The sequence below is a fragment of the Pseudomonas sp. FP597 genome (genome assembly GCF_030687435.1).
Classification (GTDB): Bacteria; Pseudomonadota; Gammaproteobacteria; order Pseudomonadales; family Pseudomonadaceae; genus Aquipseudomonas; species Aquipseudomonas lactucae.
The window spans coordinates 2872963-2929840 of record NZ_CP117432.1 but is presented as its reverse complement, the minus strand read 5'-3'; the positions used below and the strand labels follow the sequence as shown (position 1 = coordinate 2929840).

At 61.0% G+C, this 56878-nt stretch carries 54 protein-coding genes (2 of these 54 running past the window's edge); 19 read left to right on the top strand and 35 right to left on the bottom strand.

What is annotated here, in order from left to right:
- The 4 genes in view from PSH66_RS13730 to PSH66_RS13715 are tightly spaced (at most 18 nt apart) and all read right to left on the bottom strand, a layout consistent with a single transcriptional unit that may run on beyond the window.
- Nucleotides 1-34, bottom strand: partial view of a periplasmic heavy metal sensor gene (locus PSH66_RS13730; RefSeq protein WP_078732908.1) — the 5' portion only. It extends 437 nt beyond the left edge of the window; only the first 34 of its 471 coding nucleotides appear in the window; its start codon is at nt 32-34; the stop codon falls past the left edge of the window.
- On the bottom strand, nt 31-459 hold the full coding sequence (locus tag PSH66_RS13725; RefSeq protein ID WP_305429379.1) for a hypothetical protein: 429 nt from the start codon (nt 457-459) through the stop codon (nt 31-33). Before PSH66_RS13725 ends, PSH66_RS13730 begins: the two co-directional genes overlap by 4 nt.
- The gene (locus PSH66_RS13720) at nt 456-1034 is read right to left on the bottom strand and encodes an RNA polymerase sigma factor (RefSeq protein ID WP_003173553.1); all 579 of its coding nucleotides are present in this window, start codon (nt 1032-1034) and stop codon (nt 456-458) included. The genes PSH66_RS13725 and PSH66_RS13720 overlap by 4 nt, the downstream gene beginning before the upstream one ends.
- Nucleotides 1035-1052: 18 nt before the next feature.
- Nucleotides 1053-1364: a YXWGXW repeat-containing protein gene (locus PSH66_RS13715; RefSeq protein ID WP_042944575.1), complete on the bottom strand. Its 312-nt coding sequence runs from the start codon at nt 1362-1364 to the stop codon at nt 1053-1055.
- A gap of 221 nt (nt 1365-1585) precedes the next feature.
- Here PSH66_RS13715 and PSH66_RS13710 point away from each other — a divergent pair, with 221 nt between their 5' ends.
- Complete coding sequence (locus PSH66_RS13710; protein WP_003173551.1) at nt 1586-1732, top strand: hypothetical protein; 147 nt, start codon at nt 1586-1588, stop codon at nt 1730-1732.
- A gap of 306 nt (nt 1733-2038) precedes the next feature.
- Here the strand turns inward: PSH66_RS13710 and PSH66_RS13705 are convergent, their stop codons facing one another.
- Nucleotides 2039-2368: a hypothetical protein gene (locus tag PSH66_RS13705; RefSeq protein WP_026136677.1), complete on the bottom strand. Its 330-nt coding sequence runs from the start codon at nt 2366-2368 to the stop codon at nt 2039-2041.
- A gap of 319 nt (nt 2369-2687) precedes the next feature.
- On the opposite strand from PSH66_RS13705, the gene PSH66_RS13700 reads away from it, so the two are divergent.
- The 6 genes from PSH66_RS13700 (at nt 2688) to PSH66_RS13680 (ending at nt 9254) form a co-directional block, all read left to right on the top strand.
- Nucleotides 2688-7313, top strand: coding sequence for an RHS repeat-associated core domain-containing protein (locus PSH66_RS13700; protein WP_305429376.1), 4626 nt, complete (start codon nt 2688-2690; stop codon nt 7311-7313).
- The gene (locus PSH66_RS13695) at nt 7310-7639 is read left to right on the top strand and encodes a contact-dependent growth inhibition system immunity protein (RefSeq protein WP_042944570.1); all 330 of its coding nucleotides are present in this window, start codon (nt 7310-7312) and stop codon (nt 7637-7639) included. The genes PSH66_RS13700 and PSH66_RS13695 overlap by 4 nt, the downstream gene beginning before the upstream one ends.
- Before the next feature lie 63 nt (nt 7640-7702).
- Nucleotides 7703-7879 carry an HNH/endonuclease VII fold putative polymorphic toxin gene (locus PSH66_RS30155; RefSeq protein ID WP_157135716.1) on the top strand — a complete coding sequence of 59 codons (177 nt, stop codon included), beginning with the start codon at nt 7703-7705 and terminating at the stop codon, nt 7877-7879.
- 2 nt (nt 7880-7881) lie between these two features.
- Nucleotides 7882-8532, top strand: coding sequence for a hypothetical protein (locus PSH66_RS13690; protein ID WP_305429375.1), 651 nt, complete (start codon nt 7882-7884; stop codon nt 8530-8532).
- A gap of 98 nt (nt 8533-8630) precedes the next feature.
- A complete protein-coding gene (locus PSH66_RS13685) occupies nt 8631-8918 on the top strand; it encodes a hypothetical protein (RefSeq protein WP_305429373.1) in 288 nt (95 codons plus the stop codon).
- A gap of 72 nt (nt 8919-8990) precedes the next feature.
- Nucleotides 8991-9254, top strand: a complete 264-nt coding sequence (locus PSH66_RS13680; RefSeq protein WP_305429371.1) for a hypothetical protein — start codon at nt 8991-8993, stop codon at nt 9252-9254.
- 105 nt (nt 9255-9359) lie between these two features.
- On the opposite strand, the gene PSH66_RS13675 is transcribed toward PSH66_RS13680, so the two are convergent.
- The 3 genes from PSH66_RS13675 to PSH66_RS13665 form a co-directional block, all read right to left on the bottom strand.
- Nucleotides 9360-9797, bottom strand: coding sequence for a DUF3995 domain-containing protein (locus tag PSH66_RS13675; protein ID WP_003173547.1), 438 nt, complete (start codon nt 9795-9797; stop codon nt 9360-9362).
- A 222-nt stretch (nt 9798-10019) separates the two neighbouring features.
- Complete coding sequence (locus tag PSH66_RS13670; protein ID WP_305429370.1) at nt 10020-11036, bottom strand: ABC transporter substrate-binding protein; 1017 nt, start codon at nt 11034-11036, stop codon at nt 10020-10022.
- A 132-nt stretch (nt 11037-11168) separates the two neighbouring features.
- Entirely contained in the window at nt 11169-11618 is a 450-nt protein-coding gene (locus tag PSH66_RS13665) for a hypothetical protein (RefSeq protein WP_181408633.1), read from the bottom strand.
- A 743-nt stretch (nt 11619-12361) separates the two neighbouring features.
- On the opposite strand from PSH66_RS13665, the gene PSH66_RS13655 reads away from it, so the two are divergent.
- Nucleotides 12362-12592 (top strand): hypothetical protein, encoded by a 231-nt coding sequence (locus PSH66_RS13655; RefSeq protein ID WP_042945709.1) that lies wholly within the window; start codon nt 12362-12364, stop codon nt 12590-12592.
- Nucleotides 12593-12663: 71 nt separating this feature from the next.
- Nucleotides 12664-12906, top strand: coding sequence for a DUF2789 domain-containing protein (locus PSH66_RS13650; protein WP_042944562.1), 243 nt, complete (start codon nt 12664-12666; stop codon nt 12904-12906).
- Here PSH66_RS13650 and PSH66_RS13645 read toward each other — a convergent pair.
- The 13 genes from PSH66_RS13645 to iolC all read right to left on the bottom strand — a co-directional run bounded on the left by PSH66_RS13645 (nt 12872) and on the right by iolC (nt 28144).
- Nucleotides 12872-14131 (bottom strand): methyl-accepting chemotaxis protein, encoded by a 1260-nt coding sequence (locus PSH66_RS13645; protein WP_370694851.1) that lies wholly within the window; start codon nt 14129-14131, stop codon nt 12872-12874. The genes PSH66_RS13650 and PSH66_RS13645 overlap by 35 nt on opposite strands.
- A gap of 550 nt (nt 14132-14681) precedes the next feature.
- Nucleotides 14682-15086: a TraR/DksA C4-type zinc finger protein gene (locus PSH66_RS13640; RefSeq protein ID WP_003191666.1), complete on the bottom strand. Its 405-nt coding sequence runs from the start codon at nt 15084-15086 to the stop codon at nt 14682-14684.
- Nucleotides 15087-15411: 325 nt separating this feature from the next.
- Nucleotides 15412-16434 carry an ABC transporter permease gene (locus PSH66_RS13635; protein ID WP_003173541.1) on the bottom strand — a complete coding sequence of 341 codons (1023 nt, stop codon included), beginning with the start codon at nt 16432-16434 and terminating at the stop codon, nt 15412-15414.
- 58 nt (nt 16435-16492) lie between these two features.
- Complete coding sequence (locus tag PSH66_RS13630; RefSeq protein ID WP_003173540.1) at nt 16493-18046, bottom strand: sugar ABC transporter ATP-binding protein; 1554 nt, start codon at nt 18044-18046, stop codon at nt 16493-16495.
- Between the two features lie 79 nt (nt 18047-18125).
- Nucleotides 18126-19055: a sugar ABC transporter substrate-binding protein gene (locus PSH66_RS13625; RefSeq protein WP_078732890.1), complete on the bottom strand. Its 930-nt coding sequence runs from the start codon at nt 19053-19055 to the stop codon at nt 18126-18128.
- Between the two features lie 64 nt (nt 19056-19119).
- On the bottom strand, nt 19120-19296 hold the full coding sequence (locus tag PSH66_RS13620; RefSeq protein WP_176156632.1) for a hypothetical protein: 177 nt from the start codon (nt 19294-19296) through the stop codon (nt 19120-19122).
- A gap of 128 nt (nt 19297-19424) precedes the next feature.
- Entirely contained in the window at nt 19425-20453 is a 1029-nt protein-coding gene (locus PSH66_RS13615) for a Gfo/Idh/MocA family oxidoreductase (protein WP_078732889.1), read from the bottom strand.
- Between the two features lie 158 nt (nt 20454-20611).
- Entirely contained in the window at nt 20612-21622 is a 1011-nt protein-coding gene (locus tag PSH66_RS13610) for a Gfo/Idh/MocA family protein (protein WP_003173536.1), read from the bottom strand.
- Between the two features lie 19 nt (nt 21623-21641).
- Nucleotides 21642-23573: a 3D-(3,5/4)-trihydroxycyclohexane-1,2-dione acylhydrolase (decyclizing) gene (iolD, locus tag PSH66_RS13605; protein WP_141064454.1), complete on the bottom strand. Its 1932-nt coding sequence runs from the start codon at nt 23571-23573 to the stop codon at nt 21642-21644.
- 10 nt (nt 23574-23583) lie between these two features.
- Nucleotides 23584-24399: a TIM barrel protein gene (locus PSH66_RS13600; protein WP_042945707.1), complete on the bottom strand. Its 816-nt coding sequence runs from the start codon at nt 24397-24399 to the stop codon at nt 23584-23586.
- A 25-nt stretch (nt 24400-24424) separates the two neighbouring features.
- Nucleotides 24425-25213 (bottom strand): 5-deoxy-glucuronate isomerase, encoded by a 789-nt coding sequence (gene iolB, locus PSH66_RS13595; RefSeq protein ID WP_141064455.1) that lies wholly within the window; start codon nt 25211-25213, stop codon nt 24425-24427.
- A gap of 3 nt (nt 25214-25216) precedes the next feature.
- Nucleotides 25217-26119 (bottom strand): myo-inosose-2 dehydratase, encoded by a 903-nt coding sequence (gene iolE, locus PSH66_RS13590; RefSeq protein WP_003173533.1) that lies wholly within the window; start codon nt 26117-26119, stop codon nt 25217-25219.
- An 87-nt stretch (nt 26120-26206) separates the two neighbouring features.
- A complete protein-coding gene (gene iolC, locus PSH66_RS13585) occupies nt 26207-28144 on the bottom strand; it encodes a 5-dehydro-2-deoxygluconokinase (protein WP_003173532.1) in 1938 nt (645 codons plus the stop codon).
- A 285-nt stretch (nt 28145-28429) separates the two neighbouring features.
- Between iolC and PSH66_RS13580 the strand changes: the two genes are divergently transcribed.
- On the top strand, nt 28430-29338 hold the full coding sequence (locus PSH66_RS13580; RefSeq protein WP_003173530.1) for a MurR/RpiR family transcriptional regulator: 909 nt from the start codon (nt 28430-28432) through the stop codon (nt 29336-29338).
- A gap of 176 nt (nt 29339-29514) precedes the next feature.
- Here the strand turns inward: PSH66_RS13580 and PSH66_RS13575 are convergent, their stop codons facing one another.
- Nucleotides 29515-30408, bottom strand: coding sequence for a hypothetical protein (locus tag PSH66_RS13575; protein ID WP_003173529.1), 894 nt, complete (start codon nt 30406-30408; stop codon nt 29515-29517).
- Between the two features lie 316 nt (nt 30409-30724).
- On the opposite strand from PSH66_RS13575, the gene PSH66_RS13570 reads away from it, so the two are divergent.
- Together PSH66_RS13570 and PSH66_RS13565 are read left to right on the top strand one after the other, a co-directional pair.
- On the top strand, nt 30725-31408 hold the full coding sequence (locus PSH66_RS13570) for a response regulator transcription factor (protein ID WP_003173528.1): 684 nt from the start codon (nt 30725-30727) through the stop codon (nt 31406-31408).
- On the top strand, nt 31386-32780 hold the full coding sequence (locus PSH66_RS13565) for a HAMP domain-containing sensor histidine kinase (protein ID WP_003173526.1): 1395 nt from the start codon (nt 31386-31388) through the stop codon (nt 32778-32780). Before PSH66_RS13570 ends, PSH66_RS13565 begins: the two co-directional genes overlap by 23 nt.
- Before the next feature lie 135 nt (nt 32781-32915).
- Here PSH66_RS13565 and PSH66_RS13560 read toward each other — a convergent pair whose 3' ends face one another.
- Genes PSH66_RS13560 through PSH66_RS13545 form a run of 4 tightly spaced genes read right to left on the bottom strand, consistent with a single transcriptional unit; the run spans nt 32916 to nt 37144 of the window.
- The gene (locus PSH66_RS13560; protein WP_042945706.1) at nt 32916-33326 is read right to left on the bottom strand and encodes an SRPBCC family protein; all 411 of its coding nucleotides are present in this window, start codon (nt 33324-33326) and stop codon (nt 32916-32918) included.
- Nucleotides 33327-33381: 55 nt separating this feature from the next.
- The gene (locus PSH66_RS13555; RefSeq protein ID WP_305429365.1) at nt 33382-34677 is read right to left on the bottom strand and encodes an FAD-binding oxidoreductase; all 1296 of its coding nucleotides are present in this window, start codon (nt 34675-34677) and stop codon (nt 33382-33384) included.
- Nucleotides 34674-35762, bottom strand: coding sequence for a polyamine ABC transporter substrate-binding protein (locus tag PSH66_RS13550; protein ID WP_003173523.1), 1089 nt, complete (start codon nt 35760-35762; stop codon nt 34674-34676). Before PSH66_RS13550 ends, PSH66_RS13555 begins: the two co-directional genes overlap by 4 nt.
- 23 nt (nt 35763-35785) lie before the next feature.
- Nucleotides 35786-37144 (bottom strand): glutamine synthetase family protein, encoded by a 1359-nt coding sequence (locus PSH66_RS13545; RefSeq protein WP_305429364.1) that lies wholly within the window; start codon nt 37142-37144, stop codon nt 35786-35788.
- 138 nt (nt 37145-37282) lie between these two features.
- Between PSH66_RS13545 and PSH66_RS13540 the strand changes: the two genes are divergently transcribed.
- Nucleotides 37283-38170 (top strand): helix-turn-helix domain-containing protein, encoded by an 888-nt coding sequence (locus PSH66_RS13540; RefSeq protein ID WP_305429363.1) that lies wholly within the window; start codon nt 37283-37285, stop codon nt 38168-38170.
- Nucleotides 38171-38206: 36 nt separating this feature from the next.
- On the opposite strand, the gene PSH66_RS13535 is transcribed toward PSH66_RS13540, so the two are convergent.
- The 3 genes from PSH66_RS13535 to PSH66_RS13525 are packed head-to-tail and all read right to left on the bottom strand — an operon-like array spanning nt 38207 to nt 41330.
- On the bottom strand, nt 38207-39310 hold the full coding sequence (locus PSH66_RS13535; RefSeq protein ID WP_305429361.1) for an acetoin dehydrogenase dihydrolipoyllysine-residue acetyltransferase subunit: 1104 nt from the start codon (nt 39308-39310) through the stop codon (nt 38207-38209).
- The gene (locus tag PSH66_RS13530; protein WP_003173515.1) at nt 39307-40326 is read right to left on the bottom strand and encodes an alpha-ketoacid dehydrogenase subunit beta; all 1020 of its coding nucleotides are present in this window, start codon (nt 40324-40326) and stop codon (nt 39307-39309) included. The genes PSH66_RS13535 and PSH66_RS13530 overlap by 4 nt, the downstream gene beginning before the upstream one ends.
- Nucleotides 40327-40349: 23 nt before the next feature.
- Entirely contained in the window at nt 40350-41330 is a 981-nt protein-coding gene (locus PSH66_RS13525) for a thiamine pyrophosphate-dependent dehydrogenase E1 component subunit alpha (protein WP_078732874.1), read from the bottom strand.
- Between the two features lie 308 nt (nt 41331-41638).
- On the opposite strand from PSH66_RS13525, the gene PSH66_RS13520 reads away from it, so the two are divergent.
- On the top strand, nt 41639-43501 hold the full coding sequence (locus PSH66_RS13520; protein ID WP_305429358.1) for a sigma-54-dependent Fis family transcriptional regulator: 1863 nt from the start codon (nt 41639-41641) through the stop codon (nt 43499-43501).
- A 252-nt stretch (nt 43502-43753) separates the two neighbouring features.
- On the opposite strand, the gene PSH66_RS13515 is transcribed toward PSH66_RS13520, so the two are convergent.
- On the bottom strand, nt 43754-44533 hold the full coding sequence (locus tag PSH66_RS13515) for an acetoin reductase (RefSeq protein ID WP_305429357.1): 780 nt from the start codon (nt 44531-44533) through the stop codon (nt 43754-43756).
- A 191-nt stretch (nt 44534-44724) separates the two neighbouring features.
- Here PSH66_RS13515 and PSH66_RS13510 point away from each other — a divergent pair, with 191 nt between their 5' ends.
- A complete protein-coding gene (locus tag PSH66_RS13510; protein WP_305429356.1) occupies nt 44725-46869 on the top strand; it encodes a TonB-dependent siderophore receptor in 2145 nt (714 codons plus the stop codon).
- Here PSH66_RS13510 and PSH66_RS13505 read toward each other — a convergent pair.
- Nucleotides 46859-47989, bottom strand: coding sequence for an MFS transporter (locus tag PSH66_RS13505; RefSeq protein WP_305429354.1), 1131 nt, complete (start codon nt 47987-47989; stop codon nt 46859-46861). The two genes, PSH66_RS13510 and PSH66_RS13505, sit on opposite strands and share 11 nt — an antisense overlap.
- Nucleotides 47990-48087: 98 nt before the next feature.
- Here PSH66_RS13505 and PSH66_RS13500 point away from each other — a divergent pair, with 98 nt between their 5' ends.
- Nucleotides 48088-48858, top strand: coding sequence for a helix-turn-helix transcriptional regulator (locus PSH66_RS13500; protein ID WP_305429353.1), 771 nt, complete (start codon nt 48088-48090; stop codon nt 48856-48858).
- 4 nt (nt 48859-48862) lie between these two features.
- Here the strand turns inward: PSH66_RS13500 and PSH66_RS13495 are convergent, their stop codons facing one another.
- Both PSH66_RS13495 and PSH66_RS13490 read right to left on the bottom strand, forming a co-directional pair.
- Complete coding sequence (locus tag PSH66_RS13495) at nt 48863-49300, bottom strand: carboxymuconolactone decarboxylase family protein (RefSeq protein WP_305429352.1); 438 nt, start codon at nt 49298-49300, stop codon at nt 48863-48865.
- Nucleotides 49301-49506: 206 nt separating this feature from the next.
- Nucleotides 49507-50415 (bottom strand): LysR family transcriptional regulator, encoded by a 909-nt coding sequence (locus PSH66_RS13490; RefSeq protein ID WP_305429351.1) that lies wholly within the window; start codon nt 50413-50415, stop codon nt 49507-49509.
- Between the two features lie 204 nt (nt 50416-50619).
- Between PSH66_RS13490 and PSH66_RS13485 the strand changes: the two genes are divergently transcribed.
- Both PSH66_RS13485 and PSH66_RS13480 read left to right on the top strand, forming a co-directional pair.
- Nucleotides 50620-51018, top strand: coding sequence for a helix-turn-helix domain-containing protein (locus PSH66_RS13485; RefSeq protein WP_042944555.1), 399 nt, complete (start codon nt 50620-50622; stop codon nt 51016-51018).
- 58 nt (nt 51019-51076) lie between these two features.
- Nucleotides 51077-53848, top strand: coding sequence for a winged helix-turn-helix domain-containing protein (locus PSH66_RS13480; protein WP_305429350.1), 2772 nt, complete (start codon nt 51077-51079; stop codon nt 53846-53848).
- On the opposite strand, the gene PSH66_RS13475 is transcribed toward PSH66_RS13480, so the two are convergent.
- Nucleotides 53795-55264: a winged helix-turn-helix domain-containing protein gene (locus PSH66_RS13475; RefSeq protein ID WP_305429349.1), complete on the bottom strand. Its 1470-nt coding sequence runs from the start codon at nt 55262-55264 to the stop codon at nt 53795-53797. The two genes, PSH66_RS13480 and PSH66_RS13475, sit on opposite strands and share 54 nt — an antisense overlap.
- Before the next feature lie 149 nt (nt 55265-55413).
- Nucleotides 55414-56364 carry a GlxA family transcriptional regulator gene (locus tag PSH66_RS13470; protein WP_042944552.1) on the bottom strand — a complete coding sequence of 317 codons (951 nt, stop codon included), beginning with the start codon at nt 56362-56364 and terminating at the stop codon, nt 55414-55416.
- Between the two features lie 182 nt (nt 56365-56546).
- Between PSH66_RS13470 and PSH66_RS13465 the strand changes: the two genes are divergently transcribed.
- A protein-coding gene (locus PSH66_RS13465) for a pirin family protein (protein ID WP_078824347.1) crosses the window boundary here: on the top strand, nt 56547-56878 show its 5' portion. Its footprint extends 391 nt past the window's final position; only the first 332 of its 723 coding nucleotides appear in the window; the start codon lies at nt 56547-56549; its stop codon lies beyond the right edge, outside the window.

Genomic DNA, 56878 nt, shown 5'->3' with positions numbered 1-56878 from the left:
CAAGCAACCACGGTTTTAGGGATCTGGGGGTCATTGCTCGGTTTCCTCGGCGTTGACGCTGAAGATGAGCTGCGCATCGCCTTGATCGAAGACGCTGGGCAACACCTCGGACGACACCATCGGCAGCGGCACGCTCATGGACGCCACCAGCATGCCCGTGACGATACCGGCAACGCCCACGCCCACCAGCCCCGCGGGCGACAGCCAATTGGCGTAGCGCGACCAGAAAGATGCCGGTCTGGGTGCTGACTGACGTATCTGCCGAACCAGCGCCGGGTCGGTGAATATTTGATGGCTGTCCAGTTGCGTATCAAGCCAACCGGCCGCGGCCAACGCATTGCGCGCCTGCACGTTACCCGCGTCCAACAGCGCTTGAGCCGAGCGCTGTTCTGCGGCAGGCCAACGCCGCAGGTCAGCGCCGTAGGCATCGGCCAGATAAGCAAATCGTTCAGAAGTCATGGTTTTCCCCTTCCTGGGCGGGCAAGCCCGGGTGTGTCGGCAAGTTGGCTGCGCAACTGGCGCCGGGCCCGCGACAGCAGGCTCTCCAGCGCTTCGACGCTGATGTTCATCAGGGCCGCGGCGTCGATGTTCGACAGCTCCTGGTAGTACTGCAACACAATGGCTTCGCGCTGACGCTCGGGCAACGCCGCCAACGCGGCGGCCACGCGTGCATTGCGCTGGGCGGTGTCGAGTTGCTCATCGGCGGACGGCGCACTGTCCGCCAGCTCAAGCAGGTCGTACTCATCCAAAGGGCGTTCCTTGCGCCGACGCAAGCGGTCATGACACAAGTTGAGCGCCACGCGGTGCAACCAGGTATCGAACCGCGCTTCGCCACTGCGCCAACGGGCGGCGTGACGCCAGATACGCAAAAAGCTCTCCTGAGCGACATCCCTGGCCTCGTCGGCATCGCCCAACAAGCGGCTGGCGAGCGCCAGCAAACGCGGAAGCTTGCGCCTCACCATTTCGTTGACGGCGGCAGGTTCGTTATTGCCGATACGCGCCAGCAATTCAACGTCCGGATCAGTGTCTTTCAATCGGGCGATTCCAGAAAATCAGCGGATCCAGTGCCCTTCACGCCAGTACCAATTGGGGCCGTGGGCTTCCCAATGGCCGGGTTCCCAGCGCGCATTACGCATCACTGGCTGCCAGTGACCCGGCACCCACGCGTAGCCGCGTCCTTCCCAACGCCAGTGCCCGCGGTCCCAGGCGTAGCCTGGCCGCTCGACCGGAACCATCTCCACGCGCTGCGGCGGCGGTGCCTCACGGATGATGACTTCGGTCTGGGCAAAGGCCGGCGTGCTGACGAACGCGGCAAACGCCAACGGGGCAAACAAGGCACAGCGCAATTTGGCCAGTGGGCTCATGGCAACTCCTTCATCGGCGTGCGAATACACGCTGCTGATGGGTTGAACGGCGGGTGTCGAAAAATCCGTCGCGAGTCGCGCCGATTTTTTCAGACTCGGGTCGAAGGGCAGTATCGCGCGGGGTTTGGCGAGACTTGATGAAATGTTTGAAAGGATCGCGACGGATTTGCGCGTGTGGCGGCGTTCAAGGTTTAACGCCGCACACACCATGAGGAAACATCATGTCCCGTCGCATATCCATGCTGGTCGCCGCCCTGTTGATTGTCAGCCTCAGTGGCTGCGTAATCGTGCCCGAGCATCGGCATTGCTGCTGGCGCTATTACGGCGCAACCGACACCCTCTCGCCCGCCGCCACGGCCCACGTTTGATGGCGTGTATCCACAGTAACATTTGAAGTCGAGGCCAAATCGCAGGCAAAAAAAATCCCAAGTAGCTGATGGAAACTTGGGATTTAAAAATGCATAAACCGTGGGAGGTGAACGCCCGGCTATAGTAACGACTGTAAAAACGTGTAACAAGATTATTTTAATCCTTTCGTCGGATTGATAGTGTCGTAAGCCCTTCAATAACCACATGTTTTTTAAGGTGGCAATGAATAAAAGTGCCACTTTTTGGTGCGACTTCCATGGCTAATTCCTTTTATAAAAAAGGGGTATTGAAATAAGTGCCAAGGATTATTTACGCGCCACTTTGTAGCGCACGCAGTCCTGATAGAAGCTCTGGCGAATCGCCTCGGGTTTAAGGCGTGAGCGACTGTCATAGGTCTGCTCGGTGATGCCCATCGCCATCATGCGCATCCACGATTTGTTGAACTTGATGGTCTGGATCTTCTGCCGCGCGGCGTACAGCGACACCCCCGACAACTTGAGTTCCTGCGCCCTGGCGGCGGTGCCAGCGCCCCAACTGCACATGTACTTGTCACCCTCGCGCAGCTCCCGTGCCTGCACGGCCGCCGCGCCACCGGCCAGAGAACAGGCGATCAGCATGATTCCAACAGTGCGCATTTGCATCCCTACCTAACCACCTGAAAATAAACGCGATTCTGGCGAGGTTTTTGTTACAAAGGGGCCATTAAATTGCCTTATCAGCATAGCTGAACCGGTGGCGAGCGAACTGGCTCACACTGGGGCCGGCGCTATCCAGAATTGCTCTTTCACGTTTTGCTGCAATCAGTTGAGTCGCTTTTTTGCGTAGCCCTTTGAACTGGGTTTGCGCGCTTTTTCTCTGACTCTGGTCAGCCCATTCTGATTTTCCCAACCGTTCATCCAGCCGCTTTTTGCTGCGGCAGACTCCGACGCCTTGCCCCCTGCCGAGACGTCACGGATGACCCACGCCGCCCACATTGCCTATATCGAACATGAGCTGAATGGCTTTCATCAGAGCCTGGCGGTGTATCGCCAGCAGATGGGGGCCTGGTATTCCCGTGCGCTCGATTCGGTGAGCCATGCCGCGGATATGCCGTCGTTGCTGGGCATGGAGCGGGTGGTGCGGGTGGGGGATACGCAGCGCTCCGTGAGCCTGTCCGATGCCGACTTTTCCACCGTGGCCCGTTGCCCGGTGGGCGGTGAGTTGAAGATCGAGAGCCAATTCGAGTCGCTGTATGACGTGCCGATTGGCGACATCCCGGTTGAAGTAATCGGGCTGGACGATGGCAGCTCCACGATGCTCATGCTCGACGAGCACGGCAAGGGCTCGCACTACTGCGCTGCCGGTGGGCGTTATCAGGTGCGGGTGCAGGGCGGCGTGTCGGCAGAGCAGGTGGATGCGTTGTTTGCCTCCTATGCCGGGCTGACGGCAGACCTGGAGCAGTGGCTTCGGTCTCATTGGCAAGCCGTCAAACCGTATTGGGAGCAGTCCACCGCCAGCGCGATTGGCAGCGGCGTGCTGGCGGGCAGTTGGGCCGCGATCATGGACGTGTGGGACAGCATCAAGCTGGTGCAGGCGATCCTTGAAAACCCGCTGAAGTACGTCGAACAGCTCGGTGATCAGGCAGCCAAGTTGGCGCAAATCGCCACCGATGCGCCCAAGGTCATGGAACAGGCGATGTTGCTGGCCAGTGACGAGGCGGCGTTGTTCCTGCTGGTGCGCACGGCGATGCTGTGGCTGGACGCGCTGCCGCCCGGCCAGGTTGCGCAGGTAGGTGCAGGGTTTGTGGTGTCGCTGCTGGTCGATCTGGTGATTGGCGTGGTGCTGACCATCGCCTTGCAGGCGGCGGGTGTGGCGTATCTGGGTGTGCGCTTGGTCAAGTACGGCGCGCAAATGCTGGATGCCGCGGTAGGTTTTGTTGAAGGCCTGCTGAAGATTCTGACCCGGTTTATGCAGACCGTGGATCGCTACAAGGCGGTAGCGATTCGCGGGGTGGTCGGCGGGGTGAAGCAAGGCACCTTGCAGATGCGCTGGCGGGCGCGGCAGAACGCGGTGCTGAAGCAGACCGAGCATGTGGACGATGCGCCTGTTTCGGGGAAAAACCTGAACGGGGATGCGGCGGCTTCAGCGGACAAGACCGTGACCAATGGCTGCCCGGTGTCGATGGTCACCGGGGAGGAATTGCTCACCCTGACCGATGGTGTGCTGGACGGGATATTGCCGTTTGAGTGGACGCGGTTGTATCGCACCAGTGCGGTGGAAGTGGATGTTGGGCTCGGGTTTGGTTGGAGCCATTCGCTGGCGCAGCGGCTTTCTGTTTCGGGCGATTCGGTGGTGTGGACGGACCATGAGAATCGCATTACTTCGTTTCCGATGCCAACTGTTGTTCGCCCGGCAATCACCAATAGCCTGGCTGAAGCGGCGATCTATTTGGGGTCATCGCCGGATGAGTTGGTGCTGGCCCAGGCGTCGCGGTTTTATCACTTTCGCGACGGCGTGCTGGTCTCGATCAGTGATGCGTATGACAACCGGCTGCGGATTGCCCGGGATTTTATGGGCCGTATTGAGCGGTTGGATAACGGTGTCGGCCGCTCGCTGTTTTTGCGTTATGAACTGGGCCGCATCGTGGCGGTGGATTACCAGGTTCAGCGGGCCAAGAGGTATGAGCCTTACGAATGGGTGACGGAGCAGAGCGTTGTTTCCTACGCCTATGACGACTTGGGACGACTGGTTTCGGCGATCAATGCCGTCGGCGAAAGTGAGGTTTATCGATACGACGAGCAGCACGTCATTCTGGAACGGGGCTTGGCTGGTGGGGCGAGCTTCTTTTGGGAATGGGAACGCTCCGGCAAGGCCGCACGCTGTGTTCGGCACTGGGCCAGTTTTTCGCAGATGGACACGCGGTATGCCTGGGGTGATGACGGCCGTGTTGTCGTGCATAACGCCGATGGCAGCCAGGAGGTGTACGTCCACGATGACCGGGCGCGGTTGATGCAGCGTGTTGATCCGGACGGCGCCCAGCACTTCAAATCCTACGACGCTAAAGGCCGGCTGACGGTCGAGCAGGATCCGCTGGGCGCTGTGACGGCGTATCAATACGACGATGCCGGACGCTTGGTGGCGTTGTTTCCAGGGGACGACGAACCAACATCCTACGAGCATGACAATGGCTTCGTACGGGTTGTAAGACGTGGGGAGGCCGTCTGGAAGTACGAGCGCAATGACCAAGGCGATGTCATTCGCAAGACCGACCCTGACGGTACTTCCACAGACTACAGCTACAACAAATACGGCCAACTGACGGGAGTTTGGTATCCGGATCACAGCTGTCATCGCCTGGTGTGGAATGAACGCGGTCAGCTCATTGAGGAGCAACTGCCCAATGGCGGCGTGCGTCGCTATCGCTACGACGATCTGGGCCGCCAGATTGCCCGCGAGGATGAACAGGACGCGCTGACCCAATACCAATGGGACAGCGTTGGTCGACTAATTCGCGTCGTACTCCCCGGCGGTGCCACGCGGGAATACAGCTACAACCCCTACGGAAAAATCACCGCCGAACGCGATGAACTCGGCCACGTTACCCGCTACGAATACGCCGACGGCCTGCACCTGATCAGCCGCCGCATCAACGCCGATGGTACTCAGGTCAAGTACCGCTACGACAACGCTCGACTGCGGCTGACCGACATCGAAAACGAAATCGGCGAAATCTACCGACTGGACTACCACCCCAACGGCCTGATCCAGCAGGAAATCGGCTTCGACGGCCAGCGCACCGCCTACGTTTATGACCTCAACGGCAACCTGCAGGAAAAAACCGAACACGGTGATGACGGCCGTCAGCTAGTTACCGTTTACCAGCGCGACCACGCCGGCCGCCTCGTACGAAAAACCCTGCCCGACGGCAACACGGTCGATTACGCCTACGACCGCCAAGGCAACCTCCTCAGCGTCGACGACGGCCACTGGGCGCTGGCCTACGAATACGACCCACAAAACCGCCTCACCGCCGAACATCAGGGCTGGGGCACCTTGCGCTATGGCTATGACGCCTGCGGCCAACTTCAACATCTACGCCTGCCAGACAACAACCGCCTGGTGTTCAACCACGCCAAGGGCGGCCACCTCGCCACCGTTGAACTCAACGGCGCACTGCTCACCTCGCACCTCTTCAAAGCCGGCCAGGAGCACCAACGCCAACAAGGCCAACTCCTCAGCCACTACCACTACGACGACCAGCACCGCCTGCACGCCCACACCGTCACTCAACAGGAAAACTACCTCTACCAACGCCACTACGACTACGACCCATCCGGCAACCTCACCCGCCTCAATGACACCCGCAAAGGCGAACACTGTTATAGCTACGACCCGCTCAACCGCCTGACCCGCGCCGATCACTCGCAAGATCAGCAGGAACGCTTCGCCCACACCCCCGCCGGCAACCTGCTCATGCAAGACCGCCCCGGCCCGGACATCGTGGCGGGCAATCGGTTGATGATCCAGGGCGACCGACACTACGACTACGACGCCTTCGGCAACCTGATCCGCGAACGGCGTGGCAAAGGCCATCAACTCGTTACCGAATACCGCTACGACTGCCAACACCGGTTGATTGGCCTCACCCAGCCCAACGGCCAAACCGCCAGCTACCGTTATGACCCGTTTGGGCGGCGCATCAGCAAAACCGTCAACGACATCACCACTGAATTTTTCTGGCAAGGCGACAAGCTGATCGCCGAGCATCACGCGGATCGGCATCGCAGCTATCTCTATGAACCGGACAGCTTCCGGCCGTTGGCGCTGCTGGAAGGCTTCGGCCCAGACGAAACAAAACCCTACCACTACCAACTCGACCACCTCGGCACACCCCAGGAGCTGACCGCCCCAGACGGAGAAATGGTCTGGTCCGCCCACTACCGCGCCTACGGTCAAATTAGCCGCCTCGACATCGGAAAAATCGACAACCCGCTGCGTTTCCAAGGCCAGTACCTCGATCCGGAAAGCGGGCTGCACTACAACCGCCATCGCTACTACAATCCAGACATTGGTCGTTACCTGACGCCGGACCCGGTGAAGCTGGCGGGTGGGATCAACAGCTACCAATATGTGCCTAATCCGACGGGATGGGTGGATCCGCTAGGGCTGAGTTGTAAGACTGGTGATTGTCCTGGATCAAAAGGCAATTTAACAAAAAAGACAGCTTCCGGTGTATTAACCACTCATGAGAATGCTGGAGGACACCTGATTAAAAAGCATGTAGGACGAACTGACGAACAATTAGCGGCAAGATTCGAGTCGGAACCACATCTCCCTGCTTCATCTACGTTCAAAACTCTGGAAGAGGCCGAAACCATAGTCTCTAAAAGTCTGGCAACACACCAACAAGAGATAATTGAGTTTTTAAGTGGAAAGAAGGACAAGCTCTTAATTAAAGACAGCGCTAACGAAACGGTAGGAGTCAGCATGCTAAGCGGAACAAAAAAATCCATACCTGTATATAATTTTTTGCTAGTTATAAAAAGAGCCCCCAAAATGCCAGAGGGCTATCTATTATTAACCGGATATCCAAAAAAATGAATAAACCACTGACAGAACTCCAACAATTTTTTGGCGCCTACTTCAACCAAGACTGGGCAGAAGATCATTCCTCGGCCGATGAGGTTATCGACACATTTTTATTCGACTCAACGAGAGAGACAATCATCAAGGTCAAGCAGGAAATTTTAGAGCTAATAAATTCATACACAAACGAGGAAGAGTTTCAAGAAGACTTACTCCATAAGCAGTATTGTTATTACTATTACCCATACCAGTGGACTTCAGGGCTTTTGTGGCTGGATCATGTAGTAAAAAAATTCGAAGATCATTTAATCAAGACGGATAAAACCCTTGAAAAAAGATAGCCTCAACTGTTAATCACCTCTTTGCATTGAGAAAATCATATTGAACGATCCACTCATCATATCATGGGTCGCGTGTACGTTTTCAGCTTGAAAAAACCCCACATCACTAGAATCCATGAGCATTCTCTAGGCCACACAGAAGGTAATCACGGACCACATTTCAACACCAAGAACACAGCATATGAAATTAAAACCCCATTAAAAATGGGTCATGACTCACACACCTATTTCAAGAGATAAAAATGAAAACTGTATATATAAATGAATCCGGAGTAAGGCCATGGAAAAGCATAAACCCAACGAATGACGCGAGGCTCACCACCACGACATTATTAGACCACGGCTTCAATAGTGTCTGGGAGTCTTGGCGTGACGTAATGACCCCCTATCAAACAAGAGAGTGGTCCGCAACAACAAATGTCGACTTCAATTTAAAAACCGACGAATACCTATACAAAAAAAACACGGCGGACACACTTAATACTGGAAATCTATGTAAAGAAAATGAAAAAAGCAACATTTATTCCACTATTAAAAACCGCCCAAGCGATCCTCAAAAAATACAAAACCTGGCCTTAGGAGGCTCACATGAGGTCGTTCTGTTAATTCAAGAAACCGAAACTGAAATAGAAGACCTCTGGTGCAGAATGACCATATTTGAAAAACGTATCACACCCGAAAACATCAGCACCTTCCTACAGCCCCAACCAAATATATTGTTATGTAGATTTTACGATTCAGAAACCCACGCAGCAGCTCAATTCATCTATCAATCCCATCACAAAAACGAGATAATTTTAAACAAGATAAAAACCTGCTTTAAAAAATTAAGCATTGAAGACGTTCACCACTACATAAACGGCACAAAAAAACACAACCACACAACTAACTGAATACAACACTACAGGGCCATCCGCAAAAGGAAACTTGATATTAAACCACTCTACATTTACTAGGAGTAATAATACTGGAGAAAAATCAAAGAATACCCTTGACCGGGGACGAAGCGCTTGACGCTCACGAATTACTGGTCGTCTTTACCAACCAACAAGACGATTTCCTACTGATCACCTTTCACAACCCTATTGCTTTTAAAGGAATTAGCGTGATCGGCAACGAAATATGCGACATTTATAACGAAGAAGGCGTTAGCTTTTCGCAAAACGTGAAACGTACTGCGCCCCTTCAAAATAAGAAAACTTACTGTTTCAAGTCAAACGATCAGGAAGAAAGTATTTTTACAGTAATTGCAGACGGATATCGCATTGAAAAAACATGATCACCTCTACACAACCGCTGGAAAACTTGATCGCTGAGTATTTAGCACAAGTAAGAAAGGCCACAGATCTGCTTGAGTACTCATTCGGAACCAAAAATATTCTGGGCCTATGTCGCTCCAAAAAAAATTCCGCAACGTGGCTCCATTGCAAACGAAGTCACCTACGAGCTGCACGGGATCGGCTGCCGTGTTTATCTAGCTGAAACCTGTATCGACTTTGATTATGGTCCTGATGAGAGGATCGACGGTTTCGACCGCTGGCGGCTGTATATGTACGCCTGCGAGTTACCGCTCCGATACCAAAAACACATCAACAAAGATGTCGTTGGAGCATGATTTCAACGAGTACCTGAACTAGGAAAAGCCAAGAAAATTCCCGGTTCCATGTCCAATTTGTATTTTATTCAATGCTGACTCCAAGCCTGATAAGCGATCAGGCCATCAACTCCACGCCACCACCAACAACCCCGCCCCCAACACCAGGCACAAAGGCGAATAAAACCACGTATCCAGCCGCGCAAACCGCGAGCCGCCGACCTTTTTGAAGAAACCCACCAACTCCGAATCCCCAATTGCCCTGGCAAACATCACCACGGCAATCGCGCTGATCCCCCACTGCAATGCCCGATGGGACACCGGCGGGAAGTACAGCCCGGCACGCAGGCACACCAGCAGCGCTATCGTCACCAGCCCCATCGCCACTAAAAAAGTGCCCAGAGCCGAAGGTTTGAACGCCGGGCGTGGCCCGCTGGCGAACTCACCGGGTAGTTGGGGGATGGCGGCGAGGCTGCCGAGTTTGCCGCCGGCGGCCCAGTACAGGTGGACCATGCTGATGCCGGTAAAAATGCCGACGATCCATCGTGCGATGACAAAGCTCATGGCAGGCTCTCCCTGGAAAAGTCCGAAATAGGATAGTCGCCAGGGGATTTTTTGCAGGCATTTCGTCGGCACACGGTGTGCCACCCGCAGTTCATAGCCTGAAAATGTGAACCACCTGTGGGAGATTGCTCACGCTAAAGGTAATCCGTAGCAATGCGTTCGAGCGCAAATCGAATCGTCGCGCCACTGCTCCCACAATTCGACCTGAGAGTAAGCCTGAGGTTACTTCAGACTCGCTTCAACCTTCACTGCCACATCCTCGGTTAACCACGCTTTCCACACCTCTGGATGCTCTTTCATGAACGCCTGGGCCACCTCTCGGGCTGGGGTATGGTTCTCGCTCATGGTCGCCAGGGCTTTGTTCAACGGTTCAATCGGAAACTCAACCTTTTCAAAGAATGCCACGATCTGCGGGTGTTCTTTCTGGAACGGCGTGGACACGCCGATACTCAACTTGGACGCCAACGACCTTGTCGGCTTGGGATCAGGATTATCCGCATCCGTCAGGGTTTTCCAGGCTTCGGCATCAAAGGGTGGCTCTTGCAGTTGGATCAACTTGTAGCGTCCCATCAAGGGCGTTGGCGACCAATAGTAAAACAACACCGGCTTGCCGCGACGGATCGACGAGGCGATTTCGGCATCCAGCGCCGCCCCCGAACCGCTGCGGAAGTTCACGTAGCTGTCCTCCAGGCCATACGCCTTGAGTTTCTGTTTGTTGACCACTTCCGAGGTCCAGCCGATGGGGCTGTTGAGAAAGCGCCCTTTGCCCGGGGATTCAGGGTCCTTGAACACATCCTTGTAACGCGCCAGGTCTTTCACGCTCGCAAGGTCCGGCGCCAGTGGCTTGATGCCTTTGGCGGCATCGCCCTTGACCACGTACTCCGGCACCCACCAGCCTTCGGTTGCGCCTTTGACCGTATCGCCCAACCCCACCACCTTGCCTTCGGCCTCGGCTTTGACCCATACCGGACTGCGGCCGGCCCACTCTTCGCCGATCACCTGGATGTCGTTCTTGGCCAGGGCGGTTTCCAGGGTGATGGTGGTGCCGGGCAAGGTGTCGGTGGGCAGGTCGTAGCCCTTCTCGACAATCACCCGCAGTATTTCAGTGATCAGGCTGCCGCTTTCCCAGTTCAAGTCGGCAAAATGCACCGGCGCTTGCGCCGCTGAAACCGGCAGTGAGGCGATTGACAGACTCAAAGCCGTCAAAGACGCAGCCAACAGCGTTTTCAATCCTTTCATGTCCCAGGCACCTCGCAATATCGCAGCAAACAACGGACGGCTTTGCCGACAATGCGAAGCCTCTGAATAGTTAAGTCAACTCAACTGTAGTAGAGGTTCCGGGAGATAAAGGATGTTCTCGGTATGGGTTGCTTATTCGCTGGCCTTGAACGTTACCAGCTCGCCCTTGCGCCACTTGGCGGCCTTGCCGGTCACAGCCTTGAGCGTCTTGGTCAGGCCTTCCTGCAACTGTTCGTTGGCGGCGAACACCAGCATCACACTGTGGCCTTCCTTGAACACGATGCCCTGGCCTTCGGTAGAAGAAACGAAGGCATAGTCGCCCAGGCCGTACACCGTCAACTTGATCTCGCGAAACTTGAGTTCGAACTTGCCACCTTCGCGACTGGGCAACACGGCCGCGCGAAAATGGTCGCCCACCTTGAGTTCCAGGCGCGGTTTGTCATCCACCACCATCGCCGCTTCGGTATCGATTTCAGCGATGTAGATGCCTTCCGGCGTCTGCTCAGTGATGTAAACGAAACGGGACTGAAACTGCTTGACCAACTTTGCGCGCAAATCACCCAGCACGAACAATGCGTGCATATCCAGATTACTGACTGCCAAGGAAACGCCCCCACTTCTAAAAAAGCGCCGTCCGCCGGAGCGGGCAGCACAAAAAAACGGCCATCGCGGCACGCTTACGCAACACACATTGAAAAAACCGAAGAAGATTGCGCTGTTGCGCACTGCAGCCGGCACCGGCATTCAGGATAGGCCGCGTACCGGGTCATCAGGCGTCACAGGAAATCACAGGTTCACTAACCAGAGAATACTGGTCGACCCGCTTCAGAGAATAACCCCATTAAAAACGCAGTTTCCGACAGCCCGTACAAACGAAAACACCTTGGTGTGGAACCAGATGCCGGCCGCCGACGACCATACTAAAACAGCAACACGGGTTAAAACCACCTGTAACGCTGCTGGCGGTCAACAGGATCGATCAACAGGAGCTGACCATGCAACACGCCCAATACTACTGCTTGCACAGTCCCGACGGGTACTCCCCTGCCATTCTTTACCAAGTTGTACCTGCCGGCAGGAATTTTTTTCACATCCGTGAAGTGACCAGCGGGAGAATCAGAGGCTTTCGCAGCGACCATAGCCAAGCCTGCGAATTGGCCAAGCGACTGGAAGCCTCCCTGCACGACGGGATCGTTTCGTCACCTGGATAAGTTAACTGCGCCGCCACCCGTCAACAACTGCCATACTGGCCCGTCCATTGAAGTTTGCCCCGTGCGGGTCAGGTTTCATCAGTGCAGTTGGTTACCTCGAAGGGAAGGCGATACGTGACGGAATTTGATATTGGCGAATTTTTCATCCATGGCGACGCAAGGGAAGTAGACGGAGAGTTTCAAGCGGTGATCGTAATGCGCGCCAAGCCACCGCTGACAACTGTCACGACGCACCAGGTGGAAAAAGACCGTTGGTTCAAGACCCTGGAAACCGCCGCTATCGCCGGAAGAGAATCCGCCCTTGCGCTCAAGACCGCCGTGGACGCGGGCGCGCTGACCTCCTGAGAATCCGATCGAACTCCCGCGTGCCAGAAGCCTCCCATGCATAACGATGAGCCGCCCGCATGGAGAAACCGATGGACACCACGACCCCGACACTGGAAACCCTCTTCGATCAACTGGGCCTGGATTCGAGCCAGGAAGGGATCGAACGCTTCACCGCAGAGCACCGTCTACCCGACGGTATAAAGCTGAGCGACGCGCCATTCTGGAGTGAACAGCAGGCGAGTTTCCTCAGGGAGCAATTGCATGTTGATGCAGAATGGGCGCCGGCGGTCGACGACCTCAACGCCCTGCTGCACGAGCCTGCTCAGGCCTGACGCCCTTGGCGGCTTGCGGCTTGTACCCGAGGCGCAAACCGCCCCAGTGCCGGCCATTTACCATGATCGGCACCGACAAATCGTGCATCAACTCGCCCGTATCGCGGGTGTAGGTTTGTAACAAAACCGCTTGTTGATGGCTGCCGCAGCGAATCCCTGTACGGTCGTCGAACTTGCGTTTGGTACGGTTCTGTACGGCATCGACCTGGGCATCGCCGGTCAGCGCTTGGGAGAACGCCTGGTTGTGCGTCGGCACGTACCCTTGCGGCGTACAGGCAATGGCAAACACCAGGCCCTCGTGACGCGGTAGCAGCGCCTCCTGGATCGCCGGCAACACCTGGTCGGTGTAACCGTCAAAGCGCGTGTGGTATTTACTCGGGCTGGTATTGGGAATCGGCGTGTAGCTGCGGTCGAACAAGTCATCCAGGCTGATGCGGTTGTGCTGCACATCGGTTTCGAACTGTACGGCAATACGCTGCGCGCCCTCGCGCGCCAGGTCGTAGACCCGTTGGTGATAGTCATCCAGCCCAACCTGCGCCAGGCGTTCGCTGATGGTTTCGGCCTGGCCTTCCATTTGCACCGCGGCGTCGGCCAACTGCCGGGTTTGCTGGTCGCTCACGTCCAGGTCGCTGCGCATCTGTTCCACCGCATGGAACAGGCTGTCGAGTTGGGCACGGTTGGTATCGGTGCCCTGGGCGATCTCGTTGACCTGCCCTTCCACATCCGCCGCCAGGCTGGCGATACTGTGCAACTGCTCGCCGGCGTGCTCCACTTGTTCGACGCCGGTGTGCAAGTCCGCCGACAGCTGGCGAATCTGCTCTACCACCTGAGCCGTGCGTTGCTGGATATCCGCCACCATCACGCCGACTTCATCGGTGGCCGTGGCCGTACGACCGGCCAACCCGCGCACCTCGTCGGCGACCACCGCGAACCCTCGTCCATGCTCACCGGCGCGCGCCGCCTCGATCGCCGCGTTAAGCGCCAGCAGATTGGTCTGGCTGGCAATGGACTGGATAACCAGGGTCACGCGCTGGATTTCTTCACTGCGCAGGCTCAAGGCCTCGATCAGCTCACGGCTGGCATTCGCGCGCTGGCTGAGCTGGTGCATGCGTATGATGGATTGGGCCAACACTTCACGGCCTTCGGTGCTGCGCTGATTGGCCTGGCTGGCGGCGCCCAGGGCCTGGCGGCTCAACTGCGAAGTGACTTGCTCGGTGCTGATCATCACCTCGGCGCTGCTGACAATCTGCTTGGCCGCGCCCAATTGCGACTGCACACGGGCGGCCAGTTGCTTGACCGAATAGGCCACGCCAGCGGCAGAGAGCGCATTATGGCTGGTGGTATAGGACAGGTCGCGGGTCAGCTCGCCAATTGCATCGCTCGCCGCCGACTCGGCTATCACCGGCCTGGACGTTTTCAGGCGAGGCAGCCAGATGACCAGCACAGCCAGTGGCAGGCAGAGGTAGAGCGGCAGGTTGGCGAATGCCAGGCCCAGAAGTACCAGCACCAGGGCGATGCTTTGCAAGAGTGGCACCCACCAGCCAGACATTGCGCGCGTCACCGTTCGCGGCGGCACGGCTGCGCCCATCAGCGTTGCGTCTCCAGCCATTGTTGTTACTCCGCTGTTTGTGATTATTGTCTCTGCATTAAACGCCACTATCAGGCCATTATCTATGGGCCTTTAGTGGGGTAGCGTGCGGCAGATCAATAATAGACGCAGGGTGTAACGCGTGCCTCTGCGGGGGATCGCATGGCAATCCCCCGGCTTCAGCGCATCAGGCTTGGCGCTGGTGCTTGTCGATCTGCTCGTGGCGCTCTTGCGCCTCGATGCAGTACTTGGTGGTAGGGCTGATCAGCAGGCGCTTGAGGCCGATAGGCTCGCCGCTGTCATCACACCAGCCAAAGGAATCTTCCTTGATGCGCTCCAGGGCGCGCTCAAGCTGCGGCAGCATGCGCTGGTCGCGATCGATAGCGTTTACCAGCCAGGTGCGCTCTTCTTCCACGGAAGCGGCGTCAGCCGGGTCAGCCGGGGTGTCCAGGCTTTCAATGGCGATACGGTTCTGTTCAATGCGCTCGTGGTGTTCCACTTTCATGTCTTGCAGCAACTTCTCGAAAAAAGCGTGCTGTTCGGCATTCATGTAGTCATCCGCCGGCATGGCCAGCAACTTTTCCTTTGTCATTGATTTCTCTATAAAAAATACGTGCATTAAGGCGAATAAGGGAGCGTTCCGGCCGACCTCTGCAGGTCTCGGAAGGGCGCCATCCATTCCAAGCGCCACCCGGCACTCAATTTACGAGGGGCGGCAGTCTAAGGCCGACTTGAGGGCGCAGCAACTGAAAAGACAGGCATTTTTTCCGATATAACCCCCAAAGGCACCAGGACGGGCTTGGCGAATGGCTATCGGAGTGCGTTTATAGCAGGAAAGTTCGTAGAGCAGCTATAAGCCGCAAGCTGCAAGCGACAAGCTGTAGAGCTAATCGGACTTGCAGCTTGCAGTTTGAGGTTCAGCGCTTGAGCTTGCGCTTGTTGCGGTATTGGTCGATCACCACCGCCACCACAATGATCAAACCCTTGATGATGTCCTGGATATACGCATCCACCCCGACAAAGGTAAACCCGCTGGCCATCACGCCCAGGATCAACGCACCGATCACGGTGCCGGTGATGCGCCCTACCCCGCCTGCCAGGCTGGTGCCGCCGATCACCGCCGCCGCAATCGCATCCAGCTCGTACGACATGCCCATGCCGGCCTGGCCGGTCGCAGCGCGTGCCGAGGCCACCACACCGGCCAGGCCGGCCAGAAGACCCGCGATGCTGTAGACGATGATCAGGTGGCGCTTGACGTTGATCCCCGACGTGCGCGCGGCCTGCATATTGCCGCCGATGGCATAGGTGTACTTGCCATACTTGGTGTAGCGCAGGGCGATATGGAAGATCACCGCCACTACCAGGAAGATGATCACCGGCATCGCACCATGGCCGATGGCGGTGTACGAATCCGAAAGCATGCTCACCGGCTGGCCTTCGGTGTAATAACGCGCCAGGCCACGGGCCGAGACCATCATGCCTAAGGTGGCAATAAAGGGCGGAATACCGGTGACGGCAATGATACTGCCATTGATCGCCCCCGCCAGCAGTCCCACACCCAGGCCCATGGCCACCGGAATCCACACGGGCAAGTCCGTCAGGCTGGGGAATACCGCCCGGGAAAAATCGGACGTCTGCGCCAGACTCGCAGCAATCATCGCCGACAGCGCCAGTACCGAGCCGGACGACAAGTCGATACCGGTGGTAATGATCACCTGGGTCACGCCAATCGCCAGCAGGCCGATGATCGACACTTGCAGGATCATCAGCACCAGGCGCTGGGAGTTCATCAAGAAGCTCTGGTCCCGCACGATCCAGCCGAACACCTCAAACACCAGGCCGATGCCGATCAGCACCAGGAAGATGCTCAGTTCGGTCGGCAGTCGCCGCCGGTGCTTGACCGGTGCCGTGGCAGGCTTGTTGTCTGTTATTGCGTTCATAGCCAATCACCTTCTTATTCTGTGGCACGGACCAACCGCAGGCCCGCGCGGCTGTTCGTCAGTGGACCGCGGTCATACCGGAGGCCAGTTGCATGACTTTTTCCTGGGTCGCATCCGCACGGTCCAGGGTGCCCATCAGTTCGCCTTCGTGCATCACCATCACTCGGTCGCTCATGCCCAGCACTTCAGGCAGCTCCGAGGAAATCATGATCACCGCCATGCCTTCGCTGGCGAGGAAGGAGATCAAGCGATAGATCTCGGCCTTGGCGCCCACATCGATGCCGCGAGTGGGCTCGTCCAGGATCAACAAGCGTGGGTTGGTCATCAACCAGCGGGCCAGCAAGGCTTTCTGCTGGTTCCCGCCGGACAAGGTGTCGATGCACTGCTCCAGGGACGGCGTTTTCACTCGCAGCTTCTTGCACATGTCTTCACACAGTGCGCGCAGGGCTTTCTGCTGGATGAAACCATTGCCCGAATAGTGCGGCAGTACGGCCATTTCCATGTTTTCCAGCACCGACAGGCACGGGAACAGGCCGCTGAGCTTGCGGTCCTCGGTCAATAGCGCGAAACCTTTCTCGATGGCCATGTGCGGGTCGCTGATGCGCACCGCCTCGCCATCCAGGATGATCTGCCCGCCGTCGCTTGGGGTGATGCCAAAAATGGTTTCCGCCACGTTGGTGCGGCCCGAGCCCATCAACCCGGCGATACCCAGGATCTCGCCGGCGTGCAGGTCGAACGACACGTCTTTGAACACCCCGTCCAGGCGCAGGTCGCGCACCGACAGCAACAGCTCGCCAATCGGCGTCTCGCGCACCGGAAACAGCTGGCTCAGCTCACGGCCCACCATCATCGAGATCAGGCTGTCACTGTTCATGCTGTCGGCGCGTTGCAGGCCGATGTAGTGACCGTCACGGAACACCGCCACTTCATCGGCGATGGCGAACACTTCGTTCATTTTGTGGGTGATGTAGACAATGCCTTTGCCCTGGGACTTGAGGTCGGCAATGATCGAAAACAGGTGGGCGACTTCCTTCTCGGTAATCGCCGACGTGGGTTCATCCATGATCAGGATGTCGGAGTCGTAGGACACCGCCTTGGCAATCTCGACCATCTGCCGCTCGGCGATGCTCAGGTTGCCAACCTGTTCTTCCGGGTCGAGGTTGATGCGCAGGCGCGCCAGCAACTCGGCGGTGCAGCGGTGCATTTCACGGTGGTTGACCATGTGCAGGCTGTTGAGCTGCTCGCGGCCGATCCAGATATTCTCGGCGATGCTCATGTGCGGCATCAGGTTGAGCTCCTGATGGATCATCGCGATCCCGGCCTTTTGCGCCGCCAGCGGCGTTTCAAACACGATGGGCTTGCCACGCAGGCGTATTTCGCCGGCGTCGGGCTGGTAGATGCCGGCGATGATTTTCATCAAGGTCGACTTGCCCGCACCGTTCTCGCCCATCAGTGCCAGCACGGTGCCGGGGCGCACGCGCAGTTGCACGTCGGCCAGGGCCACGACGCCCGGAAAGCCTTTGCTGATGTTGACGATTTCCAACAGGTAGGGTTCGTCCAGCGGCAACGGCTGGCTACCGGGAGGCGGTGAAACAGCGGCTTGAGCGAGCATAGAGAGGTACTCCATCGGCAGGGCGGGCACGACCGCCCTGCCGCTTATTGTTGTTATGTCGGGGCTATTTATGCCGGGACTATTTGAAATCTTTGACGTTGTCCGGCGTGATCAGTTGGAACGGGATCACCACGTTCTGCTCGACCGGTTCGTTCCTGGCCATCTTGCGCGCGGCGTCGACCGACTTGTCCGCCTGGCCCTTGGCATCCTGGAAAGCCGACACCGTCATATCGCCCTTGGTGATCGCGTTCAAGCCGTCCGGCGTACCATCGACACCGGCGATCAGTACGTCTTTCTTACCGGCCGATTTCAGCGCCATGGCCGCGCCGATCGCCATCTCATCGTTGTTGGCCAACACTGCGTTGAAGTCGCGGCCCTGGGTCAGCCAGTCGTTGACCAAGGTCATGCCCCTGTCGCGCAGCCAGATACCGGTCTGCTCCTGCTCGATCTTGATGTCGGGGTATTTGGCCAGGACTTCCTTGACGCCTTTGGTGCGGTTGGTGGTGGAGTTGTTCGCCAAGTCACCCAGCAGGATCACGATCTTGCCCTTGCCGCCGAGTTTTTCGGCGATGTACTGCATCTGCAGCTTGCCGGCCTCAACGTCATCGGAGACTACAGCGACAACGTCCTTGGGCAAGTCTTTCTGGTCAGGGCGACGGTTGACGAACACCAACGGGATTTTCGCCGCGGTGGCTGCCTTGATGATGTTCGCGGTCGACGCGGTGTCCACCGGGTTGACGATGATGGCGTCGACTTTCTGGCTGATAAAGTTCTCGACCTGGCTCAATTGCTTGACCACATCGGCGCGGGCGTCTTCGAACTGCAGCTGCACGCCGTCACCCTTGGGGTAGGACTTGGCTTGCTTGTCCATATCCTCGCGCAGGTAGGTGAGGAAGGTGTCATCGAAGGCGGACATGCTCACGCCTATCTTGAGGTCGGCCGCCGAGGCAACGCCGCTGGCCAGGAACATGGACAGGGCCAGCGCGGTAAAACGGATCGGGGTCTTCATGAACGGTCTGTCTCCACTTTCTTGTTGGTTTTTTGGACGTTGCGTTTATCAGAGGCTGCGTTTATCAGAGCTCAGCAGGCAGTCGGACGAGCGGTGCGCCGGGAATGCAGCAGACCAGCGCGCCCTGGTTTTCGACGCACAGCACATTAAGGAAGGAGAAGTAGAACGGCCGGGCGCGGGGCAGATCGCGGGGCGTGTGGGCGGGGCGTAAAACTCGCAGTACAGCGTTGAAGATTTTCATCTGACGGTACCTGGTTGTTTTTGATCTTGTTTTTGTTGAGTCGTCCGGATCGAGCCCGAGACGTACTTTATGCAACCTGGAAAAGACTTTATTGGAAAATAATTTCCATATCAACTTGTTTTAGAATTTTATTCTATTTTTGTTGAAACCACCTGCTGACGCTCGGCGCTAAGGCGTGCGGCGTCCAATATCCGCGTGGTTTCCAGCGCGTCATAGGCACTGACCGGCAATGCGCCCTGCCCCTGCACGGCGGCCTGCAACTGCTGATAGAACTGCATCCAGCAGCCTTTTTCCGACGGCACCCGTTCGCGCTCCGAACCTTGCTCGAACCAGCCCCAGCGGCGGTGTTCCTCGGCGCCCCAATGATCGCCTTCGGTCTTCGGCGACTTACCGGCCAGCAGCGCTTCCTCCTGGCCGTCGAGTCCCTCCACCGTGTAACAACCAGCGCTGCCACTGACACGAAACCGTGGCGCCTGGCTGTTTTGCAGGGCATTGCCCCAGAGATGAGAGATCACTCCGTTGGCGTGGGTCAGCGACACGAAAAAACCATGGTCGACGCTGGGATGTTCGGCCGTGTAATGCAATTGCGCAAACACCCGGTCCACCGGGCCGAACAACTGCAGCGCCTGGTCCACCAAGTGGCTGCCCAGGTCGCGCAACCAGCCGCCCCCGCTGGCATTGCCCACGGCTTGCGGGCTGTAGCGTTCCACACGGGATTCGAAGCGGGTGACAACGCCCAGTGCGCCCGCGTCGATCAGCTTGCGCAGGGTCAGGTAATCCGAATCCCAGCGCCGGTTCTGATAGACGCTCAGCAATACTTCATAGCGCTCGGCGGCGGTGATCAGCGCCTGGGCCTGTTCGGCGTTGGCGGCGAACGGTTTGTCGCTGACCACCGCCAGGCCATGTTCGATGGCTTCCAGCACCAGCGCCGGGCGACCCTTGAGGGTGGTGGAGATGACCAGGGCGTCGACCCCGGCTTCGACGATCTGGCCGATGCTGTCAAAAGCCTGGAGACCCGGATGATCGGTTGCCAGTTGCTGGCGACGTTCGGGTGATCGTGTGACGACCCCGACAAACGTCGCGCCCGGCAATGTGGCAATCAGCGGCGCATGAAAGAAGCGCCCTCCATGGCCGTAGCCGACTAGTCCGATTCGCATGAACTCACTCCTTCTTAGAAGTGGAAACCGAGTCAAATGTGGGAGGGGGCTTGCCCCCCGATGCCAGTGTGTCAGTCAAAAAAACTTTATCTGACCCACCGCCATCGGGATGCAAACCCCCTCCCCACACCGACTGCATTCCACCTGTGGATTTGCGATCAGCCGTAGAAGTGCGGGCGATCCGGCAGGCTGACCTTGACGATCTGCTCACTGCCCTGCGCTTCAATACACGCATCCGCCGCCACCGCCGCCGCAAACCCATCCCATGCCGACGGCCCACCGACCTGGCCGGCCCGCACGCTGTCGATGAACGCCTGCAGCTCCACGTCATAGGCGCCGATAAACCGATCCTTCCAGTCCATCAGAATCGCATTCGACAACTTCGCGCCGCTGCGCAGTTGCACCTGCGAAGGCTCCGGCAGTTTGGCGATACCGGTCTCCCCCACCACTTCGCACTGGATGTCGTAGCCATACTGGCAGTTCACAAACACTTCCACGTCGATGCGCGTGCCCTTGGCGGTTTCCAGCAGCACGATCTGCGGGTCGCGCAGATGAGCCAGGGCCTTGCTGGTCTTGCGCGGGAACACTACCTGCACCGACACGTAGTCGTCATTGAGCAACCAGCGCAGCACGTCCAGCTCGTGGATCAGGGTGTCGGTGATCGCCATGTCGGTCTTGTAGTTCTCGCCCACCGTCGGGTTGCGGTGCGCGCAGTGCAGCATCAATGGCTCGCCGATCTGGCCACTGTCGATCACCGCCTTGAGGGCGCGATAGCCTTCGTCGTATGGGCGCATGAAGCCCACTTGCACCAGGCGCTTGCCATAAGCCACTTCGGCTTCGACGATGCGGCGGCAGCCCTCGGCAGTCACGGCCAGGGGTTTTTCACAGAACACCGGTTTGCCGGCGGCGATGGCGGCGAGCACGAACTCTTCGTGGCTCGGGCCCCAGGAGGTCACCAGGATGGCTTGCACCTGCGGCGAGTTGATCAGCGCATGGCCGTCCGCATACACCTCGGCGTCCAGCTTCAGTTCCGCGACCACCTTGGCAGCCTGCTCGAGGTTGATGTCGGTTACGGCCACCACCTGGCTATTGAGCAGGGTCTGGCTGCAACGACGGATATGGTCACGACCGATAGCGCCGGTACCGATTACTCCAAGCTTCAACGACATACAAACACTCCTCTTGTTATTAGTACTGCCGGGCTTTCGCCAGGTGTTCATTGAGTTTTTTCGCGGCGGCCTGGGTGCGCTCGCTGGTGGACACCTGCGCCACACCGACCCGCCACCATGACAGGTAGCCGTGAACCATGGTCTTGGGCAGCACCTTGATATCGATCAGTGTCGAGACGGTTTGCGTGCGCGCATCCCGCAGCGCCGCTTCAAGCTGCTCCACCGTGCTGACCTTATAAGTCTTGCAGCCATAGGCCGCCGCACTCATGGCGAAATCCACCGGCACCAGGCCGCCGTCGAGCTTGCCGCTCTCGGGGTTGCGGTAGCGGAACTCGGTGCCGAAACTGTCCATGCCGTTGCCGATCTGCAGGTTGTTGATGCAACCGAAGGCCATATTGTCCAGCAGCACCACGTTGATCTTGCGGCGCTCCTGGATCGAGGTGGCCAATTCCGAATGCAGCATCATGTAGGAGCCATCGCCAACCAGCGCATAGACCTCCTTGGTCGGTTCAGCCAGCTTCACGCCGAGGGCGGCGTTGATCTCGTAGCCCATGCACGAGTAGCCGTATTCGACGTGGTAGGTGTTCACGCCTTTGCTGCGCCAGGCGCGCTGAAGGTCACCGGGCAGGCTGCCGGCGGCGGCAACAATGATCGCGTCGTCGGCCAGGCTGTCGTTGAGCACGCCGAGCACACGGCTCTGGGTCAGGCACGAGCCGGTCAGTTCGATAAACTCGCGCAGCACGGCGCGGTCCAGGTGGTCGTCGACTTCCGGCACGAAGCCGTCGCCCGAGTATTCCACGCCCTGCACACGATCCACTTCAGCGTCCAGTTGCGCCTTGGCCTCGCGCACCTGCTCGCCCCAGCCGGAACGGTAATCGCCGAGGGCATCGGCCAGCGCTTCAAGTGCGACTTTGGCATCGCCCAGCACTTGTACGCCGTCGAGTTTCAACGCATCGCAGGGGCTGATATTCAGGTTCAGGAACTTCACCTCGGCATGTTTGAACAGCGACTTGGACGAGGTGGTGAAGTCGGTGTAGCGCGTGCCGATGCCAATGATCAGGTCCGCCTCCGGCGCCAGCAGGTTCGCCGCCAGGCAGCCGGTCTCACCAATGCCACCGACGTTAAGCGGGTGGCCGGACACCACCGCGCTCTTGCCCGCTTGAGTCTCGGCGAAGGGAATATCGAAGCGCTCGGCGAAGGCCTGCAGCGCAGCATTGGCACCCGCGTACTTGACCCCGCCGCCGCAGATGATCAACGGTTTGCGCTTGCCGCGAAACGCCGCCAACGCATCGCCGATCATCGCGGTGGTGGGCGGGCGACGGTCGATACGGTGCACACGTTTTTGCAGGAAGTAATCCGGGTAGTCCCACGCTTCGGCCTGCACATCCTGGGGCAGCGCAAGGGTCACGGCGCCGGTTTCCGCCGGGTCGGTGAGCACACGCATCGCATGAATCGCAGCGCTCATCAATTGTTCGGGCCGGTTGATGCGGTCCCAGTATTTGCTGACCGAGCGAAAGGCATCGTTGGTGCTGATGCTCAGGTCGTGGAACTGCTCGATCTGTTGCAGCACCGGGTCAGGCTGGCGACTGGCGTACACATCGCCAGGCAACAGCAGCAACGGAATACGGTTGGCGGTGGCGGTCGCCGCAGCGGTCAGCATATTCGCCGCGCCAGGCCCGACCGATGCGGTACACGCATAGATCCTGCGGCGCAGGTGCTGCTTGGCAAAGCCGATGGCCGCGTGGGCCATGCCCTGTTCGTTACGGCCCTGATGCACCACAAGGTCGCCGCTGTCCTGCTCCAGCGCCTGGCCCAGGCCGAGCACATTGCCGTGACCGAAAATCGTGAACACCCCGGCGACAAACTTGCTCTGCACGCCATCGACTTCGATGTATTGGTTATCCAGAAACTTCACCAGGGCCTGGGCCATGGTCAATCGGGTGGTGGTCATGTCGCGCCCCTTATCGTTTCTGCAAGTGGGCGATACTTGCCCCCAAGGCCTGCCGGATATCCGCCAACTCGTGCACGCTTGCCGCAAACGGTTCGAACGACAGGTAGCCGCTGTAACCAGTGCTGAGCAGCGTGTCGATCTGCGCGGCGTTGCCGAGAATGTCGCCCTCGCCCACCAGCACGCGGTGGCCGTCGCTGATCGAGTTGAGCGGCGTCTGGGCATCTTCCACGCCGGAGATATGCACCAGGCCGGTGAGCTCGGGGAAGAACTCATGCTCGTTGGCCAGGTGATGGTGGAAGGTGTCGTGCACCACACGGAACACATCCAGGCCGCCGATGGCCTTGATCGCGTCAACGGCCACGCGCTTGCGGCGCAGGGCGGACACTTCGAAGCCCAGGGGTTCGACGAAACCGAGGATCCCGTACTCACGCAGGATCGGCGCCAGCTCGCTCAAGGCGGTGCGCAAACCCGCCGCGCGCTGGGCGTCATTGCGGGTGTCGCCGGGCTCATTGAACGGGCACATCACCAAGCCTTGGGCACCGCATTCACGGGCATAGCTGGCCAGCTCGATCGCCTGGGCACGGCGTTCGTCGTTCCAGACGTCAAAGGGGTACAGCGCGTTGATCGACAGCACCCTGATGCCCTGCGCCGCGCACAATTCACGTACGCGGCTGGCGGGCAGGCCGTATTCGATCTGGCGGTCCTTGAGGTCATTGCGGATCTCGATGGCATCGCACTTGAGCGCGACCGCCAACTCGATAAAGTCCGGCAGGGACAGGTTTGGCGCGACCATACGGTTGAGGGCAAAACGTAGCGGCGATTTCATTGTTGTTGTTCTCCGTCCAAACCGTTTAAAGGTCCAGCAGCCAGCTGTGCTGCGGGTCGTTGTGGAAATGCCAGGCACGCTTGGGGCCAGCCATGACGTTGAGGTAATAAGACTCGTAGCCGTACGGCACGCTGACCGGGTGGTACCCCTTGGGCACCACCACCAGGTCACTGTTTTCCACGGCCATGGCCTGGTCGATGCTGCGATCGTCGGTGTACACCCGCTGGAACACGAAGCCCTGGGGCGGGTTGATCTGGTGGTAGTAGGTTTCTTCCAGGAAGCTCTGGTGCGGCAGATCATCGGTGTCGTGCTTGTGCGGCGGGTAGCTCGACGAGTGCCCCGACGGCGTGCGCACTTCCACCACCAACAGCGAATGGGCCGGTGAGGTGTCGGGCAGGATGTCGCACACATAACGGGTGTTGGCGCCTTTGCCGCGCACGCTGCGTTTGCAGTCTTCGGGGCGGATCAGGCGCGGTTCGTAACCCTGCGCACCGGGCGCGGCGCAGACCGCGATCTGCACGTCGCTCAAGGCGGTGACCTGGGCCGTGGTGCCGGGCGGCAGGTAGGCGGCGAACGGCGATTTATCTTCGAACACCGACTGGCGATCGCCCAGATTCTGCCAGTTGAAACCTTCGCCCTCGATGTTCACTCGACCGCTGAGCAGCACCAGGCACAGTTCTTTATCACCCGCGTTGACCGGCAGGGTTTCGCCGAGGCTCAGGCGATGGGCCGAGAAACCCACATACTCCAGCCGCCCTTCTTCCAGGGCGACCATGGTCTGGCCGCGTTTGCTGCTTTTGACCAACAAGCTCATCACTCAAATCCTCTCGTTGAGAAGTGCATCGTTGAGAAGCGCGCGTAAGGTGTCGTAGCCCTTTTTTGCATAGATATAGCTGGGCGCCACCGCCGGGTCCTGCTCGGCTTCAACCACCAGCCAGCCCGCATATTTCGCGGCCATCAGCACATCGAGCAGTTCGGCAAAGTCGATATCGCCATCGCCGGGCACGGTGAAAGTGCCGTTGACGATGCAGTCGGGAAAGCTCCACATCTGGTTGCGCGCCAGTTGCACCACCGGCTTGCGCACGTCCTTGAAGTGCACATGGCAGACCCGGTCGATGTGTTTGCGCAACACCTCAAGCGGTTCGCCGCCACCCATATAACAGTGGCCAGAATCGAACAGCAGACCGACTTCCGCACCGGTGCGGCGCATCAACTGGTCAATGTCTTCCGGGGATTCGACGTAGGCGCCCATATGGTGGTGGTAGGCCAGGCGCACGCCCTGGGACAGGGTGAAACGTGCAAGCTCGGTGAGTTTGTCGGCGTAGTCCTGCCAGGCCTGCTCGCTATGGAAACGCGGGCGTTCGATCAGGCGAATACGCGAGCCCTGGATCGAATCGGCCACCTCGCCATACACCAGTACGGTGGCGCCGTTGTGCTTGAGTAAGTCGACATGGCCGGCAATCGCCTCGATTTCTTCGGCCACCGAGCGCCGTGCCAGGCGGCTGGAATACCAGCCGGAGACCAGCGCCAGGTCATAAGGGCGCAGCACATCGCCGACGCCCTTGGCGTCCTTGGGGAATTTGCCGTTGAGTTCAAAACCTTCGTAGCCGATCTCCTTGCCTTCGCTCAAGGCGGTGCTCAAGGGCGTTTCGCCGCCCAGGGCCGGCAGGTCGTCGTTGCTCCAGGAGATCGGGTTGATGCCAATTCGGATTGCGGGCATGGCTGCACCTTTTGTTTTTATCTTCAGAATTCACTGGGATCTGCTTTCTGTGGGAGGGGGCTTGCTCCCTCCCACATTTGACCTGATCTAATTTCGGGCACTGCGCCAGGCATTGATGAGTTGTTCGAAGGTAGCCTGTACCCGCGCAATCAAAGTCTCATCATCAATCTCCCCCGCCATCCACGCCTTGCTCGGTTCCTGGAAGATCGTGCGGCCAACCGCGAACCCGCGGCAGGTGGTGCTCTGGCCGGCCTGCTTGAAGCCGTCGGCGAGAAACTCCGCCGAAGCGTTCAGGCCCAGCAGCACCACGCCACGGCAGTACGGATCGCGCTCGTGGATCAGTGCGTCGAGCTGCTTCCAGTCCTCGGCCGACTGCGCCTCGATCTTCCACCACGCCGGGTAGATGCCCAGGTTGTACAGGCGCTTGAGGCTGCGGTAGAGCACGTCGGGGTAAGTGGATGGGTGATCCTTGGGCGGGATGACTTCCAGCAGCAGCTCATGCCCGCTGACCAGGGAGGCGTCGTACACCGCCTTGAGTTGCGCTTCCTGTTCCAGGCGCAGCATGGGTTCGTCATCCGGGTGGTATTGCACCAGGCACTTGATGATCTGCTCCTGGGGCCAGCCGATCAGGTTGCTGCCGATCGAACGGCCGTGCTCGAAGGCCAGCGGGCGCGAATTCTGAACTTCTACCGGGCGCGCGATCCACCAACCGCGACCGCTGGCGGCGTTGAGCGCGTCCTGACCGAAGCGCTGGTCGGCCAACAGGCCCACGTCGGCATCGACGCCCTGCTCGGCGAGCTTTTTTTCCACGCGCTCGATGGCCTGGATAAACAGCTGCTTGATCTCACTGATACGCGTCGGGTCCTGCCCGCCGCGTTGTGCCAGGTCGACCAGCTGCCAGCGATGGTCGAAAGCGAAGATGAACAGTTGCTTCCAGGCCTTGCGCGGCACGCTGACGCGGTGCAGGCGTTGCAGGGTCACGTCCTGGTCCGGCCGGGTGATCGGCACCGGGCTGTTGAACAGATAATCCAGCTCGGCGGGGGTCGGCATGGCCGGGGCGCAGGCGTGGCGCGACACGACCAGGCCACCGCAGGCGTTGGCCAACTGGCTGCAACGCTCATCGTTGGCATCAACGAGCCAACCACTGAGAAAGCCCGACATGAACGCATCGCCGGCGCCCAGCACGTTGAGCACCTCGACGCGTACGCCGGGGTAGATCGCGCCGTCTTCCAGGCGTGATGGAATCGCGCCATGGATCACCGTGCAGCCTTGCGGGCCGAGCTTGACCACGAGGGTCGCCGGGGTAAGTCCGCGCACCGTGCGCAATGCGGTGAGCAGATCTTCACTGCCGCCGGCGATCAGGAATTCTTCTTCGGTGCCCACGATCAGGTCGAAGCGCGGCAGGATCTTCTGCACATGCGCGCTGACCGTCTGATCGGCGACAAAACGGGTTTCACCGTCAGCCTTGCCCGCCAGGCCCCACAGCACCGGGCGGTAGTCGATGTCCAGCACGCGCTTGACGTTGTGTTTGGCGGCGTAGTCCAGGGCCTGGATGCTGGCCTTGTAGACGCTGTCGGTGGAGAAATGCGTGCCGGTGATCAGCAGCGCTTTGCTGGAGGCAATGAAGGCTTCGCTGATGTCCTCGGCACGCAGCGCCATGTCGGCGCAGTTTTCGCGGTAGAACACCAGGGGGAAGGTTTCGCGGTCCTTGAGGCCCAGCAACACCAGCGCGGTGAGACGTTCCGGGTCGACCTTGATACCGCTGACGTCGCAGCCTTCGCGGGCCAGGGATTCGACCAGGAAACGCCCCATGTGGTCGTCGCCCACACGGCTGAGCATCGCCGACTTGAGCCCCAGCCGCGCGGTGCCGAAGGCGATGTTGGCGGACGATCCGCCGAGGTACTTGGCGAAGCTGGATACGTCCTCAAGCCGCGCACCCACTTGCTGTGCGTAGAGGTCGACGCCCAGGCGCCCGAGGCAAATCAGATCCAATTGACGCCCACTGGCAAAACGAGTCTGGCCCATGCTGGCTCCTGTTATTTTTATCAGCCTGCGTTGTGCCGCCGTGGCGACGGCAAACGCTCTTGGTGGGGAGCAGACTAGAACGTTCAGCGACACCAATCAATATTTATTCCAGAATTATTTTTAGTGGAATATTTTTTCCAATAAGCCGGCATAATGGCACGCCAGCCACCGTGCATCGTTTCAGCAGGCCACGGGGGCCGTGATGCCGGGGTATTTTTTTACGCCTACCCTGTAGACTTGCGCCACCCATCAGCGCATCAGACGAACACGCCAGAAGGATTGCCCATGTCCCGCACCGATCCCGAGACCACCCTGGAAGCCCCCCCCGCCAGCCCTCCGATCAATGCCGAACGCCTGTTGCAGCTGATCACCGACGAATACGAAAGCCTGCCCCGCCAACTCAAACGCATCGCCAGCTACATGAGCCAGCAAAGCGACCGGATCATGGTCGACCGCATCAGCGACATCGCCCGTGAATGCGAAGTGCACCCCTCGGCCATCGTGCGGTTCTCCCAGCGTTTCGGGTTCAGTGGGTTCAGTGAGATGCAGGCGTTGTTTCGCGAGGCCTACACCCACAAGACCACGCCGGTACAGAACTACCAGCAACGCATCCGCAGCATGATCGCCAACAAATCGCAAAAGGCCAGCGGCGGCGACCTGGCGCGAGAGTGCGTCAATGCCACACTCTCGGGCATCGAGCGCCTGGGGCTGGAACTGGATGACGTGGCCTTCGAGAAAGCCGTGGACTTGGTGGTCAACGCCGACAACATCTACGTGGTCGGCGTACGCCGCTCCTTTGCGGTGGCGGACTACCTGGTCTACAACCTGCAGCACACCAACAAACGCATCCACCTGATCTCGGGGCTGGGCGGCAGCTACCGCGAGCAGATGCGCAGCGTGCGCGCCAATGACTTGGTGATCGCCATCAGCTTTACGCCCTACGGCAAGGAGACCCAGCACTGCCTGCGCATCGCCCAGCACCACCAGGCCAAGACCCTGATCATCACCGACAGCAACCTGTCGCCCCTGGCCAAGCGGGCGAACGCGGTGCTGCTGGTAAATGAAGGGTCGTCGTTTGCTTTCCGCTCGTTGAGCGCCACCTTGTGCCTGTGCCAGGCGTTATTCATAGCGGTGGCGTACCGGTTGGAGTTGAAGGTGGATGAGATTCACGAACAGGTCGGATTCGACGACTGATTACCGGACACACCGCAGATAACAGGTGGGAGGGAGCAAGCCCCCTCCCCTGTGACCGAGCTCAGCCCGGAATCAATGCATGAAGATCGCAATCAGGATGATCACCGGGATCGGCACGCCGAGGAACCACAGAAGTAATGAACGCATGATGCTCTCCTTGAATGATGGACCTTGAATTAACGAACGTAGGTTTCGGTTTCGACGTACACCACGGCATCGCGGCGACGGCCACCAAAGGTCGCGGCGAAGCTGGCAAAGAAGGCGCCGATCAGCAGTGCGACAAAGGTCCACAGCGAGGTATAGGCAGCGACTTTGGCAGCCGTATCAGCGGCTTGCCTGGCTTTAAGCTTGGCGTCTTCAACCGCTTTGCGCGCGTCACCGTAGACCTTGTCGATACGCGCCTCGGCGTCGGCCTGGCTGAGGTTGGTGCGCTGACTGATCAACTGGGCCAGGTAGGCGCGGTCTTCGGCGGCGAGTTGGCCGTCGTTGCTCAGGGTGCGGGTGAAAATGCGTGCAACCATGCCGTGTGCGGCGTCGTCGCTGACGGCCACGGGACGGTCATCGCGGAACAGGCTGTCGACGTAGTAGCCATAGTCATCGCCCTTCACGCCTTGCGCCGCCGTACCGGCCGCCTGTGCCGCACCCGATACCACACTGGCGCCGGCCTGCACGCCGCCGCCCACCACGCTGCTGACCGAACCGACCACCAGGGTCGCCGTTACCAGCGTGGCGACCGCCCAGGCCAGAAAGCCGTGGGCGGTGTCGCGAAAGTACACTTCATCGCCATGCATGTTGGCCCACTTCACGCGCAGGCGACCGGCGATATAACCGCCCAGGCCTGAAGCGACGATCTGAGTGAATGCCAGCCAGACAATCGTGGAAATACCCAGCCCCTTGGCGCTGATACCGCTGTTGGCCCACGGCGACACGGCCGAAAAGCCCAGGCCGAAGCCCAGCAATACCAGGATCAGGGACAATGCAGCCGCCGCGGCGGCCCCGGCAAAGATCGCCCCCCAGGAAACCCCGGAGTGCGTGCTCGACGCTTGCAGTGTGGATGTGGTTGTGATCATTGTTGTTGTGCTCCTGGCAGGAAAAAGACGGTACGCGTCTGAAAATTGCAGGCACCATGCCAGTCACAAACCAAATAAAAATACTTATATTTCAGTCACTTAACTAAATTGAACTTACCCAACCCATGCAAGTTGCAAGAAACCACGGTTTTGGGCGGGCGTAATGCAATCTCGCCCCGGACACCGCTCTGATTGAGGGTGTCCGCCATAAAAACCGAGTTACCCCTGAACACATGAAGTTTTATTTAGGAAGCGTTCAGCTATTTCTTGGCAAAATACGCGTACTTCTAGTGCGAATCGCTCACCAGGTAATCCTATGACCCGCATTTTGACCATCGAGGATGACGCCGTAACGGCTCGCGAGATCGTCGCCGAGCTGAGTAGCCATGGACTGGACGTAGATTGGGTGGACAACGGCCGCGAGGGCCTGGTCCGTGCGGTGAGTGGTGATTACGACCTGATCACCCTCGACCGCATGCTGCCCGAACTCGATGGCTTGGCCATCGTCACCACCTTGCGCACCATTGGCGTGTCGACGCCGATCCTGATGATCAGCGCCCTCTCCGATGTGGACGAGCGCGTGCGCGGCCTGCGCGCCGGCGGTGATGACTACCTCACCAAGCCGTTCGCCTCCGATGAAATGGCCGCCCGCGTCGAAGTACTGCTGCGGCGCAAAAGCACGGTCAAGGAGTTCGAGACCGCGCTGCGCGTGGCAGACCTGGAACTGAACCTGATCAGCCGCGAAGCCAGCCGCGCCGATCAGCCCCTGACCTTGCTGCCCACCGAATACAAATTGCTCGAATTCCTGATGCGCAACACCGGGCAGATCCTGTCGCGGATGATGATCTTCGAGGAAGTCTGGGGCTATCACTTCGACCCCGGCACCAACCTGATCGACGTGCACATCGGTCGTTTGCGCAAGAAGATCGACCCACCGGGCCTCACGCCGCTGATTCGCACGGTACGAGGCTCCGGTTATGTCATTGCTGAACCCCTCTAAGGGCTGGCGTTCGTCCAGCAGCCGCTTGCTGGCGCTGTACAGTTCGCTGTTCGTGGCCTGGAGCTGCATCCTGATGGGGGTGCTGTATTACGAGGTGTCCGGTTACCTGGGCGACCTGTCTCGCCATTCGCTGCTGCAGCGCCAGCACCTGTTCCAACGCTTCGACGGCGAAGAACTGGTGGAAGCGCTGACCACCAGCATGACCTTCGACATGAAAGGCGTGGATGCCTACGGCCTGTTCGACGAACAATTCCACCCGTTAAGCGGGCCGATCCGCGCGATCCCGCCCGACCTGCCCCTGGACGGCAAGATCCACGCGCTGGCCAACTGCGTCGATTCCGACGACCCCAAACTGCCCAAGGACAGCTGCGACGCCGTGGCCACCCACACCGACGACGGCCGCTGGCTGGTGCTGGTGCGCGCCAACGGTTCGCTGTTCGGCGTGACGCGTATCATCTGGCATGCGCTGCTGTGGGCATTGTCACTGACCATTATCCCCGGCGCCGCCGGCTGGCATTTGCTGCGTCGCCGGCCGTTGCGGCGTATCCGCGGGATCCAGGCCAGCGCCGAAGCCATCGTCGCCGGCGACCTCACCCACCGTCTGCCGCTGTCGAACCGGCGTGACGAACTGGACATGCTCGCGGCCATCGTCAACGCCATGCTCGACCGCATCGAAAAGCTGATGAACGAGGTCAAGGGCGTGTGCGACAACATCGCCCACGACCTGCGCACCCCGCTCACCCGCCTGCGGGCACACCTCTACCGGATCAAGCAACAGGCCGATACCGAGTCGCCCCATGCCCTGCAACTGGACGACGCCATCGCCGAGACCGACACCCTGATGGCGCGCTTTCGTGGCCTGCTCAGAATCTCGGAACTGGAAGACCACCAGCGCCGCTCGGGTTTTCTGGTGATGGACCCGCTGCCGCTGCTGCGCGAGCTGCATGACTTTTACCTGCCGTTGGCCGAGGAAGGCGAGCTGCAGCTGGTACTGGAGACGCCGGAGTCCCTGCCCTGGATCACCGGCGACCGCGCGCTGCTGTTCGAAGCCCTGTCCAATCTGCTGAGCAATTCGATCAAGTTCAGCCCGCCGGGGGGCACGGTGATTTTGCGTGGGCTCAATGATACCGGCAGCACCCGCATCGAAGTGCACGACTCCGGGCCGGGCATCCCGGTGGCGGAACGTGCGGCGGTGTTCCAACGGTTTTACCGCGTGGATGAAGGCGACCAGCAAGGCGGGTTCGGCTTGGGCTTGTCGATCGTGGCGGCGATCATCAACCTGCATGGGTTCAAGCTGGAGGTGGGCAGCAGCGAGCAAGGCGGAGCACGGTTGGTGCTGGAGTGCCGCCAGCAGTTGATGCCTGAAGCCTGAGAACACCACAGCCCTAAATGTGGAAGGGAGCTTGCTCCCGATAGCGCAAGATCAGTCAATACTGCTGTGACTGAACCTCTGCTATGGGGAGCAAGCCCCCTCCCACATCGGACCTCCAGAGCCTTTCGGGCAAGGTCAGAAATTCGCCCGCAACGCCTCAACCCCACCCTTGTAAACACCGGCGAACAACTCTTCCACCGCCGCCTCCGTGGTGCCCGCCGATGGGGTGAACACACCGGACCACGTCACCTTCGCCGACGCGTCCGTCAACGCCTCGACCTGCAACGTCGCCAGGTACGCACTCACCGGAAACGGCGACTCTTCGATGGTGTAGCTGTAGGTGCGCGCCACATTGTCAAAGGTCTGCAAGCGCTCGACGATCACACCGCCGTCGGCAGTGGTCAGGTGACGCACGCGACCGCCCTCACCTGGCTCGCTCTTGGCGATCAGCGGCAACCAATCCGGCAGGCTGTTGAAGCCGCCGACCAATTGCCAGACCTGATCGGCCGATACTGGGATTTCAATGATTGCTGATGCTGTTGGCACGATAACTCTCCAAAAATCTTGGGAAAACGTCAGCCAGCCTGCCATGGCTGGCGCTTCAATGCATCAACTCCCGCAACCGATACCACAACATGCCCAACGCGAGCAGCGGCGAACGCAGCGCCTTGCCGCCGGGAAAGGTCATGTGCGGCACCTGGCTGAAGATATCCAGGCCCGGGCTGTGACCGGCGTGAATCGCCTCGGCCAGCAGCCGTGCGCACCAATGGGTCACGTTCAGGCCGTGTCCGGAATAGCCCTGGGCGTAAAACACGTTCGGGTATTGCTTCAACCGCCCCACCTGGGGAAAGCGATTTGCGGTGATGCCGATCTTGCCGCCCCACTGGAACTCGATGGCGGTGTCGGCCAATTGCGGGAACACCTTGAGCAGCTTGGGCTGCATGTACGCGGCGATGTCCGCCGGATCGCGCCCCGAATAATGGCAGGCGCCACCGAACAACAGGCGCCGGTCGGCGCTGAGACGGTAGTAATCCAGGCCGACTTTCTGGTCGCACAGCGCCAGGTTTTGCGCAATCAATTGACTGGCCCGTTCCACCGACAAGGGCTCGGTGGCGATGATGTAACTGCCCGCCGGCAGCACCTTGCCGTTCAACCGTGGTTCCAGCGCGTCCAGGTGCGCATTGCAGGCCAGTACCAGGTGGGCGGCGCGCACCGTGCCGCCGGCGCAGCGCACCTGCACGCTGTCGCCGTGGATCAGTTCCAGCACTTCGGTGTGTTCGAAAATCCGCACCCCAAGGGACTCGGCCACCTGCGCCTCGCCCATGACCAGGTTCAACGGGTGCAAGTGCCCGGAGCCCATGTCCACCAAGCCACCGGCATAGATATCGGCCGCCACCACCTGTTGCATATCCTGTGGCCCGACCAGCCGGGTTTCATGGATGTACCCCAGGGCCGCCAGGCTTTCCTGCTCGTCTTTGAACGCGGCAAATTGCGCGGGTGTATTGGCCAACTCACAAAACCCCCAACGCAGATCACAGTCGATCCCATGTTCACGAATGCGCTCGCCCACCAGCGCTACCGACTCGATCCCCGCGCGCTGCAAATAACCCACGCCCTCCTCGCCAACATACTTGGCAAACCCCGACACATCGTGGCCGATGCCGCGGATCAACTGCCCGCCATTGCGTCCGCTGGCGCCCCAGCCGACACGCCGGGCCTCCAGCACAATCACCGAGAGCCCGCGCTGGGCCAGTTCGATGGCGGTGTTGATCCCGGTAAAACCCGCGCCGACCACGCACACATCGGCGCTCAGGTCAGCGGTCAGTGACGGGCGCTCGGGCATGGCATTGGCCGTGGCCCGGTAATAGGACCGGACGTGGTCGTTGGACTGCATCATTTGTGGGTCTTCACTGTGCTCCAGGCGCGAGTCATCAGGCGCATGGTCGCCGGTGTCGGCGTGGTAGAGATATAGAGTTTGTCGAGCACTGCCTGCGGCGGATACACCTCAGGGTTGTTCACCAGTTCCGGGTCCATGAAGGCCTTGGCCGCCGGGTTGGCGTTGGCGTACCCCACCGAGGCGCTGACCTTGGCGATCACCTCGGGGTCGAGCAGGTAGTTGATGAACGCGTGGGCCTGTTTGAGGTTGCCGGCGTCGGCGGGAATCGCCAACAGGTCGAACCACAGGTTGGAGCCTTCCTTGGGAATCGAATAAGCGATGTTCACCCCGTTCTTGGCTTCCTTGGCGCGGTTGGCCGCCTGGAAGACATCGCCGGAATAGCCGAAGGCCACGCAGATATTGCCGTTGGCCAGGTCCGAAATGTATTTGGACGAATGGAAATAGGTGATGTACGGCCGCAGCGTCAAAAGCTTGGCTTCAGCTTCCTGGTAATCCTTGGGGTCCTCACTGCGCGGGTCCTTGCCCATGTAGTTGAGGATCGCCGGGAACAGCTCGTCCGCCGAGTCGAGAAACGCCACACCACACTGGTTGAGCTTCTTGATGTTCTGCGGCTCGAACAGCACCGCCCACGAGTCGATATGGTCGATGCCCAGCACCTGCTTGACCTTGTCGACGTTATAGCCGATGCCATTGGTGCCCCACAGGTACGGTACCGAGTGCGCGTTGCCGGGGTCATTCTTCTCCAGCAGCGCGAGCAGTTTTGGATCGAGGTTCTTGAAGTTGGGCAACTGCGCGCGGTCGAGCTTGAGGAACGCCCCGGCCTTCACCTGACGCGCCAGGAAGTGGTTGGATGGCACCACCACGTCATACCCGGTGCGGCCCGCCAGCAACTTGCCCTCCAGGGTTTCGTTGGAATCGAACACGTCATAGATCACCTTGATCCCGGTCTTGGCCTGGAAATCGGCCAAGGTGGTCTCGCCGATGTAATCGGTCCAGTTGTAGACGCTCACCGTTGGTGCCGCTTCGCTGGTGCTGCTGAAAGCGGCCACCAGGGCCAGCGGGAGAAGCTTGTTCACAAGACGCATGTCGACACCCCTTTATTGGTTTTTTAGACGCTTAGCAGCAGGAACTCCCGCTCCCAGGAACTGATCACCCGCTTGAAATTCTCGTGCTCGGCACGCTTGACCGCGACATAGCCACGCACGAACTTGTCGCCCAGGTACTGCTTGACCGTGTCGCACGCCTCCATGCGCGCCAGCGCGTCTTCGAGGGTCAACGGCAGGCGCAGGTTGCGACGCTCGTAGGCGCGGCCTTCCACCGGCGCGCTGGGTTCGATCCGCTCGATCATGCCCAGATAGCCGCACAGCAAACTCGCCGCAATCGCCAGGTACGGGTTGGCATCCGCGCCCGGCAGACGGTTCTCCACACGCATGGCATCGGGGCTGGACGTGGGCACGCGCAGGCCGACGGTGCGGTTTTCTTCGCCCCACTCAACGTTGACCGGCGCCGAGGTGTCGGGCAGAAAACGCCGGAACGAGTTCACGTTGGGCGCAAACATCGGCAGCAGCGTGGGAATGTATTTTTGCAAGCCGCCGATGTGATGCAAAAACAGCTCGCTCATCTTGCCGTCGGCGTCGACAAACACCGGTTTGCCGGTGGCGCTGTCGACCACGCTCTGGTGCAGGTGCATGGCGCTGCCCGGCTCGTCGGCCACCGGTTTGGCCATGAAGGTGGCGGCCACGTTGTGCTTGAGCGCGGCTTCGCGCAGGGTGCGTTTGAACACGGTGATCTGGTCGGCCAGGTCGAGCGCGTCGCCGTGGCGGAAGTTGATTTCCATCTGCGCCGGGCCGTCTTCGTGGATCAGCGTATCGAGGTCCAGGCCCTGAGCTTCGCACCAGTCGTAGACGTCTTCGAACAGCGGGTCGAATTCGTTGGCGGCATCGATGGAAAACGACTGGCGCCCCGTCTCGGCGCGACCGGAGCGGCCCACCGGGGTTTTCAGAGGCAGGTCCGGGTCTTCGCAGCGTTGGGTCAGGTAGAACTCCATTTCCGGCGCGACAATCGGCTGCCAGCCCTGCTCGCTATACAGCCGCAGGACTTTTTTCAGCACGTTGCGCGGCGACAGCTCGATGGGGTTGCCCTGCTTGTCGAAGGTGTCGTGGATCACAATCGCGGTAGGCTCGATGGCCCAGGGCACCACATAGGTGGCGTCGGACACGGGGCGGCAGACCATGTCGATATCCGCCGGGTCGAGCAGGTCGTAGTAGATGTCATCGTCGACAAAGTCCCCGGTCACCGTTTGCAGCAACACACTTTCCGGCAGGCGCATGCCTCGCTCATGCAGGAACTTGTTGGTGGGCGCAATCTTGCCGCGTGCGATGCCAGTCAAGTCACTGATCACGCATTCGACTTCGGTAATCTTGTGTTCTTTCAGCCAGGCGGACAGCTGATCGAAGGGGGCGTTCATAAGGACCTCGTCATGGGATGGATGCGCCGCCGGCTTGTACTTGCGGCGCATTGAGGTCTATCTTGGGCCAGCTTACAAACGGCATCTATCCACTTTGCACGCAGCACAACGCACCAATAGAGTGCGCACGGATTTTCCATGACACAGGCAACCGCTTTGCGCGTACAGGCCTCCGCCACCGGTGATGTGGCCGCCCAATGCAGGGCGACACCCGGCTGGGTGCAGCAGTACCAACAGATGTCGCCTGGGCATTTTGCCGGACGCATCCGTTACCTCGACCTGCAGGGGGTGCAGGTGTACGAAGAGTGCATGAATACCCGCGTCGAGCAGCATTTCAATGCGCCGCCGGGCTCGCTGGCATTCTGTTTCGATGGCAGCGACAACGCGCTGTATCTGCTCAATGGTGAGAGCCGCAACACTTGGATCACGCCGGAAAACTACCGGGAAGTGGCCGTGGTATTCGGGCCGCAATTCGTACAGCGCCACGGCCTGGATATGAGCCGGCTGGAAGGCCTGTTCATGGCCCCGCTGACCTGCCAGCAGAACGCGCTGTTCAGCCGCTGGCTCAGTGGCACGCTGACGCGCTTGTCCACGGTCGTCGACCCGGTTTGCCTCACCCGGCAACTGCTCGACGACTGCCTGTTCATCCTCGACAACGCCTGTGTGGGCCTGGATCGCAGCGCATTGCAAAAGCGCAGTGACGAGCGCCAGTTGATGGCGCGCATCGGCGAATGGGCGGCGGATGCGCCGGATGAAACCGTCAACCTGCTGGAACTGGCGCAGATTGTCGGCGCGCCTTTGCGCCAGTTGCAGCAGGGTTTCAAGACCTACACCGGGATGAGCCCGGCGCAGTGGTTGCGCTTGCGGCGCCTGAATGGCGCGCGGCGGGAGTTGCTGAGCAGTACCGGAACGACCGTGGCCGAGGTGGCGATGAATTGGTCGTTCTGGCATTTGGGGCGGTTTTCCAACAGTTATCGCGCGTTGTTCAAGGAACTGCCCAGCGAAACCCTCAAGCGCTCACTTTGAAAATGTGGGAGGGGCCCCTCCCACATTAGCCGCATTTCAAGGCTGGGTTTTCAGGAAGGTGGCGATCAGTTGGTTGACGTGCTCCGCCGCCTCCAACTGCACCATATGCCCCTGCCCCGGCACGATTTCCACCTGGGCCCGCAGCCCCTCGGCATGTCCGGCCGGGATGATTGCATCGTCACCGCCCCAGATCACCAGGCTCGGTTGCCGCCCCACCACGTTGCGCAAATCCAGGCGCTGGCGCCCACCTTCAAACAACTGGGCATTGAGCTGATTCAACGCCTGATCCACCCCTTCCAACCGCTTGAACTTGAGCATGTCCTCCAGCATCTGCCGGGTGACCAGCGCCGGGTCGCTGAACAGTTGGGTCAGTTGCGGTTTGAGCGCGTTGCGGTTATTCGCGGCGGCGAACCCTTGCAGATAGTCGCCGTTGATATCCACCCCAAGTCCGGCGCTGGCGATCAGGATCAATGAAGCGACCCGTTCCGGCGCCTGGCTGGCCAGCGTCAGGCTGACCAACCCACCCATGGAATGCCCGGCCAGGTGCACGCGCTCGAGCTGGAGGTGATCGAGCAACGCCAGCACCGCCTGGCTCAATTCCTCGGCATCACCCGTTTGCAGAAGTTTGCCCGACTCGCCATGCCCCGGCAGGTCCAGGGCGATCACCCGGCGCTCGGCGGCCAGGGCCGGTTGGTTGAACAGCCAGTTGTTCAAGTCGCCGCCAAACCCGTGCACCAGCACCAACGGCGTAGCGCCCTCGCCCAGGTCGAGATAGCGCAACAAGCGCCCGCCCACCTCGACCTTTTGCGCACTCGGCCCCGTGGCTTCGGCCTCGGCGCCGCTTGAGACAAACCCGGCGTTGAAACCCTCGATCACCGCATCGATCTCTTCCTCGCTGGCCTCGCCTTCCACCACGATCCCCAGCAGCGCGCCTACCGGCAAGGTCTCGTCGCTCAACGCCAAGACCCGGCGCAACACGCCGCTGAACGGCGTCTCGACACTGCTGGAGATCTTGTCCGTTTCCACATCCAGCACTTCCTCGCCCTTCTCCACCCGGTCACCGGGTTGCTTGAGCCAGACGTCGATGCGACCTTCGGTCATCGACAGCCCCCACTTGGGCATGGTCAAGGTATGGATCATGCGGCAGTCCTCTTGTCGGCAATCTTCAGCACAGCGGCCTCGATCTTCGCGGCATTGGGGATGTACAGGTCTTCCAGCGCATCGGAGAACGGCACCGGGGTGTGCGGCGCGGTGACCATCTCTATCGGCGCACGCAGGAACGCAAAGCCTTGCTGCGCCACCAGCGCACTGATGTCGGTGGCGATGGAGCACCGCGGGTTGGACTCGTCGATCACCACCAGGCGCCCGGTTTTCTCCACGCTTTCCAGGATGCTGTCTTCGTCCAGGGGGCTGGTGGTGCGCAGGTCCAGCACTTCGCAGTCGATGCCTTGGCGCGCCAGGTTCGCGGCGGCTTCCAGGGCGATATGCACCATGCGCCCGTAGGTCACCAGGGTCACGTCACGGCCTTCGCGCACGAAGTTGGCTTCGCCGAACGGCACGGTGTAGAGCTCTTGCGGCACTTCGCCTTGGAGGCTATAGAGCATCTTGTGTTCAAGGAAGATCACCGGGTCGTTGTCGCGGATCGCCTGGATCAGCATGCCCTTGGCGTCATAAGGCGTGGCCGGGCACACCACTTTGAGGCCGGGAATGTGCGTCCACATCGAGGTGAGCATCTGCGAATGCTGGGCGGCGGCGCGCAGCCCGGCACCGTACATGGCGCGGATCACCAACGGCGTGGTGGTCTTGCCGCCGAACATGTAGCGGAACTTGGCGGCCTGGTTGAGCAACTGGTCGAGGCAGCAGCCGATGAAGTCGACGAACATCAACTCGCACACCGGGCGCATGCCACGGGTCGCGGCGCCGACGGCCATGCCGACGTAGCCGACCTCGGACAACGGCGCATCGAGTACGCGCTCGGGAAACTCCGGGTACAGGCCCTTGGTCACACCGAGTACACCGCCCCAGGCGTCCTGCTCACCAGGAGAACCGGTGCCGCCGGACACGTCCTGACCGATGATGAACACACTCTGGTCGCGGCGCATTTCCTGGGCCAGGGCTTCGTTGATTGCCTGCTGATAGCTGATTTTGCGAGCCATGAAATTCTCTCCGAAGATTATTGTTATGAGCGGTAGGCGACGTAGACGTCACTGAGCAAGTCAGCGGCCTGGGGCTTGGGATCGGATTTGGCCAGGCGCACGGCGTCTTCGATCAACTGGGCCACCTCACCGTCGATGCGCTCGAACTGCCCGGCGTCGAGCCAACCTTCGGCTTGGCAACGCGTGCGAAACAGCACCAGGCAATCCTGGGATTCACGCAGGTTTTTTACTTCGTCAACGCCACGATAGGTTTGCGCATCGCCCTCGAAGTGACCGTAGAAACGGCTCAACTTGACCTCTACCAGGGTCGGCCCCTCGCCGTTGCGCGCACGCTCCACCGCCACGCCCAGCGCCTGGTGCACGGCGAAAAAGTCGTTGCCATCGACAATGACGCCAGGCATGCCGAACCCCACGGCGCGCTCGGCGATGTCCTTGCACGCCACCGACCAACCGGAGCCGGTCGCTTCGGCATAGCCGTTGTTCTCGGCGACGAACAGGCACGGCAGTTTCATGATCGCGGCCAGGTTCATTGCCTCGAACACCGCGCCCTCGTTGGAGCCACCGTCGCCGAAAAAGGCCACGGCCACGCCCTGGCTGCCCTTGAGCTTGGAGGCCAGCGCCGCCCCGGCGGCCAACGGTGCACCAGCACCGACAATACCGTTGGCGCCGAGCATGCCCTTCTCCTGATCGGCGATATGCATGGAGCCGCCCTTGCCACCGCATACCCCGGTTTTCTTGCCATAGATTTCGGCCATCATGCCGAACACGTCCACGCCCTTGGCGATGCAATGGCCGTGGCCACGGTGGTTGGAGGCGATACAGTCTTCGTCATTGAGGTGGGCCATGACCCCGGCGGCGCTGGCTTCCTGGCCGGCATACAAGTGCACGAAACCGGGGATCTCGCCGGTGGCGAATTCCACGTGCAGGCGTTCTTCAAAATCACGGATGGTGCGCATCACGGTGTAGGCATGCAGCAATTGATCGGTGGACAGGTGAGTGGACATCTTGTTGTTCTCCGGTTGTCTCGACACACAGAAGGCTGGCCGCGGCCAGCTGTAACCGCTTCAGCACAGCCTGTGCCAAACCGCCGAAAAATCTGGCAAAGCGTTGATCCAGAGCAGTGCCGCGCGGTTGTACGCAGGCGTCGCCGCAGCGCAGAATGAGACCGGCCATTGCAGCGTGCCGGCTGCGTCTCGGCCTCCGTGAGACGCTGCGTCTCACCCCCGGCCCCTGGTCAGAGCGCGCTTGCCGCTGTGCGTCCATGGGCGCTTAATGGCGGGCATAACAACAAAGATCGAGAACCGGAGGCCTTATGCTCGCCGTGAACTCCAGAGAGCACGTCGACTGCGTCAGTCGCGTGGTCCGCAATGCCGAACGCCTGCCTCAGGCGCCGGTGCCGGCGTTGATTTTCGATTCATGGCGCCGCTCCATGGAACAACACCACCTGGACCCTGGCTCGCTGCAAGGGCCCCGCATCCTCACCGAACCTGTGCTCAAGGAATGCCGCGAACGCGCCGAACTGTTCATGCGCATTGCAAGTGAAGCCGTAGGCCAGTTGCATCACCGTGTGCGCCAAGCCGATTACTGCGTGATGCTCACCGACGCCCAGGGCCAGACCATCGACCACCGCGTGGACACGGCGATTCGCAGCGACTGCCGCAAGGCCGGCCTGTACCTGGGCACCTGCTGGTCGGAAGCCGAAGAAGGCACCTGCGGCGTGGCCACCGTGCTCACCAGCAAAGCCGCCGTGACCGTGCACAAGCGCGACCACTTTCGCGCGGCGTTCATCGGCCTGACCTGCTCCGCCGCGCCGATCTTCGACCCGCAGGGCAACCTGTTGGGCGTGATGGACGCCTCGGCGCTCAAATCCCCGGATGACCGGCGAAGCCAGCATCTGGTGCGGCAGATGGTGGCACAGAGTGCCCAAGCCATCGAAAACGCCTTCTTCATGCACAGCGCTCGCCAGCACTGGGTACTGCAGGCGCACAGCACGCCGGGCTATGTGGACAGCCAGCCCGACCTGTTGCTGGCGTGGGACCAGGACGGACGCCTGCAGGCCTTGAACAGCAAGGCGCGCCAGGCCCTGCGCCTGCGCTTTGGGCAAGTGCCGGAGCATATCGGCGAGGTGTTCGACCTGGACGCCTTGCGCGCGGTCACCGACCAGTCGACCCGGCAACTGTGCTGGCGGGGGCAATCGCAAGCCCTGCACGTACGGGTCAACACGCCACGGCGCACACCGGCGCGGGCAGTGCCGAACACTCAGGTCGACCCCCGCGTGGAAGAGCATCTGCGCCTGGCCGTGCGGGTCAAGGACCGTCACCTGCCGGTGCTGGTGCAGGGCGAAACCGGCGCGGGCAAGGAAGTCTTCGCCCGCCAACTGCATGAGCGCAGCGCCCGGCGGGACGGCCCTTTTGTGGCGGTGAACTGCGCGGCGATTCCCGAAAACCTGATCGAAAGCGAGCTGTTCGGCTACGTGGCCGGGGCCTTTACCGGCGCGTCCAGCAAAGGCATGCCGGGCCTGTTGGTGCAGGCCGATGGCGGCACATTGTTCCTGGATGAAATCGGCGACATGCCCCTGGCCTTGCAAACGCGCTTGCTGCGGGTGATGGCCGAGGGTGAAGTGGCGCCGCTGGGCGGGGCCAAGACCCGGACCGTGGATATCCAGGTGATCTGCGCCAGCCACCGCGACCTGGCGGCGCTGGTCAACGAGGGGCGCTTTCGCGAAGACCTGTACTTTCGCCTCGGCTGCGCGCGTTTCTGCCTGCCGCCCTTGCGCGAGCGCACCGACAAACTGGCGTTGATCAACCGGATGCTGGAGCAGGAGGCGCGTACCAGCGGCGTGTCGCCGGGCATCGGCCAGGCCGCGCTGGAACGACTGCTGGGTTATGCCTGGCCGGGCAATGTGCGGCAACTGCGCCATGTGTTGGCGTATGCCTGCGCGGTGTGTGAGGGCGGTACGCTGCAACTGGCGGACTTGCCGGTGGAGGTGCGGGGCGAGCTGGTCGAGGCGCTGGCCGAACCGAGCGTCAGCCCGGAACGCCAGGTGGTGCTGGATGCGTTGATTCGGCATCGTTGGAAGCCGTTGCCGACGGCACAGGCGTTGGGGATTTCACGTGCAACGCTGTACAGACGGGTGAACCAACTGGGCATCGACATGCCTGGCAAGACCACCTGACACAACGCGGTCAACCCTGTGGGAGGGGTTTGCCCCAATGCCAATCAATTAAGGGCGAACACTGTACCTGTGGCGAGGGAGCTTGCTCCCGTGACGGTTCGGGACCTGGTGACTACTTAACTGACACACCCCGACCTAAATGTGGGAGGGGGCTTGCTCCCGATGAGGGAGTGTCAGTTGCTGCATCTGTGGCTGACCCACCGCTATCGGGAGCAAGCCCCCTCCCACATTGGATCGAGCAGGCCTTGGGTTTCAGCGGTAGACGAGGCCGCCGTCGATCAACGGTGCCTGGCCGGTCATGTAGTCCGAATCCGGCCCAGCCAGGAACACCACCAACCCCGCCACATCTTCCGGCGTTTGCGCGCGGCCCAGGGCAATGCCGTCCACGTATTTCTTGTAAGTCGCGCCGACTTCAGCCCCGGTGATCTCGGCCATGCGCCGGTCGATCTCGACCCACATGTCAGTGCCCACCACACCGGGACAATAGGCATTCACCGTGATCCCGGCGCTCGCCAGCTCCTTGGCCGCCGCCTGGGTCAGGGCGCGCACGGCGAACTTAGTGGCCGAATACACACCCAGCAACGCAAACCCTTCATGGCCGGCGATGGAACAGGCATTGATGATTTTGCCCTTCTGCTTGAGCGCCTTGAACTTCCTGCCAGCAGCCTGAATGCCCCACAACACGCCCTGCACGTTGATGCCCAAGGTGCGTTCGACCTGCTCCGGGCTCACCTCCAACAATGAGTCGATCTGCGCCACCCCGGCGTTGTTGACGATAATGTCAAAGCCGCCCAGCGTCTGGTGCGCGTGCTCCACCGCCGCGACCACCTGGTCGCGCTTGGACACGTCGGCGATAAATACCGACGCCTTGCGTCCCAGCGCGACGATTTCAGCCGCCACGGCTGCGAGCTTGGCGCCGTTGATGTCGACCAGGGCGATATCCGCACCGTCCCGTGCCAGGCGCAAGGCAATGGCCCGGCCAATTCCCTGCCCGGCGCCTGTCACCAGCGCAACCTTGCCTGCAATACCCATGACGCTCTCCTGCAATGATAAGGGAGTCCTGTCTATCGCAGGTGCACGCCGGGGTGTCGAGGCGCGAGGAGAATAGCGTGGCAACCGAGACGGGCCGTCTCACTGCATGAGTGATCCAGGGAACTTGTAAAAGTGCACGCGAATGCCTAGCTTATGCGCCCCCCGCCCCTGCGCTTTAAGGCACTGCCCCCATGGTTTTGCGTTTTCGTCCTGTCGTCACGTCACGTTTGGCCCTCGGCCTGCTGCTCAGCGGTGGGATCGGCAACAGCCTCGCGGCAAGCCTCGAACTGCCGGTGGTGAACGTCCAGGGCCAGGATGAATCGGGTTATCGCACGGACACCGCCTCCGTCGGCGGCTTCAATGAGGCGCCACTGCTGGATACCCCGGCGTCGATCACCGTGCTCAACGCCGCACTGATCAAGGACCAGCAGGCGCGCCTGCTCAGCGAAGTGCTGCGCAACGACGCGTCGGTGGGCGACAGCTACGCGCCGATTGGCTACTACGAGAACTTCGTGGTGCGCGGGTTCTCCCTGAACGCGGCCAGCAGCTACAAGATCAACGGGCGCACCATCACTGGCGAACAGAACGTCGCCCTGGAAAACAAACAGCAGGTGGAAGTGCTCAAGGGCCTGGCGGGCCTGCAAAGCGGGATCTCCGAACCCAGCGGCGTGATCAACTACGTAACCAAACGCCCGGAGGATGTACGCTCGGTAACGGTCTCCAGCGATGATCGCGGCAGCGGCTATATCGCCACCGACGTTGGCGGCTGGTTTGGCAGCGAGCAGCAATTCGGCCTGCGCGCCAACGTAGCCCATGAAGACCTCAATTCCTACGTGGAACACGCCAACGGCCAGCGCGACTTTGTGTCCCTGGCCTTCGACTGGAACATCAGCCCCGACGCCGTGCTGAAACTCGACGCCGAGTACCAGAACAAACAACAGCGCTCGGTACCGGGCTACCAATTGCTCGGTGGCACCGAAGTGCCCCATGACGCCTCACCGAAGAAGCTGCTGGGCCATCAGAGTGGGTCCAAACAGGTCGGCATCGACTCGCTGAACCTCAACGGCAGTTTCGAGTATCGCTTCAGTGACCAGTGGAAAGGCAGTGTCAGCGCCGCGCGCAGCAAGGTGGTGATCGATGATTACAGTGCGTTTGCCTGGGGCGGTGACACCAGCGGTGTCGGCAACACCTTCACCCCGCAGGGCAATTACGACATCTACGACTACCGCAGCCCCGACGACACCCGCCGCGACGATGAAGTCCAGGCCGCCATGACCGGCCTGTTCGACACCGCAGGCATAGGCCATGAACTGACCTTCGGCACCAGTGCATTCCGCCGGGTGATCGACAAACGCAAGGCGGTCAACGAGTGGCTCGGCAGCGGCAACATCGACGCCGATGCGCCGACGTTCGCGCCCACCGACGTCCCGCTGAACGCCAGTCACCGCAGCCTCGACAGCCGCCAGTACGGCCTGTTCGTCACCGACCGCATCCGCTTCAACGAGCAGTGGCAAACCCTGCTCGGCGGCCGCGAAGTGCGCCTGGACGAACAGGCCTTCGACAGCACCGGCGACGAGGCCCGCCATACCCGGCAATACGTGTTCCTGCCCCAGGCGTCGTTGATCTACAAGCCGATTGAAAACATTTCGCTCTACACCAGCTACAGCAAGGGGCTGTCCCTGGGCGGCACCGCGCCATGGTTCGCCAGCAACGCGGACGACACCCTGGCGCCGACCACCTCACGGCAGATCGAAGCCGGGGTCAAATACGACTGGCGCCGCATCAGCTTCGCCGCTGCCGTGTTCCAGACGCGCCAGGCTTACCAGTACGCCAAGCCGGATGGCGCCGGCAACTTCACCTATGTGCAACAGGGCGAACAGAAAAACACCGGGCTGGAACTGTCGGCCAACGGCTGGGCCACCGAGCGTCTGCAGATCGCCACCAGCGTGGCGGCGATTCGCGCCCGCGTGAGCGGCAGCGGCACGCCGGCCTACGAAGAGCATCAGGCGATCAACGTCCCCAAGCTGCGCGCCAGTGTGTACGCCGACTATGCCCTGCCGTGGTTCAACGGCCTGGCCGTGCTGGGCGGCGTGCAATACAGCGCCAAGAAGTACGCCAACCGCAGCGGCAATGTGGAGGTGGGGGATTATGCCGTGGTGAATGTCGGCAGCCGTTACACCACCAAAATCGACGGTTATGAAACGGTATTTCGCCTGAGCGTCGACAATCTGTTCGACAAGCGCTACTGGCGCGACGCGGGCGAATACATGGGCGATGATTACCTGTTCCAGGGCGCGCCATTGACCGCACGCCTGAGTGCTTCGGTCAACTTCTGAACACCCGCGGCGTTGCCAGGCACAGCGCCGCCAGCCCACAGACCAACAGGCTCCAGCCGAGGTCCTGCGCCCAGGCCACCAGGGTCAGCCCGCCGCCAATCGCCAGGTAATACAACAAACCAAACACCGCCGCCGCCGTGCCCAAGCGGTCGTGGTAAGCCGTCAACGCCGCCCCGAGCACATTGGGGATCGCCATGCCGAACGCCAGCACCACCAGCAGCATCGGCAATACGAATAACCAGGTGTGTTGCAGCGCCAGCACCAACAGGCTGCCCAATACAGCAACACCGGCTGCGGTGAGTACCAACTGATCACCGTTCATCCCCCGCTTGAGCAACGCCTTGTTCAACCACGCCCCCAGCCCCGACCCCATGGCCAACAGTACCCCGCTGTAGCCGAACTCGGCGGAGGACAACCCCTGTTGCGCGAAGATAAACGGCGCCACGCTGTAATAGGCGAACACGGCAATATTGAATACCGCCACCAGCCCGACCGAACACCATATGCTCAAGTCCTTGAACATCAGGCCCGCCGTTTTGTGCATTGAGCTGGCCGGCAGCGATGCCGGGCGCGTTTCCGGCAAGGCCCATACACACCAGCCCCACAGCAGCAACACGAGTACCAACAAACCGCAGAGCATGCCGCGATAACCGAAGGACTGCACCAACGCCGCGCCGCTGAACAAACCAATCGCCGGGCTGGCAGCCATGGCGATGCCCACCACGGAAAACACTTGGGCCAGTTCCGGCCCGTGGAAGCGGTCGCGCAACACCGTTTGCGTGACCACCGATGCCACCGCAGCGCCAAAAGCCGCCAACGCCTGGGCCAAGAGCAGGCCTGTGAAGGTGCTGACGCTCAAGGCCAACACCGAAGCGCCCGCGTAGATCGTCAGCCCGGCCAGCATGACCGGGCGGCGTCCAAGGTGATCACAGGCTCGCCCCCACACCACAACGCCCAGGGCAAAGGCCAGGAAATAGACCGACAGCGTCTGCCCTGCACGCTCGGGCCCCACCGCAAAGGCCTGGCCAATATCGCCGAGCGCGGGGCTGTAGAGAGTTTGGGCCAGTTGAGGAAACATCAGCAACGCCACCGCCAAGACCAGTAAATTTTTGTGTGTCATCGACGTGCCCTTCCAGAAAAACAGTGGAAGGATTTTAAACAGCGCCGAATGGACTATTATCCAAACTTCGACAGTTTATCGATGAAATCGGACAATCTATGGCCTGGCTCGCCGCCGACGCTTCTTTCGATCCCGACCGCCTGGCTGCGCCGGTTATCGGGATCGCCGCCCTCTTGGGTGATCACGATTCCGGGCTGCACCAACACCAACGTGGGCAACTGCTGTTCACCCGTGAAGGCTGCACGCGCATCAATCTGGACAACCAGCTGTGCCTGCTGCCACCCACCCGTGCAGCCTGGATCCCCTGCGGGCTGCCGCACCGTGCGGTGATGCAACAGACCGTGGAGTATCGTTCGGTGTACTTGAGCCCTGCACTGGCGCAGCAGTTGCCTTCCCAGGTTCGGGTGATCGAGGTCAGCCCATTGCTGCGGGCGGTGCTGGAACCGATGGCGACGGCAGCCTTCGATACCGATTGGTCTTCCGGCCGATATGCCCATCTGCTGGCACTGTGCCTGAGCGAGATCCGCGATGCCGCCGAGCAACCGTTGCTGCTGCCCCTGCCCCAGGACAAGCGCCTGGCCCCGTTGATGGGCAGCCTCGACACCTTGCCACCCTCGTTGCAGGCCCTGGAGCAGCAAGTGGGCGCCAGCGCCAAGACCATCGGCCGGATTTTCCAGCGAGAAACCGGCCTGGGGTATCAGCAATGGCGCCAGCAGTGGCGATTGATGCGGGTCATCGAGCTGCTCGCCACCGGGCGCAGTATCGGCTACTGCGCCTTTGAGCTGGGCTTTACCAGTGACAGCGCGTTGATCGCCTTTTTCAAGCACATGACCGGCACCACGCCACGGGGTTATTTCAAAGCGCGTTAGTGGCTTACTTGGGCATTTTGCGAAAACCCACCGCCAAGCGGTTCCAGCTATTGATGGTGGCGATGGCCACGCTCAGGTCGACCTGCTCCTGGGCGCTGAATTCAGCGGCCAGTGCGTTGAAGTCCTCGTCCGGGGCGTGGGTGTGGCTGATCAGGGTCAGGCTCTCGGCCCAGGCCAGTGCGGCGCGTTCACGTGGGGTGAAAAACGGCGTCTCCCGCCAGGCCGACAAGGTGTACAGGCGGCGCTCGGTTTCCCCACCCTTGCGCGCATCGGCGGTGTGCATGTCGAGGCAGAAGGCGCAGCCGTTGATCTGCGAGACACGCAGGCGAATCAGTTCCAACAAGGGCAGCTCGATGGACAGTTTGCCGACGGCGGCTTCCAGGGCGAGCATGGCTTTCATGGCATCAGGGGAAGCGCTGTAGAAATCGGTACGCGGTTGCATGGTGCTTTCTCCGGTAGGGTGGGATTGGTGGCTAGGTTAGTCACCGGTGGGGGCGGGAGAAATAGCCAATTCCGGGGAAGATGGGGGGGCCAATGGGGCAAGTCGAATCGTCGCACCGCCCCTCACACATTTGACCGCGCTCGACACGCAGAATCGGTCGGATCCAAGATCACCGTGAGTGACCGCAGCAGCGGCTATTTGCGCAATCAGACCACGCCCGCCATATGCTCCGAAATCCGCGCCCGCAACCACCGCTCCGCCGGGTCGTTGTCATGCACCCCGCTCCACACCATCGACAACTCCGCCGCCTCGATCGCGAACGGTGGGTCTTCGGCGCGTAACGCCGTGCCTTCGGTCAACGCACACGCCGCATAATCGGGCACCGTCGCGATGATCCGCGTGCCCGCCAGCAACGCCCGCAGTCCGCTGAATTGCGGCACCGCCAGCACCACTCGCCGCGCGCGGCCGATGCGCGCCAGGTCGAGATCGATATTGCCGCTCAGGTCGCCCGAGAACGACACCATTGCGTGTGGCCGCTCGCAGTAATCGTCCAGGGTCAACGGTTCAACGCCGTCATCGCCACGCAGGACCTTGCACGGGATATCGCGCAGCTTCTTGCGCTTGGCGTTCGCCGGCAGTTCAGTGGTGTAGCTCACCCCCACCGAAATCTCGCCGCTGGCCAGCAGCGATGACATCAACAGGTAATTGGCGCGGCGCACCACCACGATGATGCCCGGTGCTTCCTCACGCAATTGACTGAGCAATGGCGGGAACAGGCCGAACTCGGCGTCGTCGGACAGGCCGATGCGGAACACCGCGCAACTGGTGGAGGGGTCGAAATCCTTGGCGCGGCTGACCGCGCCTGAAATGGTGTCCATGGCCGGTTGCAGCTCCTTGAGTATCGCCACGGCACGCGGCGTGGGCTCCATGCCTCGCCCGTTGCGCAACAGCAACGGGTCATCGAACAGATCACGCAGGCGTCCCAGCGCCGCACTCACCGCTGGTTGGCCCATGAAGAGTTTTTCGGCGACCCGGGTCAGGTTCTTCTCGAACATCAAGGCTTCGAAAATCACCAGCAGGTTCATGTCGACGCGGCGCAGGTCGTTACGGTTCATGGTGGTATCCAAACGGTTATCAGGTCGCCAGATAAGCACGCATGACGCGCCGGCGATTGCATGCCTGTGCTGTCTTTTCCAGCACCGCACCTGGCGAAATTAACAACGATTAACTCGTCAGCCGGACGGTCCGGCAACAAGATTGGCGCCATCTACACTGGATCCATTCACCGGGAACGCTCCCATCGACTGCGGATATCTGTCATGGCCCGACTTGAGTACTGTGCCCCTCGCTTGCCCACCACCGGCGGCCTATGCCCCCGGCGCGAACGCATCGCCAAGCAACTGATCCTGGCCAATCTCGGCGAAAGCCTGGCCATCGCCGACCTGGCCCAGGCCTGCGCCCTGTCGCGCAGCCATTTTTCCCGCGCATTCAAATGCACCACCGGACTGTCGCCCCAGGAGTGGATTCGCCAGCAGCGCATCCAGCGCGCCAAGGAGTTGATCACCCAATCGTCCCTGAGCCTGACGCAAATCAGCCTGGAGTGCGGGTTCTGCGACCAGGCGCATTTCTGCCACATGTTCACCCGCAGCGAAGGCGTCAACCCGATGACCTGGCGAAATCACCAATTACGCAACAAGCCTCAAGAGATTGCCGCCTAGTGGTCCGCGCGCTCCTGGCCTATGCTGGTCACCTCCCGTTCCCAGAGCTTGGCCACCCATGAGTGACCTCAACGACCAGGCCGTGCATTTCGGCCCCTACCGCGTCCATCCGCGCCAGCGCCTGGTGCTGGAGGCCGGTCGCCCGTTGCGCCTGGGACGACGGGCGGTGGATATCCTGCTGGTCCTGTTGGAACACGCCGGCAATGTGGTGAGCAAGCAGGAGCTGATCGCCAGGGTGTGGCCCAAAAGCGTGGTGGAAGACGGCAACCTGCGCGTGCATATGGCGGCGTTGCGCAAGGCGTTGGGCGACGGCCAGGCCGGGCAGCGCTATATCGTCACGGTGGCCCAGCGTGGCTACAGTTTTGTGGCACCACTGAGCATCGAACCGATGACGCTACCCACCGAAGGCGTACCCCAACGCCCGAGCCATAACCTGCCCTTGCGGCGCACCCGCATGATCGGCCGCCAGGCCCTGATCGACAGCCTGGTGCAGCAGTTGCCCGCACAACGCTTCATTACCCTGACCGGCGCCGGCGGCATCGGCAAGACCACCGTCGCGTTGCGCGTGGCGGAGGTGCTGATCGGCAATTACCGCGATGGCATTCGCCTGCTGGACCTGGCGCCCCTCAGCACGCCGTCGATGATCCTGCCCTACCTCGCCAGCCTGCTCGACCTCACCCACACCGAACACGCGCCGCTGGTGACCTTTGCCCGCAGCCTGCACGAGCGCCAGTTGCTGCTGGTGATCGACAACTGCGAACACCTGCTGGACGACATTGCGCTGATCTGTGAAACCCTGCTGCGCCATGCGCCAGAGGTGCACATCCTGACCACCAGCCGCGAAGCCCTGCGGGCCGAGGGTGAATACGTACAGCGCCTGGAACCGCTGGCCTGCCCGCCCGCCGCCGGCAACCGCGCCCAGGCCCTGGGCTACCCGGCCCTGCAATTGCTGATCGAACGGGCCATGTCCCACCAGGACAGCTTTGAACTGGGCGAGGCCGAACTGCCCCTGGCAATCGATATCTGCCAGCGCCTGGACGGTATTCCCCTGGCAATCGAACTGGTGGCGGCGCAGATCGAGCGTTTCGGCCTGCCCGGGCTGCTGGTGCAAATGGAAGACAACTTCCGCCTGCTGACCCGTGGTCGACGCAGTGCCCTGCCCCGCCACCAGACCTTGCGCGCCACCCTGGACTGGAGTTTTGAGCTGCTGACTGAATGCGAGCAGATCTGCCTGCGCCGCCTTGCGGTGTTTCGCGGCGGGTTCAGCCTGGCCAGCGCCGCGGCGGTCATCGCCGGCGAGCAGATCGCGCCGGCCCAAGTGCTGGGCTCGATCACCCAACTGGTGGCCAAGTCGTTGCTCAATGTGGAGGCCGCCGATGATGAGATGGTCTATCGCCTGCTGGACATCACCCGTACCTACGCCCTGGAAAAACTCAGCGTTGCCGATGAGCTGGACGCCACCCGCGAGCGCCACGCGGCGCGCTGCCTGGCGTTGATGGAGCAGGCCCAGGCGGATTGGCAACAGACCGCCACCCAACCGTGGCTCGACCGCTACGCGCCGTTGCGCGAAGACGTGCGCGCCGCGCTCGACTGGGGCCTGGCCGAGGGTGGCGGTCACCTGCTGGCGATCCGCCTGACCGTCAGTGCGATGCCTTTGTGGCAGGAGCTGTCATTGCTCAGGGAGCACGATTTGTATGTGGGCAAGGCGCTGGCGCTGATAGGCGCGGTGAACGCACCGTGCATGCGCTTGAAAATGCAATTGCAGCTGGCGCTGGGCAGCCTGTCCTATCACGCCGTGGGCGGCGCCGCGCAGACCATCGCAGCGTTTATCGACGCTCGGCGCTTGGCCGATGAGCGCCAGGACCTTTCCGGACAGTTGCGCGCAATCTCGGGGCATATGGCGGTCAATCTGTGTGCCGGCCTCTATCGCCAGGCACAGGAACAGAGCCTGCAATTCGAGCGCCTGGCCCCGCGCACCGATCCGCTGCTGGACCTGAGCGCCCAGCGTCTGCGCGTGCTGGCGCACCATTACAGCGGCAATCAGGTGCTGGCCCGGCAAAACGCCGAGCAGGTGATTCAGCGCATGGCCCACAGTGGCCACCTCAACCGGTTTGGCCGCTGCATCGGCGTGCAATACGATCAGAACGTCGCGTCGCTGACGGTGTTGGCGCGGATCCTGTGGTTGCAAGGCTTTCCCGAGCAGGCCTGGCGCACGACCCACCAGGCGCTGGAACTGGCGCTGCAGATCAATCACGGCACGTCCATCTGCTATACCCTGGCCCTGGCCGGGGTGGTGATCGCGCGCTACAACGGCGACGACACCGCGGCCCAAACCTTACAGGCGCTGTTGCTCGAACATGCCCACAAGCATTCGGTGCAATTGTTCCAGACCTGGGCCGGGCATTACGCCGGCATCCTCGGTCACCGCGACTTGCAGGGTCTGGGAGTGGTCCAGGACATCCTGATCACGTTGGGCCTGCATGAGGTTGATGAGGCCGGATTGGAACGCGCTCGCCATGGCGATGCGGGCTGGTGCGCCCCGGAAGTCCTGCGGCTGCACGCGGAACAACGGCTGCGCCAGGATGACCTGAGCGGCGCGCAGACCCTGTTGCTTGAGGCGATGGAGCTGGCGCACCGACAAGGCGCGTTGGCCTGGGAGCTGCGCTGCGCGGAATCATTGGCAAGGCTGTGGCGCACCCAAGATCGCGTGCAGCCGGCGCGCGACCTGTTGAGTGCGGTCCATGGGCGATACACCGAAGGTTTTGCCACCCGCGATCTAGTCCGCGTACGCCGCCTGCTCGATGAGCTGCAGGACAAACGGCCGGCCTGAAAACGGCCCCAGGTAGTGCCCGTCACCCTGCTGCAGACGTGCCACCTGCTGCGGGTCACGCAGTTGCGCCAAGGCATAGCTGCGCACGCAATGCAGCAAGCGATAACGTTCTGGACCGAGGCCGGGCTCCACCGCCAGCAGCGACATGTTCACCAGTCGCCCCAGTACATACGCCAGGTCGGCATGCTCAAGCTCAGTGCCCGCCACCAGTTGGGTCAAAGTGGGCAAGGTTACCGCCATCTTGAACAGGCCCAGTTGCAGGAACAGCCAGCGCTGCGGCAGGCTCAGGCGCTCGTAGCTCCAATCCAGCGCCGCCGTGAGCGACTGATGACGCTCCACCGCCGTGCGCCGTCCCCGTGTCAGCACCTGCAAGCCTCGACGCAATTGTGCCTGCAAGCCATGCACGCCCAACGCGTGGACTTGCGCGGCCGCCAGCTCCAGGGCCAAGGGAATCCCATCCAGCCGCCGACAGATATCGCGCAGCGGCGCCAGGTCCTGAGGCCTCAACACGAACCCCTGCTGCCCGGCGCGCGCTCGCGCGACGAAGAGCTGCACCGCCGGGCACGCCAATGCCTGCTCGACACTGCCCAACGCCGACGGTGCCGGCACTGCCAAGCGCGGTACGCGTTGCACCCATTCGCCGGGGGCCTGGAGGGTTTCGCGACTGCTGATCAACACCGTGACCTGGGGAGCGTTTTCGCGCAGTACGCGCAACAGATGTCGACACGCCGCGAGCAGCAGGTCGGCACCGTCGAGCACCAGCAATAACTGGCGCGTGGACAATTGGCGGCACAGTTCGGTCGCATCGGCGCAGGGCGGCAGTTGCAGCGCGGTTGCCAGATGCTGCAACATCGCAATCGGCGCGTGCACCGTGGCCAGGTCGACCCACCACACACCGTCGCGATAACGCGGCAACACACGCTCGGCCAGCGCCTGGGCCAGGGTGCTCTTGCCCACGCCGGCGCAACCGGTGAGGGTCATCAGGCGTTGCCCGGACAGACGCCGTACCAGCACACCCAACAGTTCTTCGCGACCAAGGACCGGGCTGAGCCGTGCGGTCAGGTTGTGTGGCGGTATCACGGCCTGCACGCGGCCGTGTACCGGCGCGGCGAAGCAATAGCCGCGCTGGGGCTCGTTGATAATGAAGCGTTGCCCGCCAAGGGCGCGGCGCAGGGCGGCGATGTGCACGCGCAGATTGCCTTCCTCCACCACACTGCACGGCCAGACCCGTTCGATCAGGGTGGCCTTGCTGACAAATTGCCCAGGCACTTCGAGCAACACCGCCAGGATATCCAGCGCCCGCCCGCCCAAGGGCACCGGCCAGCCCGCCTTGCTGACCAGCCGCTGTTGGCGGTGAAAGGCGTATACACCGAAACGCAGCGTGCCGTCAGCGTCAATTGCCTGGGAGTTGTTCATGGCTGCAATCGCGCTGAAACGCCCGTTCTTGGGCGTCCGCGCATCCTATTCCGTGGGCTTGACGCTATCTTGCCAGCTACCGGTGACAGGACAATGCTGGCACAGGGAGCGACACGGACAATCGGGTGCGCGAGACGGACATTCTGTCGCTAACTGAACTGTTGTCGGTATTGGGTGGGGTTGAGGCCAAGCTTTTCACTGAACAGAGAGCGCATATACCGCACACTGCCGAAGCCTGCGTGGAAAGCCACGGTCTTGAGCGGCAGGTCGGTGCTTTCCAACAATTGCCGGGCACGGTCGATACGTGCGCCTTGCAAAAAGGCCATGGGTGTCATCTGCACCTCCCTGGCGAACAAACGGGCAAAGTGGCGTGCGCTCATGCCGGCCAACTCGGCCATGGACTCGATGGTAAACGGTTGTTCCAGATGGGCCAGCACATGGTTCTGCACGCGGGTGATCGCGGTCTCTTGGGGCGATACGGCGGCGGTCATCGGGCTGAATTGGGCCTGGCCACCCTGGCGTTTCATCACCACCAGCAGCACCTTGGCCACGTCCACCGCGACTTGCTTGCCGTGGTCCTGGGCAACGACGGATAACGCCAGGTCGATGCCCGCCGTGACCCCGCCCGAAGTAATCAGGCGTCCGTCCTGCAGGTAGATGCGATCCGTCTCGACGATGGCCTTGGGGAACGCCTTGATCAGCCGCTCGGTGTAGTGCCAGTGGGTGGTGACGCGGTGATTGTCGAGCAGACCGGCATGGCCCAGCACAAAAGCGCCGGTACAGATGGAGCCGAAGCGCCGTGCCCGTGGGACGGCGGCCTTGAGCCAGGGCAGCAGATCGGGGTGGCATTCGTTATAGGCCCCCGGACCGCCAGGCACCAACAGCAGGTCATAGGCACCGTCGGCCTGTTCCAGCAACAGGTCGGCCTGCACCATCACGCCGTTGGAGGCGCGCAGCGGGCCGGGCTCGGTGCCAATGATGAGGATCTGGTAATGCGCGGCCGCGGGCAGGTAGCGGTTGGCAATGGAAAACACTTCGAGCGGCCCAGCCATGTCGAGCAGGAGGAAGTCCGGAAACAGCGCCATGGCCACGGTTTTCATAGCAAAGAAGTCCATCGGGGGGAAGGAAAGCGGCGGCCATTATGCCACGTCGCAGACTGTCAACTCTATAGAGACAGTCATTCAGATTTCAGCTTCTTAATGAATCGATCAGCAACCATTAACCTTCTTCTCAACGCCGGAGCCCTGCATGTCGCAGCCCGCTCCCACTTGAGGACACTACCATGCTGACCCTTCGCAAAGCTTCCGAACGCGGTGCCGCCAATCACGGTTGGTTGAAGTCGTTCCACACCTTCTCGTTCGCCAACTACTGGAACCCTGCCGAACAGGGCTTTTCCGACCTGCTGGTGATCAACGATGACCGCGTCGCCGCCGGCAAAGGCTTCGGCCAACACCCGCACCGCGACATGGAGATCTTCTCTTATGTGCTCGAAGGCGCCCTGGAACACAAGGACACCCTGGGCACCGGCTCGGTGATCCGCCCCGGCGATGTGCAACTGATGAGCGCCGGCAGCGGCGTGGCCCACAGCGAGTTCAACCACAGCCAAAGCCGTGG

Coding starts and splice junctions, on each gene's coding strand:
- PSH66_RS13725 (WP_305429379.1), bottom strand. CDS start 459: ATGACTTCTGAACGATTTGCTTATCTGGCCGATGCCTACGGCGCTGAC.
- PSH66_RS13715 (WP_042944575.1), bottom strand. CDS start 1,364: ATGAGCCCACTGGCCAAATTGCGCTGTGCCTTGTTTGCCCCGTTGGCG.
- PSH66_RS13710 (WP_003173551.1), top strand. CDS start 1,586: ATGTCCCGTCGCATATCCATGCTGGTCGCCGCCCTGTTGATTGTCAGC.
- PSH66_RS13705 (WP_026136677.1), bottom strand. CDS start 2,368: ATGCGCACTGTTGGAATCATGCTGATCGCCTGTTCTCTGGCCGGTGGC.
- PSH66_RS13700 (WP_305429376.1), top strand. CDS start 2,688: ATGACCCACGCCGCCCACATTGCCTATATCGAACATGAGCTGAATGGC.
- PSH66_RS13695 (WP_042944570.1), top strand. CDS start 7,310: ATGAATAAACCACTGACAGAACTCCAACAATTTTTTGGCGCCTACTTC.
- PSH66_RS30155 (WP_157135716.1), top strand. CDS start 7,703: ATGGGTCGCGTGTACGTTTTCAGCTTGAAAAAACCCCACATCACTAGA.
- PSH66_RS13690 (WP_305429375.1), top strand. CDS start 7,882: ATGAAAACTGTATATATAAATGAATCCGGAGTAAGGCCATGGAAAAGC.
- PSH66_RS13675 (WP_003173547.1), bottom strand. CDS start 9,797: ATGAGCTTTGTCATCGCACGATGGATCGTCGGCATTTTTACCGGCATC.
- PSH66_RS13670 (WP_305429370.1), bottom strand. CDS start 11,036: ATGAAAGGATTGAAAACGCTGTTGGCTGCGTCTTTGACGGCTTTGAGT.
- PSH66_RS13665 (WP_181408633.1), bottom strand. CDS start 11,618: ATGCACGCATTGTTCGTGCTGGGTGATTTGCGCGCAAAGTTGGTCAAG.
- PSH66_RS13650 (WP_042944562.1), top strand. CDS start 12,664: ATGGACACCACGACCCCGACACTGGAAACCCTCTTCGATCAACTGGGC.
- PSH66_RS13645 (WP_370694851.1), bottom strand. CDS start 14,131: ATGATCAGCACCGAGCAAGTCACTTCGCAGTTGAGCCGCCAGGCCCTG.
- PSH66_RS13640 (WP_003191666.1), bottom strand. CDS start 15,086: ATGACAAAGGAAAAGTTGCTGGCCATGCCGGCGGATGACTACATGAAT.
- PSH66_RS13635 (WP_003173541.1), bottom strand. CDS start 16,434: ATGAACGCAATAACAGACAACAAGCCTGCCACGGCACCGGTCAAGCAC.
- PSH66_RS13630 (WP_003173540.1), bottom strand. CDS start 18,046: ATGCTCGCTCAAGCCGCTGTTTCACCGCCTCCCGGTAGCCAGCCGTTG.
- PSH66_RS13625 (WP_078732890.1), bottom strand. CDS start 19,055: ATGAAGACCCCGATCCGTTTTACCGCGCTGGCCCTGTCCATGTTCCTG.
- PSH66_RS13620 (WP_176156632.1), bottom strand. CDS start 19,296: ATGAAAATCTTCAACGCTGTACTGCGAGTTTTACGCCCCGCCCACACG.
- PSH66_RS13615 (WP_078732889.1), bottom strand. CDS start 20,453: ATGCGAATCGGACTAGTCGGCTACGGCCATGGAGGGCGCTTCTTTCAT.
- PSH66_RS13610 (WP_003173536.1), bottom strand. CDS start 21,622: ATGTCGTTGAAGCTTGGAGTAATCGGTACCGGCGCTATCGGTCGTGAC.
- iolD (WP_141064454.1), bottom strand. CDS start 23,573: ATGACCACCACCCGATTGACCATGGCCCAGGCCCTGGTGAAGTTTCTG.
- PSH66_RS13600 (WP_042945707.1), bottom strand. CDS start 24,399: ATGAAATCGCCGCTACGTTTTGCCCTCAACCGTATGGTCGCGCCAAAC.
- iolB (WP_141064455.1), bottom strand. CDS start 25,213: ATGAGCTTGTTGGTCAAAAGCAGCAAACGCGGCCAGACCATGGTCGCC.
- iolE (WP_003173533.1), bottom strand. CDS start 26,119: ATGCCCGCAATCCGAATTGGCATCAACCCGATCTCCTGGAGCAACGAC.
- iolC (WP_003173532.1), bottom strand. CDS start 28,144: ATGGGCCAGACTCGTTTTGCCAGTGGGCGTCAATTGGATCTGATTTGC.
- PSH66_RS13580 (WP_003173530.1), top strand. CDS start 28,430: ATGTCCCGCACCGATCCCGAGACCACCCTGGAAGCCCCCCCCGCCAGC.
- PSH66_RS13575 (WP_003173529.1), bottom strand. CDS start 30,408: ATGATCACAACCACATCCACACTGCAAGCGTCGAGCACGCACTCCGGG.
- PSH66_RS13570 (WP_003173528.1), top strand. CDS start 30,725: ATGACCCGCATTTTGACCATCGAGGATGACGCCGTAACGGCTCGCGAG.
- PSH66_RS13565 (WP_003173526.1), top strand. CDS start 31,386: ATGTCATTGCTGAACCCCTCTAAGGGCTGGCGTTCGTCCAGCAGCCGC.
- PSH66_RS13555 (WP_305429365.1), bottom strand. CDS start 34,677: ATGATGCAGTCCAACGACCACGTCCGGTCCTATTACCGGGCCACGGCC.
- PSH66_RS13550 (WP_003173523.1), bottom strand. CDS start 35,762: ATGCGTCTTGTGAACAAGCTTCTCCCGCTGGCCCTGGTGGCCGCTTTC.
- PSH66_RS13545 (WP_305429364.1), bottom strand. CDS start 37,144: ATGAACGCCCCCTTCGATCAGCTGTCCGCCTGGCTGAAAGAACACAAG.
- PSH66_RS13540 (WP_305429363.1), top strand. CDS start 37,283: ATGACACAGGCAACCGCTTTGCGCGTACAGGCCTCCGCCACCGGTGAT.
- PSH66_RS13535 (WP_305429361.1), bottom strand. CDS start 39,310: ATGATCCATACCTTGACCATGCCCAAGTGGGGGCTGTCGATGACCGAA.
- PSH66_RS13530 (WP_003173515.1), bottom strand. CDS start 40,326: ATGGCTCGCAAAATCAGCTATCAGCAGGCAATCAACGAAGCCCTGGCC.
- PSH66_RS13525 (WP_078732874.1), bottom strand. CDS start 41,330: ATGTCCACTCACCTGTCCACCGATCAATTGCTGCATGCCTACACCGTG.
- PSH66_RS13520 (WP_305429358.1), top strand. CDS start 41,639: ATGCTCGCCGTGAACTCCAGAGAGCACGTCGACTGCGTCAGTCGCGTG.
- PSH66_RS13515 (WP_305429357.1), bottom strand. CDS start 44,533: ATGGGTATTGCAGGCAAGGTTGCGCTGGTGACAGGCGCCGGGCAGGGA.
- PSH66_RS13510 (WP_305429356.1), top strand. CDS start 44,725: ATGGTTTTGCGTTTTCGTCCTGTCGTCACGTCACGTTTGGCCCTCGGC.
- PSH66_RS13505 (WP_305429354.1), bottom strand. CDS start 47,989: ATGACACACAAAAATTTACTGGTCTTGGCGGTGGCGTTGCTGATGTTT.
- PSH66_RS13500 (WP_305429353.1), top strand. CDS start 48,088: ATGGCCTGGCTCGCCGCCGACGCTTCTTTCGATCCCGACCGCCTGGCT.
- PSH66_RS13495 (WP_305429352.1), bottom strand. CDS start 49,300: ATGCAACCGCGTACCGATTTCTACAGCGCTTCCCCTGATGCCATGAAA.
- PSH66_RS13490 (WP_305429351.1), bottom strand. CDS start 50,415: ATGAACCGTAACGACCTGCGCCGCGTCGACATGAACCTGCTGGTGATT.
- PSH66_RS13485 (WP_042944555.1), top strand. CDS start 50,620: ATGGCCCGACTTGAGTACTGTGCCCCTCGCTTGCCCACCACCGGCGGC.
- PSH66_RS13480 (WP_305429350.1), top strand. CDS start 51,077: ATGAGTGACCTCAACGACCAGGCCGTGCATTTCGGCCCCTACCGCGTC.
- PSH66_RS13475 (WP_305429349.1), bottom strand. CDS start 55,264: ATGAACAACTCCCAGGCAATTGACGCTGACGGCACGCTGCGTTTCGGT.
- PSH66_RS13470 (WP_042944552.1), bottom strand. CDS start 56,364: ATGAAAACCGTGGCCATGGCGCTGTTTCCGGACTTCCTCCTGCTCGAC.